The sequence below is a fragment of the Nocardia ninae NBRC 108245 genome (assembly GCF_007990755.1).
Taxonomy (GTDB): domain Bacteria; phylum Actinomycetota; class Actinomycetes; order Mycobacteriales; family Mycobacteriaceae; genus Nocardia; species Nocardia ninae.
The window spans coordinates 1-41,655 of record NZ_BJXA01000078.1; the positions used below are offsets into that span (position 1 = coordinate 1).

Genomic DNA, 41,655 nt, shown 5'->3' on the forward strand with positions numbered 1-41,655 from the left:
GCTGGGCCTCGGGCGGCGTGCACACCGGCGCCACGGGCGGCTGCTCGGGGTGCGCGGGATCCTGCGGAGCGGCCGCTCCCGCGCCGAAGGTCTGTCCGGGTGCGCCGGGCACGATCGCGGGCTCAGCGGGCTCGCCAGGGCGCGGCATGGGCGCCGGAATCACGGCGGGCTCACAGGGATTGAGCGGCTTCGGCGGCGGCGGGCAGAAGATGCCACACGGGATCGGCGGCAGACCGGGGATGGTGATCATCACCTCGGTCGGCGTCGGCGTGGTCGTACTGGTCTGCGGCGCCGCGGGCGTGGTCGTGGCAGGCGCGGCGTTCGTGTAGGTCGCCGCGGTCATGTTCGGGCCCTGGGCCGGTGTGCTGCTGCCGGGCGGGATCAGGTCGGGGGAGATGGTCACCTGGGTCGGCGCGCCACCGGTGCGGTAGGCCGCCGCCCAGCTGAGCACGTTGGCCGCGTAGGCGGTGGAGTTGTTGTAGCGCAACACCGCGCGTAGTTCCTGGGCTTGGTCGCGCAGGTTCAACCCGCCCGAACACAGGTACTTGCCCGCGGCGAGCGCGGAGTCGAAGACGTTGTTCGGATCGGCGATGCCGTCGCCGTTGCCGTCGGCGGCGTACTGGCTCCAGGTGCCGGGCAGGAACTGCATCGGCCCCATCGCGCGCACGTAACCGCCGCTGGCGGCCTTGATGATCTCGTTGCCCGGCAGCGTGCCGTCCAGCGCCGGGCCGTAGATCGGGGTGACCGTGGTGCCCGCGGCGTCGGTGCGCCCGCCGCCCGCGTGGCCGGATTCGATCCGGCCGATGCCCGCGAGCAGGCTCCAGGACAGTCCGCAGCCGGGGGTGGAGGATTCGAGCGCGAGCTCGGCGTTGCGGTACGCGGCGAGCACGACCTCGGGAATTCCCAGCGCGCCGCCGATCAGCGGGAGCGAGATCTCCTGCAACGGCACCCGTCCGGCAAACGGCGCCGAGCCGTCGGACGGGGTCATTGCCCGTAGTTTGCGGGGTGCCTCCTGGGTCACCGGGAGCAGGCCGACTGTCTTAGACAGTCCTGTTTCACTTGCCTTGCCCGTACTGCCCGTCGGATTGGCGGACGACGCGAGCAAAGCCTCGGGGGCCTGCGGTGCGCCGGCGGAGGTGGTGGGGTCGGAGGTCGAGCCTGTGGCTACCAGACCAGCTACGACCAGGGCCGAGACGGTTATCGGAGCAGATATACGCATTCAGCCACACCAATCCTCTACGTCGTTTGAGCGGCTGTCCGGGACATCCCCTTCCCGAGCCGCTCGGGACAACGCTGTCCAGGTTACCCACCAGTCAGGTAGTTGTTCGGTATTTCCCGTCAATCATCAGCTACAGCCGGTGAAACCGGGGTGGACGTCTGCTTTCGGCCGGAGTTTTTCTTGCGCTGCGGGTTGTCGTCGCTCGCGCCCTCGATCCGATCGAGTATCTCCTTCATCTCCTCCAATTCCCTGCGCAAATAGTCGCGAGTCGCCACTTCGCCGACCGCGATACGCAACGCTGCGAGTTCGCGGGCCAGGAATTCGGTGTCCGCCTTGGTCTGGGCGGCCCGCATCCGGTCCTCCTCCAGGGAGACCCGGTCGCGGTTGTCCTGCCGGTTCTGCGCCAGCAGGATCAACGGCGCGGCATAGGCGGCCTGGGTGGAGAACGCCAGATTCAACAGAATGAACGGATACGGGTCCCAGCGCAATGCGATGACGAAGACATTCAACGCGATCCAAATAATCACGATGATCGTCTGAATGGCCAGGTAGCGGCCGGTGCCGAGGAAGCGGGCGACCCGCTCGCTGCTGCGCGCGAGCGCCTCGGCGTCCCACTCGATCCGGAACCGGGACTCGACCGGCGTCTCCAGCCGCTGCCGAGCGCCGCCTTTGTCAGTCATGACGGACTATCCCTTCGTGCAGCTCTTCCTGATCCCGCCAGTCGTCGGGCAGCAGATGGTCGAGCACATCGTCGACGCTCACCGCGCCGAGCAGGTGGTTCTCCTCGTCCACCACCGGTCCGCAGACCAGGTTGTAGGTCGCGAAGTACCGCGTGACCGCGGCCAGCGGGACGTCGGGGCGCAGCGGCGCCAGCTCCGCGTCGAGAATGCCGCCGACCAGATGGGCCGGTGGCTCGCGCAGCAACTGCTGGATGTGCACCGAACCCAGGTAGCGACCGGTGGGTGTCGCGGTCGGCGGGCGCACCACGAACACCATGGACGCCAGCGCGGGCGTCAGATCGGGGTTGCGTACTCGCGCCAGCGCCTCGGCGACCGTGGTGGACGGCGTCAGGATCACCGGCTTCGGCGTCATCAGGCCGCCCGCGCTGTAGGGCGAATGCTCGAGCAGCCGGCGCACCGGTTCGGATTCCTCCGGGTCCATCAGCGCGAGCAGCGATTCGGCCTCGCTGACCGGCAGCTCGCCCAGCAGGTCGGCGGCGTCGTCGGGATCCATCGCCTCGAGCACGTCGGCAGCCCGGCGCACTTCCAAGTGGCCGAGCAGATCGACCTGCTCGTCGTCGGGCAGCTCCTGCACGACATCGGCGAGCCGTTCGTCGTCGAGCGCGATGGCGACTTCGATGCGCCGCTTCTCCGGCAGTTCGCGCAGCAGATGCGCGACATCGGCGGGGCGCAGGCCCTCGAACTGCTCCAGCAGCTGGGTGACCTCCTGGCCCGGCCGATCGATCTCGGTCGGCGTCAGCCCCGACACGTGGATCCAGTCCACCACGTGCACGGTGCGGCGGCGCCCGATCCTGCGGTGCCCGCGCACCGCCACCCTGGTGACCCGCCAGTCCCTGGTGCGGGTCTGCTCCATGCCGAGATCGACCACGACCACATCCACCCCGGCGAGGTCCGGCAGATCCGGATCCTCCACGCGCACCGCGGAATCCACGATCTGCGCGAGCGCGAGCATTTCGCCGGGGCGCTGGGTGAACCGGCGCAGGCTCACCGTCCCGGTGTTCAGTGTCACCACCCCCGGCTCGATCGCGGTGACCCGCAGGATCGGCACGAAAATGCGCCGACGGGTGGGCAATTCGACGACGAGACCGTGGATCCTGGGCTGTTGCCGGTCGTACCGGATGGCCACGACGACATCGCGGACCCGGCCGATAGACTCGCCGTCCGGTCCCAACACCACCAGGCCGGCCAGCCTGGCGACGTACACCCTGGTAGCTGCCATGCTTGCCAGGCTAGAGGTTCGCAGGCGGGGGCAAGTACCTCGCCACGATCGACGGGAGTGATCTTGAAGCCGCGCCGTTCGGTGCTCGCCTGTCCGGGCAGCAACAAGAAGATGATCGAAAAGGCCAAGGGCCTGCCCGTCGACGAGGTGTTTCTCGATCTGGAGGACGCCGTCGCGCCGGCCGCCAAGGCCGAGGCGCGGGCGAATATCGTGGCGGCGCTGAACGACTCCGACTGGGGCGACCAGCTGCGCGTGGTCCGCGTCAACGACTGGACCACCCAGTGGACCTACGCCGACGTGATCACCATCGTCGAGGGCGCGGGCACCGCCCTGGATGCCATCCTGCTGCCGAAGGTCACCGACGCAGGCCAGGTGCGCGCCCTGGATCTGCTGCTCACCCAGTTGGAGAAGGCGACCGGGCTCGAGGTCGGTCGGATCGGCATCGAACCGCAGATCGAAAACGCGCTGGGGCTCCGCAATATCGATGAGATCGCCACCGCGAGCCCGCGGGTGCAGGCGCTGGTTTTCGGGCCCGCCGACTTCATGGCGAGCATCAACATGCGCACCCTGGTGGTCGGCGAGCAGCCGGAGGGCTACGACACCGGTGATGCCTATCACCACATCCTGATGACGATCCTGCTCGCCGCCCGCGCGCACGGTCTGCAGGCGATCGACGGCCCGTACCTGCAGATTCGGGACGTGGGCGGCTTCCGGCGGGCCGCCGCGCGCACCGCGGCGCTCGGCTTCGACGGCAAGTGGGTGCTGCATCCCGGCCAGATCGAGGCGGCAAACGAGATCTTCAGCCCGCGCCAGGCCGACTACGATCGCGCCGAGCTGATCCTGGACGCGTACGCCTTTCACACCTCGGCCGAGGGTGGTGCCCGCGGCGCGGTCATGCTCGGTGACGAAATGATCGATGAGGCTAGTGCGAAAATGGCTCAGGTGATCGCGGAAAAGGGCCGGGCCGCGGCAATGACGCGTACCACGCGTTTCACACCACCGGGAATCCGGTCGGAATAGCAGAATAGAGACATGACGAATCCCTTGGGGAACTCGAATCGCGCACGGCAAGCGCTGCCGACGCCGCCGTCCGGCTGGCCGGTCGGCTCCTATCCCACCTATGCCGAGGCCCAGAAGGCCGTCGATTACCTGGCCGACAGCCAGTTCCCGGTGCAGGACGTCACCATCGTCGGCGTCGACCTGATGCAGGTCGAGCGCGTCCTCTACCGGCTCACCTGGGGCAAGGTCATCGGTGGCGGTGTGGTGAGCGGAGCGTGGCTGGGCTTGTTCCTCGGCCTGCTGCTGAGCCTGTTCACCACCAGCGGCGCACTCGGCCCGCTGCTGGTCGGCCTGGTCGGCGGCATCATCTTCGGCGTCATCTCCACCTCGATCCCGTACGCGGCGACCAAGGGGCAGCGCGACTTCGCCTCCACCATGCAGTTGGTGGCCGGGCGCTACGACGTGCTGTGCGACCCGAAGTCCGCCGAACAGGCGCGGGACATGCTTGCGCGGCTGGCCATCTGACGCATGGAGGTGGTGTCGACGGTCCGCACCGGTGTGCTGGACCACTTCGGTGTGCAAGCGGCCGGCGTCGATTCGGCGTCGGTGACGTTCCTCGGCTTGGAACCCATCGAGATCCTGCGGATCGCCGACGGCGAACTGGTGCACTACGCGACGGTGGGCGGCTCGCGCCATCCGATGGGCGATCCCACTGCGCTGCTTGCCGATCCGGTCAAGGGGCCGCGCGCCGAGCTGGTGCTCACGTTGCGTGGCACGGCCGGTGCGAGCTCGGGTCTGGCCAAGACGCTAGGGGTACTCGCCGCCGCGCCCGCCGTGGAAGGCGTTGTGCTGCAAGCGGATGCGCTGATGGATCTGGGTGAGCCGATGTGGCAGGGCGCGCCGTTCTCCGCAGTGCTGTTGGGCGACAGTCAGATTCCCGAGGTGGTGCTGCCCGAGCCCGCCGAACCGGTGCGGTACTTCGCGGTGACGCCGGTGACCGCGACCGAGGCCGCCTGGGTGCGGGTGCGCGGGGCGCAGGCGTTGCGAGATGCGTGGGCGGAGGCGGGGATCGACGTGCGTGACCCCGAAAGAGGCGCCGCCAGCCTGTGATCCGGCGCTACAGCCAGTTGTTGCGGTGAAAGTTGACGTACAACCCCACGCAGATGCCCAGGGTGACCACGACGACCAGCCAAAAGCCCCACACGTCTTCGGATCCCGGGATATGGGTGAAGTTCATGCCGTAGAGGCCCGCGATCATGGTCGGCACCGCGGCGATCGCGACCCACGCCGAGATCGTGCGCATGTCGGTGTTCTGCTGCACCCCGACCTTGGCCAGCACGGCACTGATCAACGCGCTGAGTGCCTCGTCGAAATCGGTGATCCGCTCGGCCACCCCGGCGTGGTGATCTGCCACGTCACGCATGTAGCGCCGAATCTCCTTGGGCAGCGGCACATCCGGCTTGTGCCCGAGCACCTGGAGCGGGACCGCGAGCGGGTTCACGGCCCGGCGTAGTTCCACCACTTCGCGCTTGAGCTGGTAGATCGACTCGATGGTGATGTGGTTGCGCGGCGTGAAGACCGCCTCCTCCATCGCGTCGATATCGAGCTCGATCGACTGCGTCACTTCGATGTAGGAGTCCACCACGTGATCGGCGATCGCGTGCAGCACCGCGCCGGTGCCGAGCATCAGTTGGGCCGGGTCGGCCTCCAGTTCCTTGCGCAGCGAGGCCAGTTCGGAATGCTCGCCGTGGCGCACGCTCACCACGAAGTCCGGCGCCGTGAAGACCATGATCTCGCCGGTCTCCACGATCTCGCTGACGCTGTGCATTTCGTGTTCGACGTAGGCGACCGTCCGCATCACCATGACCAGCGTGTCGTCGTAGCGCTCCAGCTTCGGGCGTTGATGCGCGTGCACCGCGTCTTCGGCTGCGAGCGCGTGCAGCCCGAACGTCTCGGCGATATCGGCCATCTGGCCCTCGTCCGGATCGTGCAGGCCGACCCAGACGAAACCCGCGCCACGGTTGCGCACCTCGGCGAGCGCCTCGCGGTGGGTGAATCTGCCGGGCAGCCGCTGTCCCTCGACGTAGACGCCGCAGTCCACGATGGCCCGCGCGGTCGGGATCGGGATGCGTGGCAGCTGCTGCTGTGGTCCGCGGCCGGAACCACGGAACGACGGTATCGATGGCACACGGCGATGCTACGTCGCCTGCCGGTGCGGTTCGGGGTACACGCACTGTAAGACTGAGGGCGTGCGCATTGATCTGCATACCCATTCGACGGCGTCCGATGGCACCGACACCCCGGCGGAACTGGTTCGCAACGCGGCCGCCGCAGGCTTGGACGTCCTCGCGATCACCGACCACGACACCACGTCGGGCTGGACCGAGGCGGTCGACGCGCTGCCGCAGGGGTTGACGCTGGTCCGGGGCATGGAGATGTCGTGTATCGGCCTCGGCGAGGACGGCTGGCCGGTGCCGGTGCATCTGCTGGCTTACCTGTTCGACCCCACCGACCGCAGTTTCGCCGACGAGCGGGAGCGGTTGCGTGGCGAGCGGATCGAGCGGGTGCGCGCGATGGCCGAGCGGATGGTGGCCGACGGGTTGCCGATCGATCCGGATGCCGTGCTCGCCTCGGCCGGGCCGTCCGCGGGTCGGCCGCACTTGGCCAGGGCGTTGGTGGCGGCGGGTGTGGTGCCCAGTGTCGACGCCGCCTTCGAGGAGTTGCTCGCGCCGCATGGCCCGTACTACGTGGAGAAGGCCGACACGCCGCTGCGGCGGGCGGTGGAGATGATCGCCACCGCGGGCGGGGTGAGCGTGATCGCGCACGCACGGGCCCGTAAGCGCGGCCGATTGCTCGCCTTGTCCGACATCAGGGAGTTGGCCACGCTCGGCCTGGGCGGTTTGGAGCTCGACCATCCGGACCATTCGGCGCAGGACCGCGCGGTGCTGGCGGACCTGGCCGCCGAGCTCGGTCTGTTCACTACCGGCTCGTCGGACTACCACGGCACCAACAAGACCATCAGCCTCGGTGAGTTCACCACCGACCCAGCGCAATACGAGGTGCTGGTGGGCAAGGCGACCGGTGTGCCGGTGATCGCTTCGTGAGGCTCCTGCGTGGCCTCAGCGGGATCGTCGCCGCGGGCACCGTCGCGCTGATGCTGGTCATCGTCGGCACGGCGTTCATGGCGGGTCGCCGGGACTTCCCCGGCCCGGGCGTCGAGTCGGTGGCGTGGCATGTGGTGGTCGCCGTGATAGCCGTTGTGGCGCAAATTTATTCGGATAAGCGTCGGGGTTTTGCCGCCTTTTCCGGATCTGCGGTTGTTTTTATCTTCGCTGGATTATTGCTGTGGACGCAGTGGTGGAGTTGATCTACGGCGGCGTTATGGCATTCGGGTGACAACGGATCCGAAACGCCACCGCTAAATATTCCGCTAATGGTTGCGGCAACGTGAATTGTGGCCGAATATTTCTCATTGTGACCGAACTCGAGACGGACGTACTGGTTCTGGGCGGAGGCCCTGCCGGAACCTGGGCAGCCGTCTCCGCCGCCGCCACCGGCGCCCGGGTCGTGCTCGCCGACAAGGCCAGATGCGGCACCAGCGGCCCCACCGCACACGGCACCACCTCGTTGTGGAACATCCCGCCCGGACCGGCCAGGGACGAGGCGGTGCGCCGCGGGTACGCGCACGGCGGCGGACTCGGCGATCCGGAATGGATGCACCGCGTGCTGGAGGAGACGCACCTGCGGGTCGAGCAGCTGGCCCGCTGGGGTTATCGATTCCCCGGCGCGGGACCCGGCTCTTCGCTGCGGGTATATCTGGACGGCGCCAGTTACCTGCGCCGGATGCGGCGCAGCGCGCTCGACGCGGGTGTGCGCGTCCTCGACCATCATCCGGCCCTGCAACTGCTCGTCGATCGCGACGGCGGCGTCGCCGGGGCCACCGGGGTGCAGCTGCACAACCACTGCCAGGCGTGGACCGTCCGTGCGGGCGCCGTGGTGGTGGCTACCGGCGGTTGTGCCTTTCTCTCCGGCGGCGCGGGCACCGACGTGGACACCGGTGACGGCCTGCTGTTCGCCGCGGAAGCAGGCGCCGAGCTCTCCGGCATGGAGTTCTCCAGTGCGTACGGCCTGACACCCGTGGTGCATGTGCCGAATACGGCCCGGCCCAAGTCAGCGTCCGGGCTCGGTTTGCATTTCGCCACCCTGTACGACGAGTCGGGGGCCATCCTCGAAGGCCACCGCGCCGCGGCCTTCGCCGCCATCGCCGACGGCCACCGGGTGTTCGCGGCACTCGACGACGTGCCCGCCTCGATGCGCGGTTGGCTGACCGAGCAGGGCCTGGTCGACCACACCGGCCGGGTACCGCTGCGCGCGGTGCTCGAGGGCACGGTGCGCGGCACAGGCGGCTTGCGGGTCGCGAACCACGACTGCGCGACCACGATCGGCGGGCTGTTCGGCGCCGGCGACGTGACCACCAGGGAGCTGATCACCGGTGCGGTCAGCGGGTTCGGTGGACAGGGCGGTGCCTGGGCCATCGCCTCCGGGGTGTGGGCCGGTGCCGGCGCGGCCAGGTACGCACGCGCGGCCGACCTGCGCAGTCCGGTGCGCGAGGTGCCGGGGGCGGGGCTCAGCGAGGTGTCCCGGATCGATCCGCGCGCGGTGGTCGGGCTGGTGCAGGAGCACACGCTGCCACTGCGGCGCAGTTACTGGCGCAGCGCGGGCAGCCTGGTCGACAGCATCGGCGAACTCGACTCGATGTGGCCGGGCGCCGAATTCGACCTTGGCGGCACCGGATTGGATCGGTTGCGGGCCCGGCAGGCGGCCGCGCTGCTGGCCGTGGCGCGGTGGACCAAATACAGCGCGCTGGCGCGGACCGAGAGCCGCGGCATGCATCGGCGCACCGATCATCCCGGGGCCGAGGCGGATTGGCGGGTGCGGTTGATGTCAGGGGGGCTGGACAACGTGTGGGTTCGCCCGGACGCCCGCGAGATCGCGGCATTGGACGCGGGCATGGTCGGTGCCAAGGAGATTGCTGTGCCGCCCGCCCGCGAGCCGGTCGCGCGGGGCAGGCGCGAGGCGCTCGTGGTCGAGGCACACGACCCGTCCATCCGGCGGGAGACCCTGGTGTTCGACGCACGCGGACCCTCCCCTCGGCGAGAGACGCGCGTGCTCGACGCCCGCGGTCAGTCGGGTAGGCGCGACGCGCTCGTATTCGATGCACGCGGACCGGCCGTCGCGCATACCCGCGAGGCCGGCGTGCTGAGCACGCGGTCGGCGGCGATTCCGGACGCGCCGGAGATCCGGCCTGCGGAAGACACACCGGCTTCGACCGATGAGCACCTCACACCGGTCGACCCCATCGCGATGTGACAACTCACCGCCCGGTCGGCGCGGTACGCGAGTTTTCGCTTACCGTCCGGTAATTCCGTCGCAGTAAGCTGGGGGCGGGCAGGCGACACGGCGAGAACCAGACCGGTTTGGCAAGTCGCAGACTGTGCTGGCAGAATGTGTCGGATTCCTTACCCAAGCCACCGCCGGGTACTGGAGTTACGGAGATCTCCGCCTCGCGACGCACCGTCGCGACCCGAGGATCACGCCGCATGTTCTGTCCGGACCCACCCGTCCGGCTCCCGCTCCGCGGATCAGTGCCGCGCCACGTCAGCGAAATCGGCAACGGGTTTTTCGTGACCCGCCGTAACACGCGAAACGTACCGGTCAGCGCACTCGATGAGCTTAAAGAATCTACTAATACCTATATACCCGGCGGTAACCGTCCCCCGGTTTGTCCGGCCCGAGCAGGAGTGAAATCGTGTCACCTGTGACTGACGCACCGAATGCCACTGCAAGTCTTTCCGAAATCACCCACGACGAGATTTTCGCGGGGCATCTCGGAGGCAAGCTCTCGGTAGAACTCAGCTCGCCGCTGGAAACCCAGCGCGACCTGTCGATCGCCTACACCCCGGGCGTCGCTCAGGTGAGCCGGGCGATCGCGCAGGACGCCGAGCTCGCCAAGCGCTACACCTGGACCGACCGGCTCGTCGTGGTGGTCAGCGACGGCACCGCGGTGCTCGGTCTCGGCGATATCGGCCCGCGCGCCTCGCTTCCGGTGATGGAGGGCAAGGCAGCGCTGTTCAAGAAGTTCGCCGACCTCAACTCGATCCCGATCGTGCTGGACACCAAGGACGTCGACGAGATCGTCGAGACGGTTATCCGGCTGCGCCCGAGCTTCGGCGCGGTGAACCTGGAGGACATCTCGGCGCCGCGCTGCTTCGAGGTGGAGAAGCGACTCATCGAGGCGCTCGACTGCCCGGTGATGCACGACGATCAGCACGGCACCGCCATCGTGGTGCTCGCCGCTCTCAACGGCGCGGCCAAGGTGCAGGGTCGCGCCATCGACGACATGAAGGTGGTGGTGTCCGGTGCGGGCGCCGCCGGTGTCGCCTGCACGAATATCCTGCTGGCCGCGGGTGTTCGGGACGTCACCGTGCTCGACTCGAAGGGCATCATCACCCGGGAGCGCACCGACCTCAACGAGGTGAAGGCCGAGCTGGCCACCCGGACCAACCCGCGCGGGCTGACCGGCGGCGCGGCCGAGGCCCTCACCGGCGCCGACGTCTTCCTCGGCCTGTCCGCAGGCCTGATCGCCGAGGAGCTCATCGCCTCGATGGCGCCGGAGTCGATCGTGTTCGCCATGTCCAACCCGGACCCGGAGATCCACCCCGAGGTCGCGCGCAAGTACGCCGCGATCGTGGCCACCGGCCGCAGCGACTTCCCGAACCAGATCAACAATGTGCTCGCCTTCCCCGGCGTGTTCAAGGGCGCGCTCGACGCCGGTGCCCGCCGGATCACCGAGGGCATGAAGATCGCCGCCGCCGACGCCATCCTCAGCGTCGTCGCCGCCGAGCTCGGCCCGGAGAAGATCGTGCCGAGCCCGCTGGACCCGCGGGTCGCTCCCGCGGTCGCCGAGGCCGTCGCGGCCGCCGCGCGTGCCGAAGGTGTTGCCTAGCAACTCACTCGCTGGAAGGCGCCTTGTCCCGATCGGGGCGGGGCGCCTTTCGCGTGTTGTGCTGCCGACGGTTGGACAGGTGGATCCAGACGTTCATGGCGACCATCGCGCACAGCGCGAAAACCAGGGACGCCGCGAACACGGGATTGCGGTCCGTGTTGGTCGCCCACACGAACAGCAGAATCGCCACGAGCGCCACATAGCCGCCGATGAACCTGATACTCACTGGTCAGACGTTAGCGATGTCCGGTGCCGAACGTGCGGTGTTTACAGCGAGTGGTCGTCGAGCCACTTACGCGCCAGCTCCGCGGGCTTCGCACCCTCGTCCCGGACGCCGCGGATCATCGCCGCGAGCTCGTCGGTGGTGAGTTCGCCCGCAACGTAATTGAGCTTCTTGATCTGCACCTCGTCGAGCACACCCTTGCGGGACAGCGGCAGCACGTTCTCCGCGCGCAGGGCGTAGTCGGCGTCGGACAGGATCGTCAGCCCGTCGGTCGACCCGGGTACGACGGCGGGCGGGCCGGTCAGCAGCCCGGCTTGAACCTGCCCGTCCAGCAGCGCCTTTCGCAGCGCCGCCGCGTCCGGGAACCGCACGGTCGTGGCGCAGTCCGCCACCTGTTCGAGCGCGGGTGGCAGGCCGATCAGGTCGGGGACGGGCGCCACGCCGATCGTGAGCGTGCCGCAGCGTGGCACGAGATCGCCGACGGTGCGCACGTTGTCGCGCGCCGCGGCCTCGCTGGTAAGGATGACGCGCGGCCGCAGATCGGTGCCGTCGGCGGCATCGGTGACCACCAGTCCCTCGGGCAGCGACTTGCTCAGCGCCTTACGCACATCGCCGGGCGTGCGGTCGGGGGCGGTGGTGTCGAGGAAGGCCAGCAGCGCACCGTTGTGCTCACCGACCAGGTCGACCCGCCCCGCGTCGAGCGCGGCCAGATAGTCGGCGCGCCCGCCCAGCCGCGCCTCGACCGAGGTGCGCGCGCCGGTGCGAGCCAGTGCGCCCGCATATATTTCGGCGAGCAGCCCCGACTCGATCGAGTCACCGGCGCCGACCGTGATCCGCGCGCCCTGCTCACCGTTCCCGCAGGATACGGCCAGTGCGGCGGTCGCGACGACCAGTAATCGAGCCAGCATCCGCAGCGACGCGGGTAACACCATCCGGCGACACCAACTCTCCGAGAGACCGACAGAGCTAACAGGAAGACCCTGAAGCGGGCAGTATGGACACCCAGAATGTACCGGTGGCTGTGCTGCCCCGGGACCTCGCACTGCCCGTCATGCCGGAAGGACTTCAGTGAAAACCTCGATCACCCCCGATGCCGCGCGGCACGGTCGGTCGGCGCTGCGGCTCACCATGCGCGCCGTCCGATTCATCGTCGCCGCGACGGCATTGGCCGCCGCCATGATCCTGTCCGCCTGTGGCAACTCCGACCCGCTCGCCAGCAAAGGTGACTGCGAAGGCGACGGCCTCATCGTCGGCTCGGCGAACTTCCCGGAGTCCGAGACCGTCGCCGAGATCTACGCGGAGGTCTTGCGGGTCAACGGATTCAAGGTCGAGACCAAGCTGAACATCGGCAGCCGGGAAGCCTACGTGCCTGCGGTGCGCCAGTGCGCGATCTCGGTGATCCCCGAGTACACCGGCAACCTGCTGCAGTACCTGGACAAGAACGCGACAGCGACCAGCGCCGCCGACGTCGACAGCGCGCTCGCCAAGGCCCTCGGCTCGGAGCTGGCCATCGGAACCCCGGCCCCCGGTGAGGATTCCGACGCCGTGGTGGTCACCAAGGCCACCGCCGAACGCTGGAACCTGCAGTCCATCGCCGATCTGGCCGCCCACTCCGCCGAGGTGAAATTCGGTGCGCCCGCGGAGTTCCAGGAGCGCCCGGGCGGCCTGCCCGGCCTGAAGAAGAACTACAACCTCGACATCGCCCCGAACAACTTCGTGCCGATCGCCGACGGTGGCGGGCCCGCCACCGTGCGCGCGCTGGTCGAAGGTCAGGTGACCGCAGCCGATATCTTCACCACCTCGCCCGCCATCCCGCAGAACAACCTTGTGGTGCTTGCGGATCCGAAGCACAACTTCGCCGCGCAGAACGTGGTCCCGCTGTTCAACGCGGCCAAGAAGTCGGACAAGGCGCTGGCCGCCCTGAACGCGGCCTCGGCGAAGCTGACCACCGCGGAACTGATCGAGCTGAACGAGGCCGTCTCCGGTAGCAGCAAGACCGAGCCCAAGGCCGCGGCCGCGGCATGGGTGGCCGCGCAGGGGCTGAAGACCCCCACCGGGTAGGAGAAAAGCGTTGTCCGATATCGAATTCCGCGGTATCAGCAAGACCTATCCGGACGGCACGCACGCCGTCACCGACCTCGATCTGCGCATCGACTCCGGTTCGTTCACCGTGTTCGTCGGCCCGTCCGGCTGCGGCAAGACCACCTCGATGCGGATGATCAACCGGATGATCACGCCCAGTTCCGGCGCGATCACCATTGCCGGACAAGACATTTCGACGGTCGACCCGGTAAAGCTGCGGCTCGGTATCGGTTACGTGATCCAGAGCGGTGGACTGCTGCCGCACCGCACGGTCGTCGACAATGTGGCGACCGTGCCGGTGCTGCGCGGCGATTCGCGCAAGGCCGCCCGCGCGGCGGCGCTGGAGGTGCTCGACCGGGTCGGGCTGGATCGGTCGCTGGCCGGCCGATATCCGGCGCAGCTGTCCGGCGGTCAGCAGCAGCGCGTCGGGGTGGCCAGGGCGCTGGCCGCGGACCCGCCGGTGCTGCTGATGGACGAGCCGTTCAGCGCGGTCGACCCGGTGGTGCGGGCCGAGCTGCAGACCGAGATGCACAGGCTGCAGGCCGAATTGCAGAAGACCATCGTGTTCGTGACGCACGACATCGATGAGGCGATCACCCTCGGTGATCGCCTGGCGGTGTTCGGTCGCGGCGGGGTGTTGCAGCAGTACGACCCGCCGGATCATGTGCTGGCTCAGCCTGCCACCGATTTCGTTGCCGATTTCGTCGGACGCGACCGCGGCTATCGCGGGCTCTCCTTCCGGTCGGCGAAAGACGTTCCGCTGCACGAGATTCGGACCGCGACATCGGCGGAGGTGCCGTCACTGCGGCTGGACCGCGGCGACTGGGTGTTGATCGTGGATGCCGAAGGTAAACCGTCCGGCTGGATCGACGTCACCGGGGTGGAGTCGGTGCGTGGCGGTCGTTCGCTGGCGGACAGCACGTCGGCGGGCGGTTCGCTGTTCACGCCGTCCGGTGATCTGCGGCAGGCACTGGACGCCGCGATCTCTTCGCCGTCCGGAGTCGGTGTCGCCGTGGATGATTCGGGTGCCGTGCGGGGTGGCGTGCTGGCCACCGAGATCCTGCAACGGCTCGCCGATCAGCGCGCTGTCGAAGACGCCGAGCGCAACAGGCACTTCTTCGAACAGGAAGTGGGCGGCGGGGGATCGACGTGAGGTACCTGATCGACAACTTCGCCGAGATCATGGGGTTCACCAGAACCCATCTCTACCTGGCGCTGGTACCGCTGGTGCTCGGCTTGGTGATCGCGGTGCCGGTGGGTGCGCTGGTGCGCCGGGTCTCCTGGCTGCGCCGGATGACGGTGACCGTGGCGAGCCTGGCGTACACGATTCCCTCGCTCGCGCTGTTCGTGATCATCCCGCCGCTGGTCGGGATCTCGACGATCGACCCGTTGAACGTGATCATCGCGCTGACCGTGTACTCGACCGCGCTGCTGGTGATCGCGGTGCCCGCGGCGCTGGACTCGGTGTCCGCCGAGGTGATCGACGCCGCCGACGCGGTCGGGTTCAGCTCGCTGCGGCGCACCTTGACCGTCGACATGCCGCTGGCCATCCCGGTTTTCGTGTCCAGCCTGCGGGTGGTGGTGGTCACCAATATCGCCATGGTGTCGGTCGGCGCGCTGATCGGGGTCGGCGGGGTCGGCAAGCTGTTCACTCAGGGCTATCAGCGTGACTATCCGGACGAGATCGTCGCGGGCATCATCGTGATCCTGGCGCTGGCCCTGATCTTCGACCGTCTCGTCTACGCGCTCGGCCGCTGGGCCACGCCGTGGGTGCGGGCCGACGCGCGATCGGCGCAGGCGAAAGGCGTTGCGGCATGAACCTTTTCATCGATGCCTGGCACTATCTCACCGACGGCGCGAATTGGAACGGCCCCGCGGGCATCGAACACCGTATCGCCGAACATCTTTGGTACAGCTTCCTCACCATCGTCGCGTCCGCCGCGGTCGCGCTGCCGCTCGGTCTGGTGATCGGACACACCAAACGTGGGGCGGCGGTGCTCGTCGGCTTCGCCAACGCCATGCGGGCGCTGCCGACCCTGGGCCTGCTCACCTTTCTGGTGCTCGGACTCGGTCTCGGACTGATCCCGCCGCTGCTCGCCCTGGTGACCGTTGGTATTCCGCCGCTGCTGGCCGGTGCCTACGCCGGAATCGCCAATGTCCCCGCCGATGTCGTCGACGCCTCGCGCGCCATGGGCATGACCGAGACCCAGATCCTGTTCCGGGTCGAGGTGCCCAACGCCATGCCGATCCTGCTCACCGGTCTGCGCGGCGCCACCCTGCAGGTCGTGGCCACCGCGACCATCGCCGCCTACGTCAACCTCGGCGGCCTGGGCCGCTACATCTTCGACGGCATCAGCCTCTACCGGTACGACCGTGTGCTCGTCGGCGCGCTGCTGGTCGCGGTCCTGGCCATGGTTCTCGACGGGTTGCTCGCCGTGGCCGTGTGGGCGAGCACGCCGGGCACCGGGCGGCTCCGTCGCGCCACCGTCCTGCCGGTGGCTCCTGACCTCAGCGTGCGAACCGCCGGCTGAGCCGCCGAACAGTCCCGTTCAGCCCGGCCCTCGACTGATGTCGGGGGCCGGTTTGCTGTGCCCGTGATCACCTCTGCGCGCGGTGGCCGAGCCTTGCGATCGTATTGCTCCGCGCCGTATATTCCACGTGGAGTATTTAGTGTGGAGTATGTCGGCAGCCGGGGCTACGTTCGCTTCGCGGGCCGATGACTCCGGCTCGTGCGCGGACCACGCGCGAGCGATCTGTGGGAGGTGACGGAAATGGCGCAGCAAGCGCGTCCGGCGGTGACGCCACTGGCGATCGCTGTGCTCGCGCTGCTCGAGGAGCAGCCCATGCATCCGTACGAGATGTACCAACTGCTGATCGCGCGCCGGGAAGACATCCTGGTCAAGGTGCGGCCCGGCTCGCTGTATCACACGGTCACCCGGCTGGCCGAGCACGGATTGGTGCAGGCCGAAGGGGTGGACCGGGCGGGAAACCGGCCCGAACGCACCACCTATCGCATCACCGAGCACGGCCGCGCGGCGCTGCGCGGCCGGATCGCCGAGATCCTGCGCTGCCCCGTCCCGGAGTATCCGGTGTTCCCGATCGCGCTCGGCGAATCGCACAACCTGCCCAAGGACGAGGTGCTCGCGTTCCTGCGGGAGCGGGCCGAGCACCTGAAAACCGAGCTCGCCGAGGTCGAGCTGATGATCGGCTGGGCGGGCGAGCGCGGGGTGCCGCGCCGCTACGTCATCGCGCTGCCGTACCTGCACGCCATGCTCGGCGCCGAGATCGCCTGGATCGAGAGCTTCCTCGTCGAATTGGCCAGTGGGGCACTCGAATGGGAGGACTTCGACCCGGCCACCGGCGATCGGCCCGTCAAGCACCACCAAGGCTGGACCAGTGATGACCTCACCGGGGTGCCACCGGTGACCAAGATCCGGCGCGGCGCGGGCGCACCGCCTTGAGGCCGCGGCTCACCGACTTCGTTCGCCCGTCATCGGGAACCTCCGAGATAGGAACTGCCGAATCCATGACCACTCAACGCAATCCGTGGCTGGCGCTCACCGCGCTGGTTGTCGGCTTCTTCATGATCCTGCTCGACATGACGATCGTCGCGGTCGCCAACCCGGCGATCATGGAGGATCTGCACGCCGACATCTCGCAGGTGATCTGGGTGACCAGCGCCTACCTGCTCACCTACGCGGTGCCGCTGCTGGTCACCGGCAGGCTCGGTGATCGCTTCGGCCCCAAGAACATCTACCTGATCGGCCTGACCGTGTTCACCGCGGCGTCGCTGTGGTGCGGACTGTCCGGCACCATCGGCATGCTGATCGCCGCGCGGGCCGCCCAGGGCATCGGTGCCGCGCTGATGACGCCGCAGACCATGGCGGTGATCACCCGCACCTTCCCGCCGGACAAGCGCGGCGCGGCCATGGGACTGTGGGGCGGCGTGGCCGGGCTCGCGACGCTGGTCGGGCCGATCCTCGGCGGCGTGCTGGTCGACGGCCTCGGCTGGAAGTGGATCTTCTTCGTCAACGTGCCGATCGGCATCGTCGCCTTCGCGCTGGCCGCCTGGCTGGTGCCCGCGCTGCCGACCAACCGGCACAAGTTCGACATCCCCGGCGTGCTGCTCAGCGCTGTCGGCATGTTCCTGCTGGTGTTCGGCATCCAGGAGGGCAACAGCAACGATTGGTCGCTGCGGATCTGGCTGGTGATCGGCGCGGGCGTACTGGTGCTCGCCGCGTTCGCGGTGAACCAGGCGCGCAATACCGGCGAGCCGCTGCTGCCACTGAAGTTGTTCAAGGAACGCAACTTCGCGCTGTCCAACACCGCCATCGCCGCGATGGGCGCCACCGTCACCGCGTTCAGCGTGCCGTCCTACTTCTATCTGCAGGCGGTGCGCGAGATGTCGCCGACCGAGTCGGCCCTGGTGTTCGCGCCGATGGCGATCGTCACCCTCGTGTTCGCGCCGTTCGTAGGCCGGTTCGCCAACCGGCTGCACCCGCGGATCCTGCCGACCGTCGGATTCGCGCTGTTCGCCGTGTCGGTGTTCTGGTTCTCGGCATTGATGACGCCGGACGCTCCCATCATCTGGTTCCTGGTGTCCGCCGCGCTGGCCGGTTTCGCGAACTCGTGCATCTGGGGTCCGCTCGCGACCACCGCCACGCACAACCTGCCGGTGCAGCAGGCCGGCGCCGGCGCGGGCGTCTACAACACCACCCGTCAGGTGGGGTCGGTGCTCGGTAGCGCGGCGATCAGCGCCTTGATCGCCGCTCGGATGTCGGCCAACGGACTGGGTGGCGGCAAAGTAGCCGAAGGTGGTGCGGGCCAAGGCCCCATCCCCGAATTCGTCAAGGATTCGTTCAGTACCGCACTGGGCCAATCAATGCTGTTGCCCGCGGGCATCCTGCTGATCGGTGTTATCGCCTCGGCCCTGTTCATTCGGCATGGCAAACCTCCGGTGGCCGACGCGAAGGATGCGCCTGCCAAAGCGGAGTCGCTGACCGGCTGACAATTCGGTGCCACTGCGCCCCACGGACATTCGTTTCGTGGGCGCAGTGCCGTACGCGGACCGTAAGCTGTCCGCACGTCGTTGCCGAACGCGGCGTTGGAGCCGGTGGGGGTTGTTCAGGTATGGCAGAGAACTATCGCGTCGTTTTCCCGGAGGGGTATCACGGCCGACGGGAGGCGGAGACCGCGGACAAGGGGTGGCTCGATGTCGAAGTCGCGTTTGCCGACGGCTCGGTATTCCCGGTCTCCTTCTATGACCCGGCTCGATTGCGGCAAACCATCGAAGACGAGATCGCCGGTGGCAGTCTCTATTTCACCGAACCGAATCTGGTAATTCTCAGAAAGGTCACCACGGAGAACATCGAGCTAGCTGTCAAAGACATGGTAGACACGGGCTTCTTCGACAGCATCGCGCCCGACGAACGGTAGAACGCGTTGTCCTGACCTGTGGCTACAGCTGCTCAAAGAGTCAGATCGGTGAGTCGATCCCAGCTGATCTTGAGGCGAATAGGCCCGTCGATGGCATGCTCCGGACTCGTCGGCTCCAGCACTTGGTGCGGTCGGTACTGGCAGAGCGCGATGTCGAGCACATAGATCTCGATGCGCGCGACTCGGTTGTCAGCAACCCACACGATCCAGTACCAGGGGATGCCCGCGAGGGCGTACTCAGCCTTCTTTTCCCCTATATCGATCTTTTCGGTTCCTGGCGATACGACCTCGACCGCGAGTTTCACCAGCGATGCGGGTAGTGGGCGCAGGTCATCCGGAGCACACTCGAACAGGGCCGCATCCGGACGCCGGATGGTTGTCCTCGGCAGCTCCCAGAGCACCACGTCGAAATCCGTATTCACGTCGAGACAGCCATCCTGGTACTGGCTCATGTGTTCTCGTGCAGCGGATTCGAGCAATTCGACGATCCGACGAGCCGCCGTCTGATGCGACCGTGTCGGTGCCTCGGCCCTGACCGCTTCTCCGTTGACTACTTCGACCAGACGACAGAAATCCTCAGGCAGTTGCCGCCAGATCTCGACGGTGATCGGCTCCGGCTGCAAGTTGTCGGATTTCGCCCAGTCGAAGATGGCGGACACGTGCGCTCCTCAGAAGTAGGTACAGTTCAGCAAAACCACGCGTTTACCTGTACAGATCCTAGCGTGGTTCAGTTGACCTGGAGGGTGACGGAGGGGTAGCCGGTGGCGCCGTCGGGGACCACGTCGCGGCGTTCGGCGGTTTGGACCTCGCCGGTGCCGTCGGTGGTGCGGGCGCGCAGAGTGTGCGGGCCCGGGGTGGCGTCCCAGTCGTAAGTCCATTGGCGCCAGGTATCGATGGAATGTTCTTCGGCCAACTGGGCTGGTTGCCAGGGGCCGTTGTCGATCTGTACTTCTACGGTGCGGACGCCGCGATGCTGCGCCCAGGCGACGCCGGCGACGACGGTGCGGCCCTGCTTGATTCGGCCGCGGGGACGAGGGGTGTCGATGCGGGTGCCGGTTTTGACCGGACCCAGGGCAGACCACCCACGACGAGTCCAATAGGCGGTGGCGCGATCGAAACGGGTGACCTCCAGCTCGGTCACCCACTTCGTCGCGGAGACATAGCCGAAGAGCCCGGGGACCACCAGCCGCGCGGGATAGCCGTGCACCACGGGGAGTGGTTCGCCGTTCATGCCGACGGCGAGGAGCGCGTCGCGGCCGTCGGTGAGCACCGACAGCGGAGTACCCGCGGTCCAGCCGTCGGTGCTGTGCGACAGCACCATGTCCGCGTCCGGGTGCGGTCCCGCTTCGGCGAGCAGTTCGTCGAGCCGATAGCCGAGCCAGCGGGCATTGCCGATCAGGTCGCCGCCGACCGGATTGGACACGCACGCCAGCGTGACCAGCCGCTCCACGGCCGGTCGATTCGCCAAATCCGCCCAGGTGAGCCGGATTTCCCGGTCCACCATGCCGTGGATGCGCAGCGACCAGTCGTCCTTGGAGACCTGCGGCACGATGAGCGCGGTGTCGATGCGGTAGAAGTCCGAGTTGGCGGTCAGGTAAGGCGTGAGGCCGGGGACCCGCAGGTCGGCGCCCGGCGCGATCGGTACCTCCGGCGCAGTCGGCTGCGGCAACTCGACCGCCGCTCGCTCGCCCGACACATCGCTGCGCCGCACCCCGAATAATCGTCCGCCGACGCCGGTGACCGCGGCCAAGCCGCCCACCACCAGCAGGCCTTGCAGCACCTGCCGTCGCTCGGGAGTCGCGTCGGCGGCTACCTTCTCCGGCGCACCCGTTACGGATTCCGCATCGCCGCTTGGTGTTTCAGCGTCGCTCTGCGGTTCGGTGGCATCGATCCGCCGGGTCAGGACCCGCAACGCGTAGATGCCGACGCCGACACCGACGATGGTCGGCAGCGCACCGGACGCACTGGTCCGCGCGACCGCCGCGAAGACCGCGACCACGCCGAAGACCGCGAGGATCGCCGAACCCGCCGCACGCGAGGTGCGTTCGATCGCACCCGCAATCGCGGCAACGACCACCGCGACCACCGCCATGCAGGCATACAGCACCGCCTTGTCGCTGGTGCCGAAAGTGCTGATGGCCCACTCGCGAATGCCGTCGGGCGTGTGGTCGACCACGGTCGCGCCGAGGGCATTGAGGGGCGCGCTGTCGGCGCCGACGAACGCCGCGAGCAGTTCCGCGACGCCGAGCGCCACAGCTGCCGAGACGATCCCAGCCGCGACCCGCACTCGCAGATTGGCCATGAACTCGAGCGTACTGCCGGGTCGCCTCCGCCAGATGACCAATCAAGGAAGGTGCTGGGCAGGGAAATCGACCAAGATCAAGATGAACTGGCGGCGGCGCCCTTTCGCGCGACGCCTACCTGATCTCGCTATTCCGCGAATTCGTCGGCCAAGGTGTTCCAGAACATGAGTTCGTAGCTCTGGAAGAGCCGGGCGTACAGGTGCGCCTCGTCGGTGTTCAGGCGCGCGGAGTCGATGCCGGCTTGGATGGCGCGCAGCGCTTGCTGCTCGACCTCGGGGGCGTCCGCGGCGAAGTGGTCGAAGAACGCGCAGGCCGCGTCCTCGAAGCCATAGTGCTCGCGCATGCCTGCGGCGACGTCGCGGCAGTAGCGGCCGAAGGTGGCGAGATTCGCGAAGATGCCCGCGGCGACCGCGGCCGGTTCGCCGTTCAGTGCCAGCCAGGCCACGTAGGCGGGGTACGCCTGGCAGCCCGCGCGCGGCAGTTCGGTGCCGGGGTCTCGTCCGGCCGCCACCACCAGCGCGTGCAACATCTCCTGCGCCTGCTGTTCGCCCGGCGCGAGCATGCCGAAGAAGGTGCGGGCATGCGGGTGGTCCGCGCGGGCGGCCAGCGCGTGGAAGCTGCGCCAGTCGCTACTGGTGATCCGCCACTCCTCGGTGGCGATCGCGGCGAACACGCCCCTTGCCGCCTTACCCGTGGTGATCAGCGGTATGAGCCGATTATCCGCGTCCCGCGGCGCCAGTTCCGCCTGGATCATGGCCAGCAATTTCCTTGCGCCATCAGTCATCTCAGCAACCTCCGGTTCGCGATGGGGTTGCTCCATTGAAACCCGAACAGCAGGTGATGCGACGCAAAAGGCCGAAAAGTCTTCTCGCACCAGGAAACTCGGCCAGGTACTGGATCGTGACCCGAGTGGCGGCCTTGATCCGGTGAATACCTGGCCAGCTCACCGGATCGCCGCCTTCCGCAAATAGCCGAAAGGCGCCGCGCACGAGGAAACCTCGCGGGCGACGCCTCCCGGCGTTTCAGCTCAGCTGTAGATCTTCGCTACATCGTCGGCGTGCTGCTTCATGACGACCGCGCGCTTGAGCGACAGCTTCGGGGTGAGCTCGCCACCCTCCTGCGTCCAATCGACCGGCAGGATGCTGACCTTCTTGATTCCCTCGGCATGCGAGACCTTCTTGTTGGTCTCGGCGACCGCCGCGTCGATCTCGGCCACCAGCTCCGGGTTCTCGATCAGCTTCTCGATCGGGGTATCCGCAGGCACGTTGTGGTTCTTCTGCCAGCCCGGCAGCGCCTCCGGGTCCAGCGTGATCAGCGCGGCGATGAACGGCTGGCCGTCGCCGACCACCATCACCTGACTGATCAGCGGGTGCGCCCGCAGCGAGTCCTCGAGCAGCGCGGGGGACACGTTCTTGCCGCCCGCGGTGACGATGAGTTCCTTCTTGCGGCCGGTGATGGTGATGAACCCGTCCGCGTCGATGGCGCCGAGGTCGCCGGTCTTGAACCAGCCGTCCTGGAAGGCCTCCTCGGTGGCCGCCGGGTTGCCCCAGTAGCCGTCGAACACCACCGAGCCGCGCAGCAGCAGCTCGCCGTCCTCGGCGATCTTGGCGGCGTGGCCCTGGATCGGCTTGCCGACCGAACCCACCCGGATGTTCTCGGGGGTGTTCACGGTGATCGCCGCGGTGGTCTCGGTGAGCCCGTAGCCCTCGTAAATGGTGACGCCGACGCCGCGGAAGAAGTGGCCCAGGCGCGCGCCCAGCGGGCCGCCGCCGGAGACCGCGGCGTCGCACTGGCCGCCGAGTGCGGTGCGCAGCTTGCTGTAGACCAGCTTGTCGAACAGCGCGTGCTTGAGCTTGAGCACCAGCCCGGGGCCGCCGTTGTCGATCGCCTCGCTCCACGCGATGGCGGTGTCCGCGGCGGCGTCGAAGATCTTGCCCTTGCCGCCGTCGTGCGCCTTCTGCTTCGCGCTGTTGAACACCTTCTCGAACACGCGCGGCACCGACAGGATGAAGTGCGGCTTGTACGTGCCGAACTGGTCGACCAGGGTGGACCAGTCGGAGGTGTGCGCGACGGTCACCTTGGCGTCGAACGCGACCAGCGCGACCGCGCGGGCGAAGACGTGCGCCAGCGGCAGGAACATCAGCGTCTTCTTGCCCGGCCGGATGAAGGTGGCCAGCGCGATCCCGTCGGACCTGGACTCGGCGTACAGGTTGGCGTGGGTGAGCATGACGCCCTTGGGGCGACCGGTGGTGCCGGAGGTGTAGATCAGGGTGGCGGCCGAGGCGGCGTTGACCTGCTTGCGCCGGTCGTGCACGAGCTGGTCGTCCAGCTCGGCGCCGCGGGTGATCAGCTCGTCGACCACACCCTTGTCGATCTGCAGGGTCTCCTTCAGCTCCGTCAGCGCGCCTGCCTCGATCTCATCGATGGTGGCGCGGTGCTTGTCGCTGTCGACGATCAGCAGCTTGGTGGCGGAGTCCTGCAGGATCCACTTGGCCTGCTCGGCGGCCGAGCTGTCGTAGATGGCGACGGTGCAGCCGCCGACGGCCCAGATGGCGAAGTCGAGCACGGCCCACTCGTAGCGGGTGGGTGCCATGATGGCGACCCGGTCGCCGAGTTCGATGCCCGAGGCGATCAATCCCTTGGCGACGCCGGTGACGGTCTTCGCGAACTCCGCGGCCGTCACGTCCCGCCAGCCGCCGTTGCCGGCCGGCACATTGAACAGCACCGCGTCGGGCGACTGCTCGGCATGCCGGAAGACGTTGTCGGAATTGTTCGCGTCTTCCGGAATGGTGTAGGAAGCCGGGACTTCGAACTCTCGCATCAGTGCCCTTCCACGTGGGTTTACTCGCCAGTAATCTACGACACCTGTGTCAGGGCCGTGAGGTCGACCACCAGAAACGGATCCGTGCGTAACACCCGAGCTACGGACCCGCTTCGTAGTTATCCTAAGTCCCGGACATCCGCCGGTTGAATCGCTTCCCGCAGGAACGCGGCCAGTTCGCTGAGCGCCGCGGCGGCCGGAGCGACCAGTGCGGCCTGCAGTTGCGCGACGTGCCACAGGCCGGTGCTCTCGGTGAACCGCACCGTTACCCCGGCTGCGCGCAGCGCGGCGACCAGGTCCCCGCATTGCCCGTGCAGCAACTCGTCGACGTCGACCTGGACGTAGGTCGGCGGCAACCCGACTAATACGCCGGTGAGCGGCGCGTAACCAGGATCACTCGAATCTCCGCCACCGAGATAGGCGGCGGCGCAGGCCCGCGACCACAGCCGGTTGATCACCAGGTCGCCGTCGCGTTCCGGGATCTGGTTGGGGTCGGTCCACGGCGCGATCAGGCCGAGCGCGGCCGGGGTGTGCCCGTGCCGGGCGATCAGCCGCTGCGCGGTGGCCAGCGACAACCCGCCGCCCGCCGAGTCACCGGCGAGGGCGATCTGGTCCGGGCGGTAGTCCGCGCTGTCCACCAGCTCCAGGAACGCCGCCTCGGCGTCGTCGAGCGCGGCGGGGAACGGATGCTCCGGCGCCAGTCGGTAGTCGGGAACGTAGACGGCAGCACCGGTTCGGTGGGCGAGCCGGGCGGCCAGCGAACGATGGGTGGCCGGCGAGCCGACCGCGTAACCGCCGCCGTGCAGATAGAGCACCGCGCCAGTGGGCGTCGGGGTGGCCGTGAGGCGTTCGGCGGGCCTGCCGCCGAGTCGAATCCGTTGAACGGTGGTGCCCGCTGGCACCAATTGCGCTACCGAGCCCAGTTCGAGCAAGCGGCGCTGCAGCCACCACGGTGCCCGCTGGTTCAGCGTGGCACGGAAGATGGGACGCAGCACCGCTCGCGCGACGGGCAGCGGAAGATTGAGATCCCGCATGGGTCAAACTCGAATCAGGGTAGGAACGGGCGATTCACGACGGCGGCGATGCGCTGGTAACCGGAGGCGGTGACCCGGACGAACACGTCGAGCAGCTTGGCCTCCCAGCCGATCAGCACTCGCCCGTGGCCCTTGCGCACGCCTTCGGTGATGGTCTGTGCGGCCATCTCCGGTGTGTGCATGGCCAGCTTCGCGTCGAACATCGAGGCGGCCTTCTTGCCGTCGATGCCCTCGGCCCAGGTGGCGTTGCGCGCGACGGCGGTCTTGATGCCGCCGGGGTGCACACAGGTCACCTTGACCGGGTGCTTGCCGACCAGCATCTCCTGGCGCAGCGACTCGGTGAACCCGCGCACCGCGAATTTGGCTGCGTTGTAAGCACTTTGGCCGGGCACCGCGATCAGCCCGAACAGGCTGGACACGTTGACCACGTGTCCGTCGCCGGACTCCATCAGGAACGGCAGGAACGCCTTGGTGCCGTTGACGACGCCCCAGAAGTCGACGTCCATGATGCGCTCGATGTCCTTGAACTCGGACTTGATCACCTCACCGTGGTAGGCGATGCCCGCGTTGTTGTAGACCTGATGCACCTTGCCGAAGTGGGCGTGCACCGCGTCGGCGTAGAGCAGCACGGCCTCGCGCTCGGCCACGTTGATCCGATCGGATTTCACCTCGGCGCCGAGTTGTTCGCAGCGGCGCACGGTCTCGGCCAGCCCGTCGGTGTCGATATCGGACAGCGCGAGTTTGGCACCGCGCTTGGCCAGGTTTTCGGCGAGTGCGCGACCGATACCGGAGCCTGCTCCGGTGATCACACAAACCTTGTCGACGAAGTAAGCGTCTTTGCTCACTGGGCAGCTCCCACTTTCACATCGGCTCGGGACGTTTTGGTCGTTTCATAAGCGGACAAGTCGAAATTCTTGGTGAGCCTACGGAATTCGAAGGTGAAGTCCGGCCACAGCGTGGTGTTGTTGCCGTGCTTGTCCAGGTACCAGCTGGCGCAGCCACCATTGATCCAGACGCTCTTGCTGAGTTTGCGCTGCAGGTCCACGTTGTATTCGTCCTGCACGTCGCGGCGCACCTCGACGGTTTTCAAACCGAGTCGATCGACGGTGGCCAGCGCGTCGGCCACATAGTTGAGCTGCGACTCGATCATGTACACCATCGAGGTGTGGCCGAGGCCGACATTCGGGCCGAGCAGGAAGAACATATTGGGGAAGTTGGCGATGGTCGCGCCCTTGTAGGCCTGCTGACCGATCTCGTCGAACACCTCGCTGAGCGTGCGTCCGTCGCGTCCGGAGATGGTCTCGTAGGTCGGCGAATCGGTGACGTGGAAGCCGGTCGCCACGATGAGCGCGTCGATCTCGCGCTCGGTGCCGTCCTCGGTGACGATCGAGTTCGCCCGCACCTCGGTGATGCCGTCGGTGACCACGTCCACGTTGTCGCGGCTGATCGCGGGGTAGTAGTTGTTCGAGATCAGCATGCGTTTGCAGCCGATCCGGAAGTTCGGCGTCACCTTGGCGCGCAGCTCCGGATCGCGGACCTCGTACCGCAGCTTGGCCTTGGCGAGCAGCTCGAACGCCTGCATCAGCGCGGGGAACTTGGCCAGGCCGACGACCTGGGTCTCGCGTGCGGCGTAGATGGCGGCGCGAGACAGGCGCTGGAAGCCGGGCACGTACTTGAAGGCGAGGTGTTCGGCCTTGGTGTACGGTCGGTCGATGCGGGGGAGCAGCCAGGGCGCGGTGCGCTGGTAGACGTCGAGGTGGGCGACCTTGTCCGCGATGGCGGGCACGATCTGGATGGACGAGGCGCCGGTGCCGATGATCGCGACACGCTTGCCGGTCAGGTCGGCGTCGTGGTTCCACCGGGCGGAGTGGAAGATCTCGCCCTCGAAGTCGTTGATGCCCTTGATATCCGGCAGCGCGGGCTCGCACAGCGCGCCGATGGCGGAGACGAGGGTGTCGGCGACGAAGCTGCCCTTGGACGACTCGACTTCCCACTCGGCGGTGTCGTTGTTCCACCGTGCGCTGGTGACGTCGCAGTTGAACACGTGCTTGTCGAGGACCCGGTACTTCTCGGCGACGCCCTTGATGTACTGCTGGATCTCGCCTTGCCGGGAGAACGAGCGTGACCAGTCCGGGTTGAGTGCGAACGAGTAGGAGTACAGGTGCGAGGGCACGTCGCAGGCCGCGCCAGGGTAGGTGTTGTCGCGCCAGGTGCCGCCGACATCGTTACCGCGTTCGAGCACCAGGTAGTCGTTTCGACCCTGCTGGCTCAGGCGGATGGCTAGGCCTAGGCCCGAGAATCCGCCACCGATGATGATCGTCTTGACACGGCGGACGGGCCGGTCGCCGACAGCTTTGTCTGTAACCTTGCGACTCATATAACCGAGCGTAGAGGCTTATTGAGCAGCAGTCAACAGTATTGAATCACGTTCAGTAAGATGTCGGTGTGAGTAGCAGTCGTTCCGGTTCAGGAGAGACCAAGCGCGTCCGGCTCAGCCCGGACGAGCGCCGACTACAACTGATCACCCTCGGTGCCGAGATGCTCGCCGAGCGGGCGCTGGAGGATATCTCCGTCGAGGACATCGCCAAGCAGGCGGGCATCTCCCGCGGCCTGCTGTTCCACTACTTCGCCTCGGTGCACGAATTCCACGAGGCGATCGCCCGGCAGGTCAGCGCCGAGTTCCTGATCGCGACCGCGCCGGACCGCAGCCTCGGACTGTTCGACATGCTCCGCGACTCGGTCGAGCGCTACGTCGACTACGTCGAGCAGAACCGGGCCGCCTACCACGCGATCCTGCGCGGTCCGTCGAGCTACAACCCCGGCATGGTCACCTACGTGAACGAATCCCGCAGCGCGATTGCCGAACTCGTACTCACCGAGATTCCGATTCCGCCGGACGATCCCGATCGACCGCGGCTGTCGCTGGCTATTCGCGGGTGGATCGCCTTCGTGGAGGAAACAATTCTCACCTGGATGAGCGAAAAGCCCATTCCACGGGCGCAACTCATCGAATTGCTGGTGGAATCGCTACCGGCGCTTGCGTTGAGCCCGGAACTTACCGCCGCATTGCGCGGTTGAACAACCCCCCGACCGGGGGCAAGTTGTTGTCATGCTGCACCCAGAATTCCTGTCATGACGTCCGTCGGGTGACGAGATAGCGTTTATCCCAATGCCTTCCGAGCGCATTGCGGCGAGGTCCGCCGCCGGGTACAGGGAGTTCAGGGGGAGGGGACCCAACGATGTCCTCCATCACGCAATACGCCGCATTCGCCGGGGTGATGTTGGTGGTGTCGGCGTCACCGGGGCCAGACCTCGCGGTGATCATGAGCCGGGCGTTGAGCGGCTGGGCGGCCGGAGCGGCGGCGACGCTCGGGGTGGCGGCCGGGATGTTTCTGTGGGTACTCGCGGCGGTGACCGGGGTCTCGGCCCTGCTCGCGACGTCGTCGGAGGCGTTCACCGCGGTGCGGCTGCTCGGTGCGGCGTATCTGATCTTTCTCGGAGCGCATGCGCTGGTACAGGCGCGGCGCACGGCCGGTGATGCGATGCTCGGACCTGTTGCCGCGCAGGGGTTCCGACGTGATCTGGGCCGCGGATTCGGTAGCAGCATCCTCAATCCCAAGACGGCGGTTTTCTTCGTCGCGTTGATTCCGCAGTTCATTCCGGACGGGGCGACGGTCACCGATGCGGTGGCGCTGCCGCTGGTCGCGGTGGTGGTGGTGACGGCATGGTTCCTCTTTGTCACGAGTGTTGTCACCTGGCTGCACGCGCGGTTCGCGCAGGCGCGGACGCGTCGGCGGATCGATACGGGGGTGGGCGTTGCGTTGGTGACCGTCGGAGTGGGAGTGGCCCTGCAGTAGGTAGCGCGGCGAAGGTTCGGCGCGACGATATAACGAGTGGGACAAAGCAATTGAGCATGAGCGGCAATGACACCATCGGTATCGACAACAATTCGCTGCATGGCGCCTATCGGTCCGGTGCTTTCGTGGCTCGCGTGGACTGGGAGCCCCAGGTAATCGCGGTGGCGCTGCATGCGCTGCTCGATCGGGTATTCGGCGCGCGGGCCAATATTGTGATCGCGACTTCGGCGCGGCTGCGGGTGGTCGATGTATCCGGCGTCGATGTCGAGCGGCACACGCTGGCGGATCTGGGTGCGTTGATCAAGGCTTCGCCGGTAGTGCGTGAGGTCGATATCGCGGCGGGACATCTCGTTTCCGATGTCGAATCGGCGCGGCACCTCGAGTTGATCGAGCGGTTCCGGCCGCTGACCGCGATGCACATCGGTAGCGGCGAAATCAGTGTTGCCCTACCGAAAGACGGTGATGTCGAGGTGCGCGATGTCGTCGAGGTGATGTCCGGCGCGTGGGCGCAGGGAGTTTTGGCTCGGGCGGAAGTGGTTCTGCAAGAAGCGTTTACCGGGCCGAGTTTCGAGACGCGGTTTCGTGCCGACGAGCCGGACCTGTTCGTCACCCGCTTCGTCCAAATGGCGCGCGACTACCCGTCGCGGATTGCCATCGAAACGGCCACCAAGGCGATCTCCTACGCCGAACTGGATCGCACTGCCGACGGTATCGCCGCGGACCTCGAGCAGCGCAGCGTGCGGGCCGGCGAGACGCTGCTGCTCGTGCCCAACCGGGATGAGACGCTCGTCGCGACCTTTGTGGCGGCGCTCAAGGCCGGGATCACCGTATCGATCGCTGATCCCGAGGCTCCGACCAGCTATATCGAGGAGTGTGCGCGGGTCGCGGGCGCCGATCATGTGGCCGATCTTGCCGGTGTGGGCATCGCAGGGGCGTTCACCGCGCTCGGTCTCGAATCCGCCGTCGAGCCCGAGCGATACGAGGCGGAACGGTTTCGGCGCGACGATTGCGCGATCATCACCTTCACCTCGGGGACCTCCGGGACGCCGAAGGCGGTGCGTGGACGGTACGGCTCGCTCACCTACTTCTTCGATTGGATGGACAGTCGATTCGGCTCGCTGCGCGGTGCCAGGTTCGGTATGTGTTCGAGCATCGGCCACGACCCGTTGCAGCGGGACATCATGACCCCGCTCTACCTCGGCGGCACCATCGTGGTGCCCGAGCATCGTAATTCGACTGTCACCGAGGCCTTTCCGCGCTGGCTGGCTGAGCATCGGGTGCAGGTCGTGTGCGTCAATCCGGCGGCGATCCGGTTGCTCGCGGGTGCCGAAGATTCATTATCAGATCTGGATGTCGTCTTTCTCGTCGGCGCGGCACTGACCCGTGCGCAGGTGAAGACGGTGGCCCGGGTCGCGCCGGGCGCGCGGATCGTAAATCTGTACGGCTCTACGGAAACGCAGAGAGCTGTGGGCTATTTCGAGGTCGACACCAGTGCTGCCGGGTTGGCTGGGGTGCCCGAGGTCATCCCGGTCGGTCGGGGGATGAAGGACGTCGATGTTCTCGTTGTCACGCCGGGGCGGCGAGTCTGCCTGCCGATGCAGACCGGGCAGATCGTGGTGCGCAGTTCGCAAGTCGCGCTGGGCTATGCGGGGGATGCTGAGCTGACCGCTTCCAAGTTCTGTACCGGAATACCGGAGGGCAGCATGATTCCCGCTTATCTGACCGGCGACCTCGGTTATCGTTCGCCTCGCCACGGGGTGATGTTCGGCGGTCGCGCGGATCATCAGGTCAAGATCAATGGCTACCGCATCGAGCTCGACCACATCTCGGAGAAGTGCCGCACCATGCCTGCGGTGAAGGACGCGGCCACCATCGGGTTCGAGCTAGACGGTGCCACAGCGCTGGCGGTGTTTCTCGTTCCCGTGGACGATTCGATCCGGTTCGAGCCCATGGCCTTTCGGGCCTCGCTGGCGGCGCGGGTGCCGAAATACATGCTGCCGCAGCGGGTGCTGACGGTGACCGGTATGCCGATGACCCGCAACGGTAAGGTCGATGTCGCGGCCTTGCGTGCGATGTTGTCCGAGCCGAGGCCGAGTGGGGATGCCGCGGCCACGGGTACCGAGGCGCAAATCCGTGACTATCTGCGCTACACAACGGGACTCGATGAGCCCGACATGAATGTGCCGTTCGACGCCCTCGGCATCGACTCGCTCCGGTTCGCCGCGCTGCTCAGCAGGGTTGCCGGGCCCGGAGCGTCGCGGGCCGGTATGACCAACGCGCTCACCGCTGCCGAGCTGGTGGAAGCCCTCTTCGATACCGGAGCTCGCAAGGCTGCCGCCCCGGCGTCCAGTGCGCCGACGCCGGCGCAGCTCGATGTGCGCGCGCTGCTCGGGCCCGCCGCTGAGGTCAGCGAAACCACGATCCATTTTCGCGGTCGGCGCTTCGATCATCTGTGTTCCAACAGCTATCTCGGCCTGAACTCACACCCGGAGATTCGTGCGGCAATGGTCGAGTTCGCCCGGAGTTCCTCGACTTTCGGCTCACACGGGTCCGGTGCGATCAATGGTTACACCCTGGTGCATCAACGATTGACCGATGCGCTGCGGTCCCTGCTGCAGTGCGAGGCCGTCACCCTGTACAGCTCCGGCTATTTGGCGAACGTCTCCGCCATTCCCGCCATCGCCGGGCCCGACGACGCGTTGTTCATCGATGAGCGATGCCATCGCTCACTGCTGGACGGCTGCCTGCTCAGCGGCGCCGCCCTGCACATCTATCGGCACAACGACCCCGACGACCTGCGCGGACAACTGCAGCGCTTCCCTACCCGCGGACGGCGAGTCATCGTGAGTGAGGCGATCTTCGGCGTCGGCGGGGACATCGCGGACCTGCCCGCGCTCGTCGACTGCGCCCGTGCCGCGGACGCGGTGCTGTTCGTCGACGAGGCATCCTCGGTGGGCCAGCTCGGTCCGGGTGGGCGCGGCATCGAAGCGCACTACGGGATGCCCGGAAGCATCGATGTCCGGGTCGGTTCGCTCGCCAAGGCGTTCGTCGGTGGGGGTGGGTTCGTCACCAGCTCAGGCGAGTACGCCGAGCAGCTGCACCGGCATCGCGGCGCCACGTTCTCCACCGTGATCTCGCCGATGGCGGCTGCGCTGGCCGCCGAGTCCGTCGAATTGCTGCTGCGCGAGGGAGACACGTTGATGGCACGGCTCGCGACAAACCGAACGACATGGACGACCGCGCTGCACTCGGCGGGATTCGATACCGGTGTCTCCGCGACCGCGATTGTGCCGCTGCTGTTTCCGGATGCCGGGGATACCGCCCGCTGGTTCCATGCGGCGCTGGATGCCGACGTCTTCTTGTTGCCGCTGTCCGGCGCGTGGAGTTCGCGGCCCGGTGGTGCGTTGCGATCGACGGTAACCGCGGCACACGATCCGGAAGTGCTCATCGATGTGGCGGATCGTCTGCGGCGAGCGGGTTCTCGCCTGGCTGCGACGGAATAGGTTGGGCACCATGGGAAATCGTTCGGTACAAGTAGTGGTAGGTGGGACCAGAGGGATCGGCGCCGCGACCGTCGAACTACTCGCCGCCGACCCACGCAACCACGTCGTCTTCTGCGGGCGGGACCGCACCGCCGGACGCGACCTGTGCGAAAAGCTCGGCGACAACGCAGAATTCATCGCCGCCGACGTCACCCGCCCCGCCGACGTCGATTCCTTCTTCGACACCGTCGAGAAGTACGCCAGCGACTTCGCCGGTGCCTTCAACGCCGCGGGCGTCATCGGCACCGACACCATCCTGCGCGGTGCCCGCTTCCACGACTCCACCGAAGCCCAGTTCGACACCGTCTTCGACGTCAACGTCAAAGGTCTCTGGCGCTGCCTCCGCCGCGAACTACGCATAATGTCCGCCAACACCACCGGCGCCATCGTCAACTGCTCCTCGGTAGCCGGCCTACGCGCCGCCGACAGCCTCTCCGTCTCCTACACCGCCAGCAAACACGCCGTAGTAGGCCTGACTCGCGCCTTGGCCGCCGAATACGCCCGAGACAACATCCGCATCAACGCCGTCTGCCCCGGCGTCATCGACACCGACATGCTCGGCGGCCTCCACGACCAACTCCTCGCCCACCTGCGCACCAAAAACCCCGCCGCCCGCATCGGCACCCCCGAGGAAGTAGCCGGGGTAGTGGAATTTCTACTGTCCGAGCGAGCGTCTTACATCAGCGGAGCCGCAATCCCCATCGATGCCGGCGGGTTGTACGGGGCCCTCTGATGCTCAGCCGCGGCAGGCTCCGGGTCGGAGGTAACCGCGCCCGCAGCCCCGCCGCCGCTGAACTGACCTCGCAGCAACTTCGCTCCTCGCCGACGCCGGCCTCCCGAAGCCGCTACCAAGAAACGCGACCACAGGTCCTCCTTTTGTCGGACGCGGCGGCGCAACCGGACACGACAGCATCAAAACCGTGTTGTCTACCGGAACGGAACACCGATGACCCTCCCGCTCGTCGCAGCGCTGATCGGCCTTGCCCTCGTCGACAGCACCAGCTTCGGCACCCTGCTCATCCCCATCTGGCTGCTCCTGACCCCCGGCCGCCTCCGCCCAGGCCGCATCGCCGTGTACCTCGCCACCGTGGCGATCTTCTACTTCGCCGTCGGCGTACTGCTCGTCCTCGGCGCCGATACCGCACTGACCGCCATCCGCACCGGCTCCCTCGACCTTCCCGAGTTCTCCCTGCGCATCGCCCAACTCATTCTCGGCCTCCTCGTCGTCGCCCTCAGTTACTGGCTCGAAGCCAGAGCCAAACGCCAAGCAGGCCAACCCGGCAAAATCCACCGCTGGCGCACAAAAGCCATGTCCGGCACCGGCAGCCCCCGCAGCTTGATGAACCTCGCCCTAGCAGCGGCCGCCCTAGAGGTAGCCACCATGCTCCCCTACCTCGCAGCGATAGCCCTGATCGCCAACGCCGACCTCTCCTGGCCGCTGACCGCTCTAACCCTCGCCGCTTACTGCATCCTGATGACAGTCCCCGCCCTAGCCCTATCCGCCGCCCGCCTAATAGCCCACCACCGAATAGACCCCCTCCTCCAACGAATCAACAACTGGCTCACCAAAAACAGCGCCACAGCCATTGGCTGGACCGTAGGCGGCATAGGAATCTGGCTAACCCTCAACGCCGCCGCCAACCTCATCTCCAACGGCTGACACCGGCCTATATTCGCAACTTGACGCACAAAACATTCGCTTGACGCAAGCTGCAACCTTCGTCACGAGCTAGTTCCATACGTCAAGTCGTTCAACGCGAGATCGTGCCACGTTCCGGAGTGGTGGCGTCAGTCGTTGATATCGTCTGAATCGTAATTTATCGCGAGGTTGTTGGGCTTCTGTGGCCACGGCGGCGCCGTAATACGCCTTCCAGTCCAACGATCGACCTGTACGACAGGATATTCCGTCTGATCCAGCATGCCAGATCGGTCCGATATCAATGTCTCACCGGAGAAAACTGCGAAGGTAAGGTCCGGCTGTCGATAGGACACAAACATGATCCATCCATTTCGGAAGCCCAGTCGAACGTGGCCGGATTTGAAAAGGACCGCCGAAACTATCGGCGCAGAAATATCGCGCTCTACCACAGCCGTCGGCCAGTGGGTGATCACGTGTCGATCGGGATGGTCTAGAGCCAATGACTGCGGCGATAACTCAGCCCCGTAGCCTGCAATAATCCGCAATGGAGAATCCAGCAACAGCTCAAAGCTATCCGAGCCCCACTCGATATCGACAACGCAGCTGCCCCGCAAGGGTCGCAACAACCATCTGTCATCGTATTCGGTAATCTCCCGGATCATACGTTCCTACTTCGCGCGAACAAGAATAGCCCGGTAATGGCCTTGCGAACACTCAAGTATCGTTGTCGGCTGGCAAGAAGGCGATGGTTGTCGCCGGATCTCGCCATTCGAAGAATTCGCTCCGCTGGCTGGCTGGGGTGTAATTGACACGATGGTTCGTTCGCTGGTCAGCCCTGCCGGGAAGCGTGGATTTCGACGTCCGGTGCGGCATGAGCTGCGAACCATGCTTTCAATTCCGCGCCGGCAAGGATGGATGCGGACTCGCCGCCGACATCGACCGGACCCAGGATCATTCCTCTGGCACCTTCCACGTTGCTTCCGCCGAGTCGGCAATTCGAGAGATCGGTCCAGCCGAATTGGCAACGGCGCAAATCTGTATCACGCAGGTCGGAGCCAGCGAAGCTGGTTTCGTAGAGATTTGCCTCGTGGAGATCGGCCTGTCGGAAATCGGCGTCTTCGAATACTGCGCCTTGTATCTGTGCTGCGCGGAGGATCGCGTGCGCAGCTTTGCAGCCTCGGCCTTCGATCTTCCGGAGATCGGAGCGTGTCAGGTCGGCGTGGCTGATGTTCGCGGACATCATCCACGCCTGATACAGGTCCACTTCCACCATGCGAACGTTGCTCAGATCAGCTTCGTTGAGCGCGGCCTCTTGGAGCTGCAGACCAGAAAGATCGGCACCGGCGAAGTTCAACCCGTCGGCCGCCAGCAAAGAACCATCCTTCAACGATTCCGGCGAATCCGCTGAAAGTCTGTCCAGATACCGCTGGAGAGTCTCGCGCGCCCTCGCGTCGTCCGGCCACCCGACCACGCTCTCGCTCGACCGCCCATACACTCTGGTCATCGACCCCAAACTACCTTTCCTTGCCAATTCGGATTGTTTGCCACCAACTGCTCGAGATGGGCTCGACGGGCAGGTGACATGCCGTCAGGATCGAGAAGTACCTTTTCGCCGGTAGCGATATCCTTGTCGACCATTCTAGTGAATGCCTCGTCTGTCTGCGGGTTAGGGATCGGTTTGCCTGCTTCCGGCCGGTAACTCGGATGGGAATCTGGCGAGCTTTTCACGTCCCACCGTTCGTTCTTGGAATCTATGAACTCGCCCTGATCTTCCCCGTTCGGGCCGGTTTGCGCCCTGGTTATCGGCCCGGGGATCGCACCGTCATGCTCGGCCTGCAGTCCGACCTCGGCTTCTCTCCTGGACTGCGGGCTGGATGCGCCGTTCTTGGCGGGGTCTTTCGCCAGTTCGTCCACGCGCCTTTGGTATTCGCTACTTCCCGGTGTGTTGCCTGAATTCGCCGGGCCAGTGGCGCCGTCATCATCGATCAGCACGCGCATGGCGATGATGGTGGCTAGGGAGGTGAGGGTGGTGCCTAGGTCGGGGACCTTGTCGAAGGATTTGATTACACCGACGGCTCCGGCGGCGGCGGTGGCCAGGCCTACTGCTTTGAGGAGGTTGCTGCCTGGTAGACGGTGCGGATCGTGTTGATGGTGTTGGTGACTATGACGCCGACGCCGTCGGCTCCTGCTGCGGCGCTGCCGCCGAAGGTGAAGAAGGCGGCGGCTGCGGCGGCGACTACGGTGAGGCCGATGGCCCATTCGGCCTGGGTGATCGAGGATTCGATGTTTCCGCGGACTTGGACGGTGCCTGCGTGATAGTCGGCGACCGGCGCGGCGAGGTTTTGGGTTGCGGCTGCGACCTGGGTTGCGCCGTTGCGCAGAGTTTCGAGATGGCCGAGTAGTGGGGGCAGGTTATTTTCGTCTTCGATGTTGTCGAACAGTCCGATGATCGTGGTGATTCGGGCTGCGGCGCCGGTGACGGTTTCGTGGTTGGCGAAGGTCGTCCAGGTGGCGGAGGCCTTCTCCAGCTTCTTTATATCGCCGTTGGGTAACTTTCCGAACTTCTCCAGGATTTGCGCGATCAGTCGCGGGCCTGGTATGTGTCGGCGGTGACGCCGAGTTTCTCCGCCATGCCGGTCAAGGCCGACATGATCGCAACGCCCCCGTCTCGCACGTCGGTCCAGCCGTTGGCGAACTCGGTGGCCGAGTCGCCGGTCCAGCTTCCGTTGGTCAACGCGTCCACGTCTTTTGCAGCGGAATCCAACGCGGATCGCAGAGCCTCGGCCAGCTCGTAGACGTATTTTCCGACGTCGCGTACCTGCTCGGGAACGACCGAAATCTGCTGACCGGATGTTGTCGGCGTACCCCCGTCGCTCATGGTCGCGAAGTTTACTGACGGCGCTGTGCACTGTCGACCACGGAAAACGCCGAACGCCGGGTCGAATCCGCAGGAAAGCGGAGTCGACCCGGCGTCGTTTCAGTGAATCAGTTGGTCGCCTCGAAGGTTCGGCGACAACTGATCATCAGGGCAGGACCTGCGGGATCACATGCGGGGCAGCCGCACCGAGGATCGCGCCGATCACGGCAGCGAACACGACGTAGCTGATGCCGCTGGCCACCACGCAGGCGAAGTAGCCAATGACGAAGGCGAGCACGGCGGGGATGCACAGGATGGCCGCGATGCCGAGACCGACCAGGGCGCCGGCCGCGAGACCGTTGGCGACCGGGTCGTGATTCTGCGCGTCCGGGTTGGTGGCGATGGGCTTCAGGTCACCGGTGGCGGTGACGTTCTTCAGCTCAGCGGCGGCCTCCGGGGTCACCTGCGGGGTGACGACCAGGGTCTTACCGTCCGCAGATACCTGCGGAGCCAGCGAAACCGTGTTGCCCGCAACCGTCTTCAGTGTCATCGGGAACTCGGTGACCTTCGCACCGGTGGTGGATTCCACGCGCACCGTCGATGAATCCGCGGCCAAGGTGAACTTGCCGCTGTTCAGCTCGGTGGAGATGGACTTCAGGTCCGGTGCCGTCGTGGTCTTGTACTCGACGCCCTGCTCGTTACCCGTCGCAGTCAGGCTCTCGGCCCACCGTGTCTGCTGCGCGGCGTAGTCGGTCGCGGACGCGGTGCCCGCGTTGGCGAGGCTGGCCACTACCGCGAAGGGCAAAACCACGGTGAGGATCTTGCGGACAGTCTTGTGGAACATTTCGGTTTCTCTCCCGCCCCCGATCACCATGGAACGCCTTGTCCCCCAGTCGAATCGAAGCGTTGATGTTGTTCGAACACCGATATTCATATCCGACGCCGCTTCGAAAACTGGAATTATGTGATGAGTGCCACATTTCGTACAGCGAAACCGCTACTTCTCGGGCGCAGTCGACCCGAATTCGTGCGAAATGAGTACTTCGATCTGTAGGAAACTCCGCGTAGCCCACGAAGCGGGGATTCGCTTGCGGGCCAAGCATTTCGGCAGTAGGCGGAAAGTCGACAATTGTCGGCCGGCAGCCAATCTTGAAAACCCATCGAAACGGGCTCGATAAACGCCGAACGCCGAGTCGAATCCGCTTCATACATACGCGGATTCGACCCGGCGTCCGGGGTCAACGGTGAACTGCTAGCTGGTCGGCTCGAAGGCTTCGGCGACGATCTCCGCCTGCTCTACCGCGTGCACCTTGCTGGAACCCGAGGAGGGGGCCGACATGGCACGACGGGAGATGCGGCGCAGTTTGCCGAGGCGGTCGGGGAGGACCTCGGGGAGGTTGAGGCCGAAGAAGGGCCAGGCGCCCTGGTTGGCCGGTTCCTCCTGGACCCACACGATGTCGGTCGCGTTGGTGTAGCGGTCGAGCGACTCGTTCAGGCGGTAGGTGGGCAGCGGGTAGAGCTGCTCGATCCGCACGATCGCGACGTCTTCGCGCTTCTGCTTCGCCTTCTCGGCGGCCAGCTCGTAGTAGAGCTTGCCGCTGGTCATCAGGATCCGCTTCACCTTGCTGCGGTCGCCGATGCCCTGCTCGTAGGCGGGCTCGTCGAACACCGAACGGAACTTGCTCTCGGTGAAGTCCTTCAGATCCGACACGACGGCCTTGTTGCGCAGCATCGACTTCGGGGTGAAGACGATCATCGGGCGGCGGATGCCGTCCAGCGCGTGGCGGCGCAGCAGGTGGAAGTAGTTCGCCGGGGTGGACGGCACGGCGACCGTCATCGAGCCCTCGGCGCACAACTGCAGGAACCGCTCGATCCGACCGGAGGTGTGGTCGGGACCCTGACCCTCGTGGCCGTGCGGCAGCAGCAGCACGACGTCGGAGAGCTGACCCCACTTGGCCTCACCGGAGGAGATGAACTCGTCGATGATGGACTGCGCGCCGTTGACGAAGTCACCGAACTGCGCCTCCCACAACACGAGTGCGTTCGGGTTGCCCAGCGAGTAGCCGTATTCGAAACCGACGGCGGCGTATTCGCTCAGCGCCGAGTCGTGCACCGCGAACCAACCGGGGTTGGTGCTGCCGATGTTGTGCAGCGGGGTGTACTCCTCGGCCGTCTTGCGGTCGATGATCACCGAGTGCCGCTGGGTGAACGTGCCGCGGCGCGAGTCCTGACCGGTCAGGCGCACGGCGCGACCCTCGTCGATCAGCGTGCCGAAGGCCATCAGCTCGGCGAAGGCCCAGTCGACCTTGCCCTCGTAGGCCATCTCGCGGCGCTTCTCCAGCACCGGCTTGACGCGCGGGTGCACGTTGAAGCCGTCGGGCACGTGCAGGAACGCGTCGCCGATGCGTTGCAGCACCGCCTTGTCCACGGCCGTCTGCACGGTGGTCGGGACCTTCTGGTCGTCCTCGACCGACTCGCTCGGCTCCGGCGTGTACTTCTCCAGCTCGCGGACCTCGTTGAACACCCGCTCCAGTTGACCCTGGTAGTCACGCAGCGCGTCCTCGGCCTCTTTCAGCGAGATGTCGCCACGGCCGATCAGGCTCTCGGTGTAGGCCTTACGCACCGAGCGCTTGGTGTCGATGACGTCGTACATCGACGGCTGGGTCATCGACGGGTCATCGCCCTCGTTGTGGCCACGACGCCGGTAGCAGACCATGTCGATGACGACGTCCTTGCGGAACTTCTGCCGGAAGTCGACCGCGAGACGAGCCACCCAGTCGCAGGCCTCCGGGTCGTCACCGTTGACGTGGAAGATCGGCGCGCCGATGAACTTCGCGATGTCGGTGGAGTACTCGGTGGAGCGGCTGTTCTCCGGCGCGGTGGTGAAGCCGATCTGGTTGTTCACCACGATGTGGATGGTGCCGCCGACGCGGTAGCCGCGCAGCCCGGACAGGTTCAGCGTCTCGGCGACCACACCCTGACCCGCGAACGCGGCGTCACCGTGCAGCATGAGCGGCATGACGGAGTAGCCGTCCGGGCCGTCGCCCTTGTCCAGCAGGTCCTGCTTGGCGCGGACCAGACCCTCGAGCACCGGGTCGACCGCCTCGAGGTGCGACGGGTTGGCGGTGAGCGAGACCTCGATCTCGTTGTCGCCGAACATCTGCAGGTAGGTGCCGTGCGCGCCGAGGTGGTACTTCACGTCGCCGGAGCCGTGCGCCCCGGCCGGGTTCATGTTGCCCTCGAACTCGGTGAAGATCTTCGAGTACGGCTTGCCGACGATGTTGGCGAGCACGTTGAGGCGACCGCGGTGCGGCATGCCGATGACGACCTCGTCGAGACCGTGCTCGGCGCACTGGTCGATGGTCGCGTCCATCATCGGGATGACGGCCTCGGCGCCCTCCAGCGAGAAGCGCTTCTGGCCGACGTACTTGGTCTGCAGGAAGGTCTCGAAGGCCTCCGCCGCGTTCAGCCGGTTCAGGATGTACTTCTGCTGCGCGACAGTCGGTTTGACGTGCTTCTGCTCGACCCGCTCCTGGATCCACTGCAGCTGCTCGGTCTCCAGGATGTGGGTGTACTCCACACCGACGTGCCGACAGTAGGCGTCGCGCAGGACCGAGAGGACCTCGCGCAGCTTCATCTGCTCCTGGCCGTGGAAGCCGCCGACGTTGAACGTGCGGTCCAGGTCCCACAGCGTCAGCCCGTGCTGGGTGACGTCGAGGTCGGGGTGGCTGCGGAACTTGTCCTTGACCAGCCGCAGCGGATCGGTGTCCGCCATCAGGTGGCCGCGGTTGCGGTAGGCGGCGATCATCTCGAGCACGCGGGTGCTCTTGTCGACGCCGCGTTCGCGAATGTCCTTGCGCCAGCGCACCGGCTCGTACGGCACGCCGAGGCCGTGGAAGATCTCGTCGTAGAACTCGTCGGAGATCAGCAGCTGGTGGATGGTGCGCAGGAAGTCACCGGACTCCGCACCCTGGATGATGCGGTGGTCGTAGGTGGAGGTGAGCGTCATCAGCTTGCCCACGCCGATGTCGGCGATGCGCTCGTCGCTCATGCCCTGGAACTCGGCCGGGTACTCCATCGCGCCCGCGCCGATGATGGCGCCCTGGCCCGGCATGAGGCGGGGCACCGAGTGCACGGTGCCGATGGTGCCGGGGTTGGTGAGCGAGATGGTGACGCCGCTGAAGTCGTCGGCGGTCAGCTTGCCGTCGCGGGCGCGGCGGACGATGTCCTCGTAGGCGGTGTGGAACTGGCCGAAGGTCATCGACTCGGTGCCCTTGATGGCCGCGACGACCAGCGATCGGCTGCCGTCCTTGCCGGGCAGGTCGATGGCGAGACCGAGGTTGGTGTGCGCCGGGGTGATGGCGTTCGGCTTCCCGTCGATCTCGGCGAAGTGCCGGTTCATGTTCGGGAAGGCCTTGATGCCCTGCACGATCGCGTAGCCCAGCAGGTGGGTGAACGAGATCTTGCCACCGCGGGTGCGGGCCAGGTGGTTGTTGATGACCAGCCGGTTGTCGATCATCAGCTTCGCCGGGATGGCGCGCACGCTGGTCGCGGTCGGAATCGACAGCGACAAGGCCATGTTCTTGGCGACCGCGGCGGCAGCGCCACGCAGCACCTTGGCCTCGTCGGCCGGGGCGTCCGTCTTCGGCGCGCCGGAGGTGGGCGCCGCGTTGGAGGT

Annotated in this window: 39 protein-coding genes; 20 read left to right on the forward strand and 19 right to left on the reverse strand. The window is 66.5% G+C overall.

The genetic code is table 11. The features are described from left to right. From NN4_RS45415 to NN4_RS36330, 3 genes are all read right to left on the reverse strand, one after another. Positions 1 to 988, reverse strand: a 988-nt coding sequence (locus NN4_RS45415; RefSeq protein WP_308633346.1) for a lytic transglycosylase domain-containing protein, incomplete at its 3' end; no start/stop codon positions are given. 350 nt (positions 989 to 1,338) lie between these two features. Then, complete coding sequence (locus NN4_RS36325; RefSeq protein WP_147140677.1) at positions 1,339 to 1,899, reverse strand: DUF1003 domain-containing protein; 561 nt, start codon at positions 1,897 to 1,899, stop codon at positions 1,339 to 1,341. Further along, on the reverse strand, positions 1,892 to 3,178 hold the full coding sequence (locus tag NN4_RS36330; protein ID WP_147140679.1) for a magnesium transporter MgtE N-terminal domain-containing protein: 1,287 nt from the start codon (positions 3,176 to 3,178) through the stop codon (positions 1,892 to 1,894). Before NN4_RS36330 ends, NN4_RS36325 begins: the two co-directional genes overlap by 8 nt. 57 nt (positions 3,179 to 3,235) lie before the next feature. On the opposite strand from NN4_RS36330, the gene NN4_RS36335 reads away from it, so the two are divergent. The 3 genes from NN4_RS36335 to NN4_RS36345 are packed head-to-tail and all read left to right on the forward strand — an operon-like array spanning position 3,236 to position 5,287. Next, the gene (locus NN4_RS36335; RefSeq protein WP_281289448.1) at positions 3,236 to 4,198 is read left to right on the forward strand and encodes an HpcH/HpaI aldolase/citrate lyase family protein; all 963 of its coding nucleotides are present in this window, start codon (positions 3,236 to 3,238) and stop codon (positions 4,196 to 4,198) included. 12 nt (positions 4,199 to 4,210) lie between these two features. Further along, on the forward strand, positions 4,211 to 4,702 hold the full coding sequence (locus NN4_RS36340) for a YflT domain-containing protein (protein ID WP_107659091.1): 492 nt from the start codon (positions 4,211 to 4,213) through the stop codon (positions 4,700 to 4,702). Positions 4,703 to 4,705: 3 nt separating this feature from the next. Next, the gene (locus NN4_RS36345) at positions 4,706 to 5,287 is read left to right on the forward strand and encodes a suppressor of fused domain protein (protein ID WP_147140681.1); all 582 of its coding nucleotides are present in this window, start codon (positions 4,706 to 4,708) and stop codon (positions 5,285 to 5,287) included. A gap of 7 nt (positions 5,288 to 5,294) precedes the next feature. Here NN4_RS36345 and NN4_RS36350 read toward each other — a convergent pair whose 3' ends face one another. Beyond that, on the reverse strand, positions 5,295 to 6,365 hold the full coding sequence (locus NN4_RS36350) for a magnesium and cobalt transport protein CorA (protein ID WP_147140683.1): 1,071 nt from the start codon (positions 6,363 to 6,365) through the stop codon (positions 5,295 to 5,297). Positions 6,366 to 6,426: 61 nt separating this feature from the next. Between NN4_RS36350 and NN4_RS36355 the strand changes: the two genes are divergently transcribed. The 4 genes from NN4_RS36355 to NN4_RS36370 all read left to right on the forward strand — a co-directional run bounded on the left by NN4_RS36355 (position 6,427) and on the right by NN4_RS36370 (position 11,183). Next, positions 6,427 to 7,281: a PHP domain-containing protein gene (locus NN4_RS36355; RefSeq protein WP_147140685.1), complete on the forward strand. Its 855-nt coding sequence runs from the start codon at positions 6,427 to 6,429 to the stop codon at positions 7,279 to 7,281. Next, entirely contained in the window at positions 7,278 to 7,544 is a 267-nt protein-coding gene (locus NN4_RS36360; protein WP_147140687.1) for a hypothetical protein, read from the forward strand. Before NN4_RS36355 ends, NN4_RS36360 begins: the two co-directional genes overlap by 4 nt. A 107-nt stretch (positions 7,545 to 7,651) precedes the next feature. Beyond that, positions 7,652 to 9,547 carry an FAD-dependent oxidoreductase gene (locus NN4_RS36365; RefSeq protein ID WP_246181274.1) on the forward strand — a complete coding sequence of 632 codons (1,896 nt, stop codon included), beginning with the start codon at positions 7,652 to 7,654 and terminating at the stop codon, positions 9,545 to 9,547. 439 nt (positions 9,548 to 9,986) lie between these two features. Then, a complete protein-coding gene (locus NN4_RS36370) occupies positions 9,987 to 11,183 on the forward strand; it encodes an NAD(P)-dependent malic enzyme (protein ID WP_371865799.1) in 1,197 nt (398 codons plus the stop codon). A 4-nt stretch (positions 11,184 to 11,187) separates the two neighbouring features. On the opposite strand, the gene NN4_RS36375 is transcribed toward NN4_RS36370, so the two are convergent. Together NN4_RS36375 and NN4_RS36380 are read right to left on the reverse strand one after the other, a co-directional pair. Then, positions 11,188 to 11,409 (reverse strand): hypothetical protein, encoded by a 222-nt coding sequence (locus NN4_RS36375; RefSeq protein ID WP_147140691.1) that lies wholly within the window; start codon positions 11,407 to 11,409, stop codon positions 11,188 to 11,190. A 41-nt stretch (positions 11,410 to 11,450) separates the two neighbouring features. Continuing rightward, positions 11,451 to 12,338 (reverse strand): glycine betaine ABC transporter substrate-binding protein, encoded by an 888-nt coding sequence (locus tag NN4_RS36380; protein WP_147140693.1) that lies wholly within the window; start codon positions 12,336 to 12,338, stop codon positions 11,451 to 11,453. Positions 12,339 to 12,534: 196 nt separating this feature from the next. Between NN4_RS36380 and NN4_RS36385 the strand changes: the two genes are divergently transcribed. The 7 genes from NN4_RS36385 to NN4_RS36415 all read left to right on the forward strand — a co-directional run bounded on the left by NN4_RS36385 (position 12,535) and on the right by NN4_RS36415 (position 18,924). After that, positions 12,535 to 13,467 carry an ABC transporter substrate-binding protein gene (locus NN4_RS36385; RefSeq protein ID WP_147140742.1) on the forward strand — a complete coding sequence of 311 codons (933 nt, stop codon included), beginning with the start codon at positions 12,535 to 12,537 and terminating at the stop codon, positions 13,465 to 13,467. A gap of 10 nt (positions 13,468 to 13,477) precedes the next feature. Then, positions 13,478 to 14,641 (forward strand): ABC transporter ATP-binding protein, encoded by a 1,164-nt coding sequence (locus NN4_RS36390; RefSeq protein ID WP_147140695.1) that lies wholly within the window; start codon positions 13,478 to 13,480, stop codon positions 14,639 to 14,641. Further along, complete coding sequence (locus NN4_RS36395; RefSeq protein ID WP_107659082.1) at positions 14,638 to 15,306, forward strand: ABC transporter permease; 669 nt, start codon at positions 14,638 to 14,640, stop codon at positions 15,304 to 15,306. Before NN4_RS36390 ends, NN4_RS36395 begins: the two co-directional genes overlap by 4 nt. After that, positions 15,303 to 16,019: an ABC transporter permease gene (locus tag NN4_RS36400; RefSeq protein WP_147140697.1), complete on the forward strand. Its 717-nt coding sequence runs from the start codon at positions 15,303 to 15,305 to the stop codon at positions 16,017 to 16,019. Before NN4_RS36395 ends, NN4_RS36400 begins: the two co-directional genes overlap by 4 nt. 240 nt (positions 16,020 to 16,259) lie before the next feature. Further along, the gene (locus tag NN4_RS36405; RefSeq protein ID WP_147140699.1) at positions 16,260 to 16,949 is read left to right on the forward strand and encodes a PadR family transcriptional regulator; all 690 of its coding nucleotides are present in this window, start codon (positions 16,260 to 16,262) and stop codon (positions 16,947 to 16,949) included. Positions 16,950 to 17,014: 65 nt separating this feature from the next. Continuing rightward, the gene (locus NN4_RS36410; RefSeq protein WP_147140701.1) at positions 17,015 to 18,496 is read left to right on the forward strand and encodes a DHA2 family efflux MFS transporter permease subunit; all 1,482 of its coding nucleotides are present in this window, start codon (positions 17,015 to 17,017) and stop codon (positions 18,494 to 18,496) included. A 122-nt stretch (positions 18,497 to 18,618) separates the two neighbouring features. Further along, positions 18,619 to 18,924, forward strand: a complete 306-nt coding sequence (locus NN4_RS36415; protein ID WP_147140703.1) for a hypothetical protein — start codon at positions 18,619 to 18,621, stop codon at positions 18,922 to 18,924. A 32-nt stretch (positions 18,925 to 18,956) separates the two neighbouring features. On the opposite strand, the gene NN4_RS36420 is transcribed toward NN4_RS36415, so the two are convergent. From NN4_RS36420 to NN4_RS36450, 7 genes are all read right to left on the reverse strand, one after another. After that, entirely contained in the window at positions 18,957 to 19,583 is a 627-nt protein-coding gene (locus NN4_RS36420) for a Uma2 family endonuclease (RefSeq protein WP_147140705.1), read from the reverse strand. A 68-nt stretch (positions 19,584 to 19,651) separates the two neighbouring features. After that, entirely contained in the window at positions 19,652 to 21,226 is a 1,575-nt protein-coding gene (locus NN4_RS36425) for a molybdopterin-dependent oxidoreductase (RefSeq protein ID WP_147140707.1), read from the reverse strand. Between the two features lie 128 nt (positions 21,227 to 21,354). After that, complete coding sequence (locus tag NN4_RS36430) at positions 21,355 to 22,011, reverse strand: transcriptional regulator (RefSeq protein WP_147140709.1); 657 nt, start codon at positions 22,009 to 22,011, stop codon at positions 21,355 to 21,357. A 243-nt stretch (positions 22,012 to 22,254) separates the two neighbouring features. After that, entirely contained in the window at positions 22,255 to 24,048 is a 1,794-nt protein-coding gene (locus NN4_RS36435; protein ID WP_147140711.1) for an AMP-dependent synthetase/ligase, read from the reverse strand. Between the two features lie 119 nt (positions 24,049 to 24,167). Then, entirely contained in the window at positions 24,168 to 25,082 is a 915-nt protein-coding gene (locus NN4_RS36440; protein WP_147140713.1) for an alpha/beta hydrolase, read from the reverse strand. A gap of 14 nt (positions 25,083 to 25,096) precedes the next feature. Continuing rightward, positions 25,097 to 25,927, reverse strand: a complete 831-nt coding sequence (locus NN4_RS36445; protein WP_147140715.1) for an SDR family NAD(P)-dependent oxidoreductase — start codon at positions 25,925 to 25,927, stop codon at positions 25,097 to 25,099. Continuing rightward, complete coding sequence (locus NN4_RS36450) at positions 25,924 to 27,459, reverse strand: flavin-containing monooxygenase (protein WP_147140717.1); 1,536 nt, start codon at positions 27,457 to 27,459, stop codon at positions 25,924 to 25,926. The genes NN4_RS36445 and NN4_RS36450 overlap by 4 nt, the downstream gene beginning before the upstream one ends. Before the next feature lie 68 nt (positions 27,460 to 27,527). Here NN4_RS36450 and NN4_RS36455 point away from each other — a divergent pair, with 68 nt between their 5' ends. The 5 genes from NN4_RS36455 to NN4_RS36475 all read left to right on the forward strand — a co-directional run bounded on the left by NN4_RS36455 (position 27,528) and on the right by NN4_RS36475 (position 34,141). Beyond that, positions 27,528 to 28,160, forward strand: coding sequence for a TetR/AcrR family transcriptional regulator (locus tag NN4_RS36455; RefSeq protein WP_147140719.1), 633 nt, complete (start codon positions 27,528 to 27,530; stop codon positions 28,158 to 28,160). Between the two features lie 161 nt (positions 28,161 to 28,321). Beyond that, positions 28,322 to 28,939, forward strand: coding sequence for a LysE family translocator (locus tag NN4_RS36460; RefSeq protein ID WP_147140720.1), 618 nt, complete (start codon positions 28,322 to 28,324; stop codon positions 28,937 to 28,939). Between the two features lie 56 nt (positions 28,940 to 28,995). Beyond that, on the forward strand, positions 28,996 to 32,442 hold the full coding sequence (locus NN4_RS36465) for an aminotransferase class I/II-fold pyridoxal phosphate-dependent enzyme (RefSeq protein ID WP_147140722.1): 3,447 nt from the start codon (positions 28,996 to 28,998) through the stop codon (positions 32,440 to 32,442). A gap of 10 nt (positions 32,443 to 32,452) precedes the next feature. After that, positions 32,453 to 33,214, forward strand: coding sequence for an SDR family NAD(P)-dependent oxidoreductase (locus NN4_RS36470; protein ID WP_147140725.1), 762 nt, complete (start codon positions 32,453 to 32,455; stop codon positions 33,212 to 33,214). 213 nt (positions 33,215 to 33,427) lie between these two features. Continuing rightward, the gene (locus NN4_RS36475) at positions 33,428 to 34,141 is read left to right on the forward strand and encodes a GAP family protein (protein ID WP_147140727.1); all 714 of its coding nucleotides are present in this window, start codon (positions 33,428 to 33,430) and stop codon (positions 34,139 to 34,141) included. Positions 34,142 to 34,269: 128 nt separating this feature from the next. Here NN4_RS36475 and NN4_RS36480 read toward each other — a convergent pair whose 3' ends face one another. The 3 genes from NN4_RS36480 to NN4_RS36490 all read right to left on the reverse strand — a co-directional run bounded on the left by NN4_RS36480 (position 34,270) and on the right by NN4_RS36490 (position 36,118). Further along, positions 34,270 to 34,782 (reverse strand): hypothetical protein, encoded by a 513-nt coding sequence (locus NN4_RS36480; RefSeq protein WP_147140729.1) that lies wholly within the window; start codon positions 34,780 to 34,782, stop codon positions 34,270 to 34,272. A gap of 167 nt (positions 34,783 to 34,949) precedes the next feature. Continuing rightward, positions 34,950 to 35,624, reverse strand: coding sequence for a pentapeptide repeat-containing protein (locus NN4_RS36485; protein ID WP_147140731.1), 675 nt, complete (start codon positions 35,622 to 35,624; stop codon positions 34,950 to 34,952). Continuing rightward, positions 35,621 to 36,118 carry a hypothetical protein gene (locus NN4_RS36490; protein ID WP_147140733.1) on the reverse strand — a complete coding sequence of 166 codons (498 nt, stop codon included), beginning with the start codon at positions 36,116 to 36,118 and terminating at the stop codon, positions 35,621 to 35,623. Before NN4_RS36490 ends, NN4_RS36485 begins: the two co-directional genes overlap by 4 nt. Positions 36,119 to 36,268: 150 nt before the next feature. Between NN4_RS36490 and NN4_RS45420 the strand changes: the two genes are divergently transcribed. Continuing rightward, positions 36,269 to 36,436 carry a hypothetical protein gene (locus tag NN4_RS45420; protein WP_186818802.1) on the forward strand — a complete coding sequence of 56 codons (168 nt, stop codon included), beginning with the start codon at positions 36,269 to 36,271 and terminating at the stop codon, positions 36,434 to 36,436. A 265-nt stretch (positions 36,437 to 36,701) separates the two neighbouring features. Here NN4_RS45420 and NN4_RS36495 read toward each other — a convergent pair whose 3' ends face one another. The 3 genes from NN4_RS36495 to NN4_RS36505 form a co-directional block, all read right to left on the reverse strand. Then, positions 36,702 to 36,998 carry a WXG100 family type VII secretion target gene (locus tag NN4_RS36495; protein WP_147140735.1) on the reverse strand — a complete coding sequence of 99 codons (297 nt, stop codon included), beginning with the start codon at positions 36,996 to 36,998 and terminating at the stop codon, positions 36,702 to 36,704. A gap of 145 nt (positions 36,999 to 37,143) precedes the next feature. Beyond that, the gene (locus tag NN4_RS36500; RefSeq protein ID WP_147140737.1) at positions 37,144 to 37,821 is read right to left on the reverse strand and encodes a DUF8020 domain-containing protein; all 678 of its coding nucleotides are present in this window, start codon (positions 37,819 to 37,821) and stop codon (positions 37,144 to 37,146) included. A gap of 408 nt (positions 37,822 to 38,229) precedes the next feature. Next, positions 38,230 to 41,655: multifunctional oxoglutarate decarboxylase/oxoglutarate dehydrogenase thiamine pyrophosphate-binding subunit/dihydrolipoyllysine-residue succinyltransferase subunit (locus NN4_RS36505; protein ID WP_147140738.1), on the reverse strand; the 3,426-nt coding region annotated here is incomplete at its 5' end.

Coding starts and splice junctions, on each gene's coding strand:
- NN4_RS36325 (WP_147140677.1), bottom strand. CDS start 1,899: ATGACTGACAAAGGCGGCGCTCGGCAGCGGCTGGAGACGCCGGTCGAG.
- NN4_RS36330 (WP_147140679.1), bottom strand. CDS start 3,178: ATGGCAGCTACCAGGGTGTACGTCGCCAGGCTGGCCGGCCTGGTGGTG.
- NN4_RS36340 (WP_107659091.1), top strand. CDS start 4,211: ATGACGAATCCCTTGGGGAACTCGAATCGCGCACGGCAAGCGCTGCCG.
- NN4_RS36345 (WP_147140681.1), top strand. CDS start 4,706: ATGGAGGTGGTGTCGACGGTCCGCACCGGTGTGCTGGACCACTTCGGT.
- NN4_RS36380 (WP_147140693.1), bottom strand. CDS start 12,338: ATGGTGTTACCCGCGTCGCTGCGGATGCTGGCTCGATTACTGGTCGTC.
- NN4_RS36385 (WP_147140742.1), top strand. CDS start 12,535: ATGCGCGCCGTCCGATTCATCGTCGCCGCGACGGCATTGGCCGCCGCC.
- NN4_RS36400 (WP_147140697.1), top strand. CDS start 15,303: ATGAACCTTTTCATCGATGCCTGGCACTATCTCACCGACGGCGCGAAT.
- NN4_RS36405 (WP_147140699.1), top strand. CDS start 16,260: ATGGCGCAGCAAGCGCGTCCGGCGGTGACGCCACTGGCGATCGCTGTG.
- NN4_RS36410 (WP_147140701.1), top strand. CDS start 17,015: ATGACCACTCAACGCAATCCGTGGCTGGCGCTCACCGCGCTGGTTGTC.
- NN4_RS36415 (WP_147140703.1), top strand. CDS start 18,619: ATGGCAGAGAACTATCGCGTCGTTTTCCCGGAGGGGTATCACGGCCGA.
- NN4_RS36425 (WP_147140707.1), bottom strand. CDS start 21,226: ATGGCCAATCTGCGAGTGCGGGTCGCGGCTGGGATCGTCTCGGCAGCT.
- NN4_RS36430 (WP_147140709.1), bottom strand. CDS start 22,011: ATGACTGATGGCGCAAGGAAATTGCTGGCCATGATCCAGGCGGAACTG.
- NN4_RS36435 (WP_147140711.1), bottom strand. CDS start 24,048: ATGCGAGAGTTCGAAGTCCCGGCTTCCTACACCATTCCGGAAGACGCG.
- NN4_RS36440 (WP_147140713.1), bottom strand. CDS start 25,082: ATGCGGGATCTCAATCTTCCGCTGCCCGTCGCGCGAGCGGTGCTGCGT.
- NN4_RS36450 (WP_147140717.1), bottom strand. CDS start 27,459: ATGAGTCGCAAGGTTACAGACAAAGCTGTCGGCGACCGGCCCGTCCGC.
- NN4_RS36460 (WP_147140720.1), top strand. CDS start 28,322: ATGTCCTCCATCACGCAATACGCCGCATTCGCCGGGGTGATGTTGGTG.
- NN4_RS36465 (WP_147140722.1), top strand. CDS start 28,996: ATGAGCGGCAATGACACCATCGGTATCGACAACAATTCGCTGCATGGC.
- NN4_RS36470 (WP_147140725.1), top strand. CDS start 32,453: ATGGGAAATCGTTCGGTACAAGTAGTGGTAGGTGGGACCAGAGGGATC.
- NN4_RS36475 (WP_147140727.1), top strand. CDS start 33,428: ATGACCCTCCCGCTCGTCGCAGCGCTGATCGGCCTTGCCCTCGTCGAC.
- NN4_RS36480 (WP_147140729.1), bottom strand. CDS start 34,782: ATGATCCGGGAGATTACCGAATACGATGACAGATGGTTGTTGCGACCC.
- NN4_RS36485 (WP_147140731.1), bottom strand. CDS start 35,624: ATGACCAGAGTGTATGGGCGGTCGAGCGAGAGCGTGGTCGGGTGGCCG.
- NN4_RS36490 (WP_147140733.1), bottom strand. CDS start 36,118: ATGCGCGTGCTGATCGATGATGACGGCGCCACTGGCCCGGCGAATTCA.
- NN4_RS45420 (WP_186818802.1), top strand. CDS start 36,269: ATGGTGTTGGTGACTATGACGCCGACGCCGTCGGCTCCTGCTGCGGCG.
- NN4_RS36495 (WP_147140735.1), bottom strand. CDS start 36,998: ATGAGCGACGGGGGTACGCCGACAACATCCGGTCAGCAGATTTCGGTC.
- NN4_RS36500 (WP_147140737.1), bottom strand. CDS start 37,821: ATGTTCCACAAGACTGTCCGCAAGATCCTCACCGTGGTTTTGCCCTTC.